The following is a 57,671-nucleotide window of genomic DNA, read 5'->3' as shown; positions in this document are numbered from 1 at the left end:
ACTCATCGGTCCGGCGCACCTGCGCGCGGCGTTGCTTGACCAGTTGCAAACACTTAAGGCGAGCAGCCGCAGCGGTGTGCCCGCAAGTGCGCCCACAGAAAAATAGCACTTCACCCACAAGCAAAAACGTCCCAAAACCCATCTAAGGCGCCAAAACATTAACCTAAAACTTGTATAATGGGCTCATGTCTTGGTGGTTCTGGATTTTGCTATGGGGCGCGCTCATCATCTGCTCGCTCCTCTATTTGGCATGGTTCACCTACAAAGCACTCACTCGCGGTTTCACGCTCCTTGACGAAACCGTAACCTGGGTCGAGTCAATCGAGGGACAATTCGACGCAGCGCAAGCGAACGCAAGCCGAAAACTCCCGCGAGACACCACCCTCGGGGTATTCACGCCCATCACCGAGGCATACAATAACTACGAACAAGGTAAGCAGACACGCAGGTCTGAGCGGATCAAGCGACGGGTCTCCCGACGAGATCGACTCGGCCAACCTCAAAACATCGGAGACCTGCTCTAACCAGAAAGGCACACCATGGGCCAGATTTTCAGCCACCCCGCGACCATCATCGTCGTTATCCTCCTTATCGTCCTGCTCTTCGGCGCACCCAAGCTGCCCGGCATGGCACGCAGCCTCGGCCAGTCCATGCGCATCTTCAAGACCGAAGTTGAGGGCCTGAAGAACGACTCCAAGAAGGACCCCCGCGAGAAGGACGGCGAAGAGGTCGTCACCGCTGAGGTAGTAGACAACGGCAAGACCGAAACTAAGTAACGGTCTCGCCCCCGACGCACCAAACCCGTGCCAGCCCACCGGCCGGCACGGGTTTTGCGGCACCACCCCATAAAACCCCACCAGCCCCCTCAGCCGAATCATACACGGCACCGATACCCAGAGGACACCACGTGGCAACACCCGACCAGGACGTGCGCAACCGCAAACTCAACCCTGAAGCGCGCATGGAACTCAAGGAACACCTACGCGAATTCCGCGACCGCCTCATCAAAGCGGCTATCGCAACCATCATCGCAGCCATCATCGGTACGGTCTTCCTCTACCAGCCTTTCATTGAAATGATCTCTGCGCCCCTGCAACAGATCAATTCAGAAACCGGCCGCAACGCAAACCTGAACTACGGTAGCGTCGCATCTCCTTTCGACCAGCTGCTTAAGGTCGGTATGTACATTGGCCTGGTCATCGCTTCTCCCGTCTGGCTCTACCAGGCACTGCGATTCCTGCTGCCGGCACTGCACACCAAGGAAAAGAAGTACCTCTTCGGCTTCCTCACCGCATCTATTTTCGCGTTTGCCTGCGGTGTCGCCATCTCCTACTTCACCCTCCCCGGCGTAGTCTACGCACTGCTGAAGTTCACCCCCGTCAACGAAAGTAACTACATTGACGCGGGCGTGTACATCTCCTTCATCCTGAAGTTTGTTGTGACGTTCTCCTGCGCCTTCATCATCCCGGTGATTCTGGTTGGCGTTAACATGCTCGGCCTCATCCGAGGCAAGACCATCCTGAAGTCCTGGCGTTGGGTCGTCGTCCTCGTCGCAGTGATTGCAGCGCTGACCGCACCCGGTAGCGACATCATGATGATGTTCGTACTCATGGCGCCGCTGCTGATTTTCTTCTTCGCAGCAATCGGCATCTGCATGATCAACGACAAGCACCGCGACCGCAAGCTTGTCAAGCTGGCTCAGGGTACGGATGAAGCAAGCCTAAACACCGCAACCAGCAGTGAAGACCTAGCTAAGATGGGTTACTTTGAGGAAGAGAAGACTTCCTAACTAAATAGAGTTTGCTTTGAGCAACGTCGCTGCAACGGGCGGGATACAGAGAACCTGTATCCCGCCCCTTTTCGCATGTTCCACAAAACCGCATCCCTCTCGCACGCCACCGATACGCTCGCTGTTCGCCCATACCGGATTAGTACCCGTGCAGGATGCTTTCTGGAGACTCGCGGCAGGCGAACCGTTACACTGGACATACTATGAGCAAGCACCACGCACAGCACACATCCGACGCACACACTTCTAACGCACAGACTCCGGCGCAGCACACCGACTACGCTGCCGCCTACACCGCATCCCGAGAGCGCGCCGCCTACGCAAAGACTGCCCTCGGCGCTTTTGAGGCGTCCCTAGATTTTCCGCTGGATGATTTTCAGCGTCAGGCGTGTGCCGCCGTGGAGGCGGACCGCTCCGTCCTCGTTGCCGCACCCACCGGTGCCGGTAAGACCATTGTGGGTGAATTCGGCATATACCTGGCGCTACGCCGCGGCATGAAAGCGTTCTATACGACCCCCATTAAGGCGCTGAGCAACCAGAAGTACCACGACTTTGTGCGCGCGTACGGTGAAGATTACGTGGGTCTGCTGACCGGCGATACGAGCATCAACACGGAAGCACCCGTGGTCGTGATGACCACCGAGGTCCTGCGCAACATGCTCTACGCCAACTCGACCACACTAACCGGCCTAGGCTACGTGGTGATGGATGAGGTGCACTACCTCGCGGACCGTTTCCGCGGCGCAGTATGGGAAGAGGCAATTATTCACCTTCCCGAGCATGTAAACGTTATCTCTCTATCGGCGACGGTGTCGAACGTTGAGGAGTTCGGCGCGTGGCTGGATACGGTACGCGGCGGCACGGACATTATTGTTTCTGAGCACCGTCCGGTGCCCCTGTGGCAGCACATGATGGTCGGTCACCGTGTGGTGGACCTGTTCGTACCCGAAGACAACTCCGCACAGGGCAAGACCCAGGAGCCGGAGGAGAAGCTCTCCCGCAAGCAGGCGAAGAAGGCACAGAAAGCTAAGCAGCGCGGAACAACCGTAGAGTCGGGCACCAACCCCCTGCTGGCCGGTCTGCGCCTAAACCCGCAGCTGAAAGCGCTACGCCCCGGCTTCCGTTCCGCACCGGGCCGTGGACGTTACGGTGGCAAGCGTGAACGTTTCCGTCACCGTCGTGAGGGCTGGCTGAATGAGACATTCAGCAGCGGCGCAAACCGTCGCGATGGCTTCAATAATAATCATTTCAGTAACGACCGGGACTTTGATGCGCGCGGTGAGCAGAAGCCCCTGCGCCCGCAGCGCATTACCCGCCCCGAGATGGTGCGCGCCCTCGACAAGCAGGGACTGCTACCGGCCATTTGCTTTATCTTCTCCCGTGCCGGTTGCGACGGCGCAGTCAGCCACTGCGTATCCGCCGATATTACACTGACCACCCCTGAACAGCAGCAGACCATCCGCGCCTACATCGCGGAAGCAACATCCCACCTAGACACCCGCGACCTGAACACCCTCGGCTACTACGAGTGGCGTGACGGCCTCATTCGCGGTATCGCCGCACACCACGCCGGCTTACTGCCACTGTTCAAGGAGGTTGTAGAAACCCTCTTCGCACAAGGCCTCATCAAGCTGGTCTTCGCCACCGAAACCCTCGCACTGGGCATCAACATGCCTGCACGCACCGTCATCCTGGAGAAGCTCACCAAATACAACGGCGAATCCCACGTGGACATCACCCCCGGTGAATACACCCAACTAACCGGACGCGCCGGCCGCCGCAGCATCGACATCGAAGGCCACGCGGTTGTCATGTGGCGCCCCGGCATGTCCCCGGAACACGTGGCAACCCTTGCCTCAACACGCACCTACCCGCTGAACTCCTCATTCCGCCCCACCTACAATATGGCGGCAAACCTCATCGCCTCCTACGGCGCCGAACGCACCCGCAAAATCCTGGAATCCTCCTTCGCACAGTTCCAGGCAGACAAATCGGTCGTGGGCGTCGCCTCCCGCGTACGCAAAAACGAAAACGCCCTCGAAGGCTACCGCGAAGCAATGGCATGCCACCTGGGCGACTTCACCGAATACGTCCAGCTCAGCCGCCACATCGCCGAACTGGAAAAGAAGGCATCCAAGAGCAACGAACGCCACGCACGCGCGCAGGCACACCACAGCATCCAGCAGCTATTGCCGGGCGACATCATCTACATTCCACATGGCCGCTCCCGCGGCTACGCAGTCGTCATCACCCGCTCCGATTCGCACGCCGACCCGCGCATCGGCATCGTTACCGAGGACGCGCACCAGCGCACCGCCTCAACTCGCGACTTCGAAGGCGCCATCGAACCGGTCTCACGCATCAAAATCCCCAAGCGCCTGAGCCTCAAAACCGCCAAGGAACGCCGTGATACCGCAAGCCGCATGCGCCAGGCACTCTACGACGGCCGCGCCCCTCGAGCGCTCGCGCAGCAGAACATCCCGACTCGTCAGAACAGCGTTGACGCACAACTGGAGGCTCTGCAGGCTCAGCTGCGTAACCACCCGTGCCACGGCTGCTCCGACCGCGCGAACCACATGCGTTGGGCTGAGCGCTGGCAGAAGCTCAACTCTGAAACGGAAGGGTTGCGCCGTCAGATTGCCCGCCGCACCAACACGATCGCGCAGGTCTTCAACCGCATTGCGCGCCTGCTGGAAAGCTACGGCTACGTCGAGCGCACCGCGGATAACGAATTATCGCTAACTACCGGCGGCCAGGCTCTGCGCCGCATCTACGGCGAGCGCGACCTGCTGACCGCTCTGTGCCTGGACGCGCACTTCCTCGATGGACTGGAACCCGCCGCCATCGCGGCAACCGTTGCCGCACTGACCTACCAGGGTAAGCGCGACGCGGTGGAATACCTGGCTCACTACCCGCACCCGTCCCTGCGCGCACCCATTGCGACGATTACGCAGCGCCTCGCCGACCTGAACGCAGCTGAGGAACAGTTCAAGGTCACCCCGACCCCGACATGCGACTTCGGTCTGGTCGAACCCATGTACGCCTGGGCGAACGGCGCGCACCTCGCAAAGGCAATCGAGGACACCGGCCTTGCCGCCGGCGACTTCGTGCGCTGGGCAAAGCAGGTACTGGACGCACTGGACCAGATCGCGCACATCCGCTCACTGGACCCGGTGATTCGCGCCCGCTGTGAAGAGGCGATTGAGGCGGTCCGCCGCGGTGTGGTCGCCCTGGACGTCTAACCCGCACCTCAGTGCTACACCGTACCCAACCGGTTCGGGCTACCACCCCCGCCACTGTGCATTGTTCTGCATCATCTAAGTTCCCCCTCATCTAAGGACGAACGAACTACCGTAGGTAGCGGGGGTGCTTCTATACTCAAATGAGATGCTCAGCTGAGCTACGCGGGCACAACTGAAGTACCCGCCCTCGTGTGCGCTTTCGGCGCGCCTCAACGGTGAAAGGATTCTAATGTCTACCCGTATTTTTGTAGATGGTAGCGTGTACAGCCCGGTCGACCCGTACGCAACCGCAATGCTAGTCGAAGACGGATTCGTCCGCTGGGTTGGTTCCGATTCAGGCGCACGTTCAATTGCTGACGAGTCAGCTACCATCACCGAACTTGACGGCGCCTTACTAACCCCCGCCTTCGCGCGCGCACTGGCACCGGTCACAGGCAAGGAAGCACCCGAAATCCTCGACTACCTGCAGGCATACCGCGCAGCCGGCTACCACACGCACACCCTACTCGCCGGCATGGAGGACGTCCCCGACCTCGTCTCCGCTCTCAGCTACTACAGCGCCGAACACGGCACACCCGACATCCGCTTCATCCTCAACGCCACCGGCATTGAGACCGACGAACTAATCAGTGCCATCAAGGCACTACGCCCCCTCACCGAAGGCGAACGCGCCGTCAAGGGCCTGCAGCTGGTCGGCATCTTTGTCGCACCCACCGAGGCCCCCGCAGCAGCGCAGGTAGCCGAAGACGCCGCACTCCTGCTCTCTATAGATGCATCCACCGGCTTCACCACCGCAGCCGATGCCGCACTCACCGTACGCAAAAACCACCCCTGGCTGTCCATACGCCTCGACGCAACAATCAGCACCCCGCAAGACCCCGTCACCGACGAATACCTCACCAAACTGGCAGAAGCACGCATCAACCTCGGTCTGAGCGTCTGCGAACCCGAAGAAGATGAAGCAGCCAGCGACACCGTCCAGGCACTCCTCGCACACGCTGGGGGAGAGGCGCGTGAGTCGGTAGCCTCCGTAGCACGCCGCGCAAACGCAGTTGGCACCTCCATTGCGCTCGGCTCTGACACTCAGCTCTACGCACCCGGCACCTGGTCCCTCATCCGCGAACTCGTCAACGACGAACATGGCATCTCCGCCCGCAGCGCTTTCGCCGCCCTCACCCGCGGCGTATACCGCCTCGCACACGAAGAAAACCCCTTCACCGGCCAGCTAACCCCCGACACCCCCGCATACGTAGCACAGTGGCGCGTCGAAGCCCTCATGGTCCAGGCGCCCGACTCCCGCGTAGCATCGTGGAGTACTGACCCTCGCGCTCGCATTCCGCTGCTTCCGGTGCTGGATGAGCATGTGGAACTGCCCGTCCTGGAATCTATTTACACTGAAGGTAAATAATTTTTAGCTTGTCAACACTTTTTAGGCGGTTTAGAGCAGTAGAGGCCCCCAATGGTTCAGTTGCTCAAATGTTTACCCGGTATAATGGATACCTAAACTGCCTGTTTTATATGCACCTGTGAGGGAGTAATATGCGCGTTCTAACTGTCATCCCAACGTATAACGAGAAGGAGAACCTGCCCATCGTGGTAGAGCGTCTTCGCAAGGCAGCACCCGAGGTGGATATTCTCGTGGTGGATGATAACAGCCCCGATGGTACCGGTCAGATTGCTGATGAGCTATCAGCTAAGGATTCCCAGATTCACGTTCTGCACCGCACCGTTAAGGACGGTCTGGGTGGCGCATACCTCGCTGGCTTCGATTGGGGCCTTGAAGCAGGCTACGACGTTCTGATTGAGATGGACGCTGACTGCTCGCACCAGCCTGAGCAGCTTCCTTCTCTGGTTCGTGCTGTGGAGGCAGGCGCTGACCTGGCTATTGGTTCGCGTTACGTTCCCGGCGGCAAGACCAAGAACTGGCCGGCTCACCGCCAGATTCTCTCTCGCGGCGCTAACCTGTACACCCGCCTGATTCTGGGTACCTCCATTAAGGACATCACCGCTGGTTTCCGTGCGTACCGTCGTGAGGCCCTGCAGCGTCTGAACCTTGAGGGTATCGACTCGAAGGGCTACGTATTCCAGGTTGATCTGGCGTGGCGTTCTGAGCAGGCTGGCCTGAACATTGTTGAGGTTCCGATTACTTTTGTTGAGCGTGAGATTGGCGCTTCGAAGATGGACGGCAACATTATCTTTGACTCTATGTCTAAGGTGACTCGCTGGGGCATGGCTAACCGCGTTCAGAAGCTGAAGAAGGCCCTGGGCAAGTAAGCCGGTAGCTTTTTGCGCAGATGCTTCTCGCGCCTAAGCTTTAAACGAAAGATAGAGGCGGATACGTAACGTATCCGCCTCTATCTTTTTACGCTTTGTGTAGCGCTCTTTCCTGGCTCATGTACCCACGGAGTCAGCGCTAAAACGGTAGAAGCCCGCTAAAGTGCGAGTTGCTCTTAGCGGGCTTCTACAGCGTTTCTACAGCATGTCTACGGTGCTTTTAGAGCGCGTAGTGCTTGCGGTAGTATTCCAAGCGGCCTTCCAGAGTCTTTTCCAGCTCTTCGATGCTACGACGTTCCATGAGCATATCCCAGTGGGTACGTGCGGGCTTCCCCTCTTCGGCGTCTGCGGTGGAGTCGCCGTTGACGAGGTAGGCTTCCTTACCGGACTTTGCGGTCCATACCGAGGGGATTTCTGCTTCTGCCGCGAAGGTCACGAAAACGCGGTCACCGTCTGCGGTACGGTATTCGACGCGCTGGCGGGGCGCGGGCTGTACGTTCGATTCGGTTTCCATCGACTGGGAACCCAGGCGCATACCGCGCAGGCTACGATCGCTCATTTTTCCTCCAGTGTCGTCGGGTGCGCTCTTTGGCGCTTTAGGCGTAACGTTGGGCGGGGGAGAGCTATTCCCTCGAACGTTTACAAAACATCTATTATATCGGTAATAGTCTCCACCTGCCCAGCGTGGTGGTGTTTATTCGGCGTGATTTTTGGTAATTCACGCCTTTTTATGCGTTAGATTTCGCGTTTAGCTGTTGATGCCGTAGCTTCCGGATGCCTGCGGTGCGCTCTTGGGTGCCGCCGCTGCAGGCTTCTTCGGTGCGCCTGCCAGGTCGGATGCGGGCAGGGTGCCAAATGCGTTGCCCAGACCGCGCAGTGCATCGCCGAGTTCGGTCGGGATGAACCAGAGCTTGTTGGCGTCACCTTCGGCGAGCTTGGGCAGGGTCTGCAGGTACTGGTAGGTGAGCAACTGCTGGCTGGGGTTGGATTCGTGGATTGCCGCGAAGACCTTCTGCACGGCTTCTGCTTCACCGTTTGCCCGCAGGATTGCGGACTGTGCGTCACCTTCTGCACGAAGGATCTGTGCCTGTTTTTCACCCTCTGCACGCAGGATGGCTGCGCGGGATTCGCCCTCTGCGGTCAGAATGTCGGACTGCTTCTGGCCTTCTGCGGTGAGGATTGCGGCGCGGCGGTCACGCTCTGCACGCATCTGCTTCTCCATGGAGTCCTGAATGGATGCCGGGGGCTGGATTTCCTTGATATCCACGCGGGAGACGCGCAGGCCCCAGCGTCCGGTGGTTGAGTCGAGTACCCCTCGCAGCTCCGCGTTGATCTGGTCGCGGGAGGTGAGGGTCTGCTCCAGGTTCAGGCCACCGACGACATTACGCAGAGTTGCGCTGGTCAGTTCATCCACGGCGCGAATGTAGTTGGTAATTTCGTAGGTCGCCGAGCGGGGGTCGGTGACCTGGAAGTACACGACGGTGTCGATGCCGACCACGAGGTTATCTTCGGTGATCACAGACTGCGAGGGGAAGGAAACGACCTGTTCACGCAGGTCAATCAGGGGCAGCACACGGTCAATCACGGGGATGACGATGTGCAGGCCGGGGTTGAGAACGGCGTGGAACTTACCCAGTCGTTCGACGATGCCGGCTCGTCCCTGCGGGATAACGCGCACGGTCTTTGCGAGCATCGTCAGTACAAAGAGAATGAGTAGGACTGTCAAAATAAGGCTGATAGGCATTGCTTCTCCTTATGGGTGAGTTATATGGTGTGTTTTTGTATCTGAACCTGCTTCTAGAGCCGGTATTCAGATGGGTCTTAAGCGTAGGGGAGAGGCTCTACGATTGCAGTAGCACCCTCGATGGCTCGCACCCTCGCGTGTGATCCTGCAACAAGCGTTCCGGAGGCGGTGCGCGCCGTCCAAGTGTCGCCCGATAGTACCACCAAGCCGGTTTCACTAGTCACGTCTTGAGTGACGCGCACCTCAGAACCAATGAGTGCTTCGGCATTAGTGACAGCTCCGGTGGCTGTTTTATTAAGTTTTTTCAGCAGCGGCGGGCGCAGACCAAGAACCAGAATCAGGCAGGTCACCACGAAAATAACGGTTCGAATCAACATGTTATCCACGAAGGGTGATATTGCTGCAGTGACGCCTGCACTAATTGCCAGCATGAGAAAGAACAGGTCGAGGCTGAGCATTTCTATAACGGCGAAAACGAGTGCGAGTGCGACCCAAAGTGTCCAGGGTGTCCCAAAAAGCCAATCCACGAGTTTTCTCCTTTGATGTACATCAACCGGCGTGGTTGACACTAAATCTGTACACGAGGCAAGAACACCTTCGTGATGCGGGGTATATCCATTATTCCAGGTGGATTGAGTACTGTCGACGGTTCTGGTGACCGGGTAAGGTTAATACATGAACTGTTAAGACTTTATTTAGATACGGGGAATCTTGGGTTCATTCTAGACCTCCCTAAAAAGCCGATAATATACATTATGTAAAGTAAACCTATTTTTCACTACCCCACCGGCTGCCCACGGATGGTTTATACGCTCTAGCTGGCACGGACCAAACCGGGGCTCCTGATAATGCAACTGTTGCGACTGCACTGTTCCATTCGGGATCCGCGCCCCTCGCATCTTTCTCTGCGCTCAGCCCACCTCAACTAGCCGTACGCTCACATGCTCCGAACCTCTGACTCCTCAGTACGTCCCGTTAAACGACAAACACCCGAGACAAGCTCACACCATTCAGTGCGCCCCATCTCGGGTGCCTATCATCAGCTACTAGGCTTCTTTATTCTGCATGCTTGGAGCTGAACTCTACCCAGGCATTGAGCACGCGCTCTGCTGCACCGGATGCAATAGATTCGCGTGCATCAGCCAAAGCCTGCGTGAAGCGGGCCTCAAAGCTTTCGCCGTTGGTCGGGCGGTACGCGACCAGGCCAGCGGCAGCGTTCATCATCACAGCATCGTGAATGGCACGCAGCGGGCTCTTCGGGGCCTCGCCCTCCCCCGCCAAAATTGCACGGAAAACGCCCGCGTTGTACTCGGCGTCGCCGCCACGCAACTGCTCCAGCGGTGCGTTCTGCAGACCATATTCGGTCGGATCAAAACGGTACTCGGTCAGTTCACCGTCTACGGCCTCCCACAGGCAGCTCGTGGTGGCGATGGTCAGCTCATCCAGGCCGTCATCACCACGGAAAATCAGGGCGTGATCTCCGCGCTCCGCGAAGACGTGAGCCATCTTCTCAGCCATGACCGGGTTAGCAACACCGATAGCTGAGGACTTCACGCGAGCCGGGTTCGTCATGGGACCCAGGTAGTTGAAAGCGGTCGGAATGCCCAGCAGGCGGCGAGTCGGGCCCACGTGGCGCATTGCCGGGTGGAAGGTCATCGCAAACAGGAACGTGATGCCGGTCTCGCGAGCGCATTCGGCGACTGCGGGAATGGGCATGTCGAGGCGGATTCCGAGGGCTTCGAGGACGTCTGCGGAGCCGGATTTGGAGGTGGATGCACGGTTGCCGTGCTTGACGACGGTGGCGCCGGTGCCTGCGATGACGAGGGCTGCCATGGTGGAGATGTTGACGGTGTTTTGCTGGTCGCCGCCGGTGCCGACGATGTCTACGGCGTGGGGGTCGATGTCGACGGTTTCGGCTTTGGCAATCATGCCGGCTGCGAGTGCGCCGAGTTCTTCGGGGGTTTCGCCTTTGGAGTGGAGGGCGGTGAGGAAGGATGCGAGGATCGGCTGTTCGGTTTGGCCGGTCATGATTTGGTCCATTGCCCAGGCGACTTCGGTGTCGGTGAGGTTTTGGTGTTTGACGAGCTGGTTGAGGATGTATTTCCAGGTGATTTCGTGCGTAGTCATGTGTTAAGTGTAAAACCCCCGCCGCGTATCTGCATGGTTGGTCGCAGTATGCGAGACGGGGGTTTGTTAGGCGTGTTGCGCTTTAGTGGCGCGGGTGGGTGCCTTCGGTTTAGTGGAAGGAGTCACCGCATGCGCAGGAGCCTGCTGCGTTGGGGTTGTCGATGGAGAAGCCCTGCTTTTCGATGGTGTCTTCGAAGTCGATGGTGGAGCCGTCGAGGTAGGGTGCGCTCATCTTGTCGACGATGACTTCTACACCGTCGAAGTTGCGGACTGCGTCGCCGTCGAGGACGCGCTCGTCGAAGTAGAGCTGGTAGATGAGGCCGGAGCAGCCGCCGGGCTGGACGGCGATGCGCAGGCGCAGGTCAGTGCGGCCTTCCTGTTCGAGCAGGGTGCGGACCTTAGTCTGTGCTACTTCGGTGAGGTTGACGCCGTGGGTCGGCAGTTCGGTGGTGGTTTCACTCATTGGTGTTGTCCTTTTGTTTGGTTGGTTGCCCATGTGCGCCGCGTGTGGGTGCGTGTGGGCGTTTTAGCCTTCACGATACGCGCCCGGGTGTTTGATGTACAACCTAGGGTGTGCATAGTTCGCCGGGGGCGTGAGTGTTGGTGTGGGGGTTTGACATGTAATTCTGCTTCTAGAATACCGAAAAAGTGGGGGTTGGGGTGTGTGACCCTTCTCCCCCACTTTTTGTGGCTGTTTCTCCCCCGCGCTTCCTGAAACTTTCTATCCGAGTGGGTACTGGTTAGCGGGCGCGTTTAGCGGGCGCCGAGTGCGCTGAGCAGTAGCGCCTCCGCGAGGATTGCGTTCTTGAAGTCCGGGATGTAGAGGGACTCGTTGGCGCTGTGTGCGCGGGTGTCGGGGTCTTCTACGCCGGTGACGAGGATTTGTGCCTGCGGGAAGATGTCCTTCAGATCGGAGATGAACGGGATGGAGCCGCCCATGCCGGTCTGTACGGGTTCGATGTCCCATGCGGCGCGCATTGCGTCGAGGGCGGTCTGTGCGCCGTCTGCGTCGACTTCGGTGGCGAAGGGCATGCCGGAGTCAACGGCGGTGTATTTCGCCTGTGCGCCGTGGGGTGCGTGTGCCTTGATGTGTTCGGCGAGTGCGCGGTGTGCGTTTTCGGGGTTGTCACCGGGTGCTAGGCGGGTGCTGATGCGTGCGCGGGATACGACGGCGAGGGTGTTGGAGGAGGTTGCGATGGAGGGGATGTCCATGCCGATGACGGAGATTGCCGGCTGGGTCCACAGTCGGGAGGCAACGCTACCGGTGCCTGCCAGGGGTACGGTGTCAAGGATTCCGGAGTCGTTGCGGAAGTCTGCTTCGGCGTATTCGAGTTCGGGTTCGGGGGCGCGGTGTAGGCCTTCGACGGCTACGGCGCCGGTGGCGTCGTGCAGTGTGGCGATGAGCTGTGCCATGAGGGTGTGGGCGTCGAGCATGGGGCCGCCGAACATGCCGGAGTGGATGGCGTGGCTACCGACGCGTACTTCGATGTCGCCGGATGCGACGCCGCGTAGGCTGGTGGTCAGTGCGGGTACGCCGGCACGCCAGTTGGCGGAGTCTGCAACCACAATGTAGTCGGCGGACAGTTCTTCACGGTAGGTGTTGAGGAAGGAGACGAAGGAGGGCGAGCCTGCCTCTTCTTCACCCTCAATGAAGAGCTTCACGCCGAGCTTGAAGTCTTCGCCGAGAGTTTCGTTGAGGGCTGCGAGCGCGGCGAGGTGCACGAGGATGCCTGCCTTGTCGTCTGCTGCGCCGCGGCCGTAAAGTCGGTCGCCCTTGCGGGTTGCGACGAAGGGGTCGGTGTCCCACAGCTCGAGGTCGCCGGCGGGCTGCACGTCGTGGTGGGCGTAGAGCAGGATGGTCGGGTAGCCTTCTGCGGCGGGGCGGGAGGCGATGACGGCGGGCATGCCCTGCTTTTCGGTGCCGTCTGCGGTGGTGTAGGTGGCGCGTTCGATGCGTACGTTGTCGAAGCCTGCCTTGGTTGCGAGCGCGGCGACTGCTTCGGCGCTGCGGTCTACTTGGGTGAGGTCGTGCGATTCCCAGGCGATGGAGGGAATGGCGACGAGCTCGGTGAGGGTCTGCAGGTTTGCTTCGAAGTTTTTGGTGACGGCGTCGCTCAGGGCGCTGTGGTGGGTGAATTCAGTAGTCATATTTCTACCTTACCCCCACCTTGGCCCTGTCTTGGCCCCAACCGCCGGGTGGTTGGGTTCGTTTCAGTTGCTGGTGTGGGCTTGTGGGGGCGGGTTTGGTGTGTGCCGTTCGGGTATGATGGGAGGGTGTTTGGTCGTAAGAAAGAGAATGCTGAAGCGGAAGCTGTTCAGCCGCAGGTTGTAGAGGAGCCTCAGGCTCCGGTTAATCCGAAGTTCACCCCGAAGAAGGGCCGTCCTACTCCTTCGCGTAAGGAGCAGCAGGCGGCTCGTCGTCAGCCTCTGGTTGTTAATGACCGTAAGGAGGCGAAGGCGCGTGAACGTGAGGCGATGGCGAAGGCTCGTGAGCGTCAGAATGATGCGTTGATGGGTGGCGATCAGCGTTACCTGCCCGCTGTGGACCGTGGTTCGCAGCGCCGTTATATCCGTGATTATGTGGATGCGCGTCGTAACCTTGGCGATTTTATGTTGGCTATTCTGCTGGTTCTGCTTATTGGTGGCTGGATTGCTCAGGGCGTGGCTGGTACGTCTAGCGTTGGTGCAACGATCTATTACGGTTCCGTGTACGCAATGTATGCGCTGATGATTCTGTGGGTTGTTGACTACTTTATTTTGTGGCGTAGCCTGAAGAAGAAGTTGATTGCGAAGTTCGGCGAGGTTCAGCGCGGTTCTGGCATGTATGCGTTTAACCGTGTGATGATGATTCGTCGTATGCGCCGCCCGGTTCCGATGGTGAAGTACGGCGAGTACCCGCACTAAGTCGTTAGTGCCTTATAGGTGCTTGGGGAGAGGTCCTGAAGGTTCAGGCCTCTCCCCTATTTTTGTGTTCTTATTTTATGTTCTTGCGTGAGAAGCCACATGTGTTTCGAGAAGCTACTTCTTTGAAGGTTTCCGTATAGTCTCCAGTTTGAATTGAGTAATTTTCATTCAAGACCCAAGCGCGAATCGTCTTCCAAGCCGAAAATCGACTTATCTCGATATCCCTATTCCGGTGCCTCAGGCTTGGGGTCATTCTGGGCGGTCCCTTCGAATCAGTAGGGCGGTACTCCCCATCCGGTGCCTTTGAGCCGCCCGAGTAGCAGCAGACAGTAGACGGGGTGGCACTCGCCGAAGGCGGCTCAGATGCTGAAGCCGACTCACTAGGCGCGGCGGAGGCGGTGGCTGCCGCCTCATTATTCGCCTTCTGGCCACACACCGCGAGCAAGGCGCCAAGGCCCACGAGTGCGCCGCTACCCAGCAGGCGCGACAATTCAATGCTTTATACGTCAAATAACTATGCGTGCTATCGGCGGAATAGTGGGCATACAAAAGGGGGCACCGCCTCCACCCCAACGGGTAGAGAACGGTGCCCCCTTTTCAGCACGCCGAATCAGCACACGGGGAGCAAAAAGCCCCCTGCCTGTAAACCTTTTAGCGGCGAGCGCGGCGCAGCTTCACCAGGCCACGGTTAATGTGTGCCGCCCAGAGCGGCCCCTCATACAGGAACGCGGTGTAGCCCTGCACCAGGTCAGCGCCAGCGTTCAGGCGCTCCTGCACATCCTCGGCGGTGGTCACGCCACCAACGGAGATGATGGCGAGGTCGTCGCCGATTTCACGCTTGAGCAGGCGCAGCACCTCCAGGGAGCGGGGCTTCAGCGGCGCACCGGAGAGGCCGCCGGCACCGATTTCCTTGACCTTGGTCATGTCGCTGGTCAGGCCCAGGCCGTCGCGGGCGATGGTGGTGTTGGTGGCGATGATGCCGTCCAGCTTCAGTTCCTTCGCAAGGGTTGCCACCTCGATAACGTCCTCATCGACCAGGTCCGGCGCGATCTTCACGGTCAGCGGTACGTGGCGGTTGGGGCATACGCGGTCTGCCTCTTCACGCACGGCGGCAAGCAGCGGGCGCAGCGACTCGATAGCCTGCAGGGTGCGCAGACCCGGAGTGTTCGGGGAGGAGACGTTCACGACCAGGTAGTCTGCCTGCGGTGCCAGGGTGCGGGTAGAAATCAGGTAGTCCTCGATAGCGTTATCGAGCTCGACGACCTTGGTCTTGCCGATGTTCACACCAATGACGGGGCGTACGGCGCCGCGGTATTCGGTTTCGAGGTCTGCGCGGGCGGCGGCTACGCGCGGGCCTGCCGCTGGGGCACCGTCGTTGTTGAATCCCATGCGGTTGATGACCGCCTTATCTTCCACGAGGCGGAAGAGGCGCGGCTGCGGGTTGCCGGGCTGTGCCTGACCGGTGATGGTACCGATCTCGACGTGGCCGAAGCCGATACCAGCCAGCGCGGCAATGCCCTTACCGCCCTTGTCGAAGCCTGCAGCCAGACCGAACGGCGAGGGGAAAGTAATGCCCATGATGGTGGTTGCCAGTTCGGGTGCGGGCTGGAAGTACTTGCGCAGCGCGCGGGTGATGCCGACGTTGCGCAGGGTCTGAACGCCCCAGAAGCCGACGTGGTGTGCCTTCTCGGGGTCCATGCCTTTGAAGAAGATGTTGAAGAAGGTCGGGTAGATGCGCATTTGTTCTCCCTAGTGTTGGAGGGTGTGGGTGGTTTATGGGGCTATGAGCCGGGCGTGCCGGGTCTGTATGCCGGTTTGTATGCCTGGGGGTTACTTGTCGTTGGCGACGGCGTCGACAGCGCCACCGTAGCGGCGGTCGCGGCGCGCGTACTCTTCGACAGCTTCCCAGAGGGTGCGGCGGTCAACGTCGGGCCAGAGCACGTTCATGAAAATCATCTCGGCGTAGGCGCTCTGCCAGAGCAAAAAGTTCGAGATGCGCTGCTCACCGGAGGAACGCAGGAACAGGTCAACGTCGGGCAGGTCAGGCTCGTCCAGGTATTTCTGGATGGTCTTTTCGGTAATATTACCGGGCTTGAGCTTGCCCGCCACTGCGTCCGCCGCGATAGCTGCCGCCGCATCGGCGATTTCTGCGCGGCCGCCGTAGTTCACGCACATGGTGAGGGTGCAGACGGTGTTATCGATGGTTTCACGCTCGCAGTGTTCGAGCTCTTCGATGACGTTCTTCCACAGCTTGGGTCGGCGGCCAGCCCAGCGGATGCGCACACCCCAGGTCTTGAGGGTTGCCAGCTGACGCTGCAGCACCTCGGTGGAGAAACGCATGATGAACGCAACTTCGCTGGGTGAGCGCTTCCAGTTTTCGGTGGAGAACGCGTAGGCGGTCACGTACGGGATACCCATTTCGATAGCGCCCGCAACGACGTCCAGCAGTGCCGCCTCACCGGTGCGGTGGCCCTCGGTGCGAGGTAGGCCGCGTTCGTTCGCCCAGCGTCCGTTACCGTCCATGACAACAGCAACATGCTGCGGAATGAACTTCTTCGGAATCGGCGGCGGGGTTGCCCCGGTGGGGTGTGCCGGCGGGGGTACGGGCTGGGTGCGTGCCATGTGTGCCTTTCTTCCCTGGCGGGTTCTCCCCCGGGGTCGTTTGCCTAGATATGCGCCAGATATAAACCTGGTGTGCTGTTAGCTATTTTACCGTGACACAGCGCGCATGGGCGGGTGCTTCGGGGGTTATTTTGCGTCCTGGTTGACCCATGTTTGACGCACCCATGTGCATCTGCGCTGTGCCGACTGTTCCGGGTGGGTTCTGGCGGGTCTTTGCTATGCCGACCGGTCTTTACTGAGCCAATTTTTACTGCCCCGGTTTTACGGTGCAGGGATCTCCGCTTCGAGGGCGCTCGCCGTTTTGAGGGGGTGTTCAAGCAGGTTCTGGGTGGTTTTCAGGTAGAGTCCCAGAACTTTGGAGGCAACCGGCACGGGTGCGGTGTCAATCGTCGCCCAGGCGCGCGGATCCGCCGATGCGGTGGCGAGCGCATAGCCGAGCTCTTCGGCACGCAGGCCGGTTAGGGGTGTGTCGGTGGCGGGTGCGCATTGGGGGCATAGGACCGTGTGGTGCCCGTAGGTGTGGGCGGTGTGGAAGGCTATGTACCTGCCGCTTCCGCTTGTAGTACCGGGGGTGCTACTGTCTGCTCGGTTATCGCCCGGGTAATCTGCGTTCACGAGCGGGGTGCCGCATCGGGTGCAGTTTTCACCGATGAGCGGCCAGCCGGCGGCGTTCATGCTGCGCGCCAGGTAGCGGGTCAGAATCCTCTGCGGTACATGTTGGCCGTGCGCGAGCGCGGCAAGCGCCCCGTGGGTCAGGGTGTAGATGTCGGCGGTGCTGTCGGTATCTTTGGTGAGTGCTTCCGCCAGTTCGGCGATGGTAGAGGCGCATGTGTACGCATCGTAGTTCGCCATGATCGGTGCGGTGTAGGCGTGCAGGGTTACCGCCTGGGTGATGGTGTGCAGGTTGGTGCGGCCGCGGCTGAAGGACAGGTCGGTGTGCATGAACGGTTCGAGTCGTCCACCGAACTTGGAGGTGGGTTTGCGTACGGCTTTGGCGACGGCGTGGGTGATTCCGCCGTCGCGGGTGAGCATGATGATGATGCGGTCGGTTTCGCCGAGTTTTTGGGTGCGGAGGATGAGGGCGGCGTCGCGCCAGGTGCGGGGTTCGCTCACGGGTTTCTCCGTTCTCGGTGCATGCTCGGTGGGTATTAGGCGGGGGGGGTTTCGGCGGGGGGGGTTTCGGCGGGGGGGGGCTCTCAGTAGGCGCTGCGCGGGTGTTGCGGGTACGGTTCGACCCCTGCCGTATTACCCCGCGTAGGGGGTACCGGTCAGGGGTCGGTCCGTAACGTATGGGCGAGGCGCTATTTAGTCTTCGTACTCGATATCGTCGTCGTCTTCATCTTCTTCGTCATCGAGGATTTCTTCCAGGTCGTCTTCGTCACCGTAGACACTCAAGGGGGTGACCTCGTTGTGAGCTTCGAAGAGGGCATCTTCGTAGGCTTCGAAGGCGTTGGCGATTTCTACGTACGCCTCATCGACGGCGGGGTCGTGTTCGCCGGTTCGGTTTACGACGGCGGTCAGGTGCGCCTCCAGCGCGTCAAGGAGGCGGGTGAGTTCGGTGCGAGGATCAATGCTCATGCCATTATTCTACTACCTACGCGCCTATGGTGTGCGCCGGGCGGTCATACGGCGATTTAAATGCGGAACTATGAACGGTCACGGCAGGTAAATCAGCGGGTAAATTCGGTGCCGTGAAGAGAACACCAAAGCCAGAACGGTAAGCCTAGGTTGGTCAAGCCAAGCAGCACGCGGTACATCAAGCCCCGCATAAAAAACCTTACAGCCACAGCGAACCCGCCGCCCCCAGCTCCCCACTCCTCAAAGGAGCAGGTGTCGGGTGCGGCGGGTTCTTCTGTCGGTTAGCTCAGCTTGACGCTGCGCCTACTGAATGTTTGCTTCTTACGGGTCATGAACCCGAAAGAATGAGAAGCCGGGGTTTTTAGAAGCCAAGATTAGAAACCGAGGGAAGCTGCGGATGCGCGGATTGCCTCAGCGGATGCCTTCAGCTGTGCCAGCTCAGCATCGTTCATGGGGACCTCAAGCACGCGCTGGATGCCCTCACGGTTCACGATGGTGGGCAGGGACAGTGCAACGTCCTTGAAGCCGTACAGCTCGCCAGCAATGGTGGTGGAGACGGGCAGGACTGCGTTCTGGCCGCCGAGGAATGCCTCAGCGATACGTGCACCGGAGATACCGATTGCGTAGTTAGTGGAGCCCTTGCCCTCGATGACCTTGTATGCTGCGCGCATTGCTTCGGTTGCCAGTTCTGCACGAACCTCTTCTGTGAAGACGAGCTTGCCGTCCTGCTCCCACTCGGAGAGAGGAACCATACCGATGTTTGCTGCGGACCAGATGGGGAACTCGGAGTCGCCGTGCTCACCGACCACATTTGCGTGAACGCTCTTGATGGAGACGCCAGCCTTGTTAGCAATCAGCCAACGCAGGCGGGAGGAGTCCAGAACGGTACCGGAGGACAGCACGCGGTTTGCGGGCAGGCCGGTAATCTTCTGGGCAACAATGGTGAGAACGTCACAGGGGTTAGTGACGAGCATGATGATTGCGTTGGGTGCTACGGACAGGATGTTCGGCAGTAGCTTCTCGAGGATTGCGACGTTTGCGCCTGCCAGTTCGAGGCGGGGCTGGCCGGGCTTCTGGCGAGCACCAGCGGTGATGATGACCATGTCGCAGTCGCGCAGCAGTTCGATGTCGTCGCCACCGGTTACGGTTGCTTCGTGTGCGAACATTGCGCCGTGTGCGATGTCTAGTGCTTCAGCGTGTGCGCGCTTGCCGTCGATGTCGTACAGGACGATTTCGTCTGCGGAGCCGCGGACCATAGCTGCGTATGCGGTTGCGCTACCGACGCCGCCTGCACCGATGACGCCGAGCTTGGTGGGGTTGTTGACACCGTTCATTGCTGTATGCCCTCTTTCGTGAGAGTTATCCGTGTGGTGCGAGAGGATTCTCGCGTGGTTTATAGGGAAGCGGGTGTGTGCCTCGGGGTTGAATTTCCTTAGGTGGTCGTTCTTCTCCGGTGGGCTCGCTCCGTTATGTTCTATTATGCCGCAAATTCTGCGTTTTGTGTTGGGTTATTTTGCTTTTTTCGATAGGTGCTGGTGACTTTATGGGCTATGAGGAGTGTTTTTCACTCATAAAACCAAATAATGACGTTCTGACCTTTTGAGAAAGCTCACATGCCGCTAAAGTAGCCCTCTACATCCACGGCACCGCCGGAAGCCTCAAAATCAGCACGAACCACCTGCGCCAACTCGTCGTCAACCAGGAAATCCAAAGCCACAGAAGCCAAACCGAACGCAGCATCCAGGGCAGCATCCACCGCTGCCGGAGTGTCCGCACACTGCGCGAACTCCACCGTATGCATACCGGTACCCTCTGGAGCAATCTGAATCAGCGGGTGAATGCCGGGCACACGCAGGCTCACATTACCAAAATCGGTAGAAGCCGCCAAGGTGTCGCTAACCGTGCCGGGTGGATACGGGTGGCGACCCACCGAACGCTGAGCCGAAACCCAACGCTTCAACAGCGGACGGTTCGTACGCACCGGCATGGTCATCGGTGAAGGATCCCAGGTCACCTCCGCACTCACACCAGCCATGAGCGCCGCACCGCGCAGCACCTCCTCAACCCGTCGCGACAGTGCACGCAGAGTCGGCGCATGCTTAGAACGGATATTAATATGCAGGCTCGCGGTGGCAGGAATCAGGTTCGGCGCGTCCCCACCGTGGTCAATAATCGCGTGGATACGGTCCGAACCGGGAATCTGCTGACGCAACAAACCCAAACCCTGATACGCCAGATTCGCCGCGTCCAGGGCGTTACGACCCATAAACGGGTGCGAGGAAGCGTGCGCGCTTACGCCCGTATAGGTCACGCGACATTCGCGGCGACCCAACCACGCCTGATCGGCCACATCCATAAAGTAGGGGTGCACCATAATCGCGGCATCCACCTGCTCAAACGCGCCGGCGCGCGCCATCAGCTCCTTACCGGCATCAGACTCTTCGGCAGGCGTGCCGTAGTAGAGGACCCTACCGCTGAATGTCTCGGGGCCGGCGGCGAACGCATCCACCAGGGCGAGGAAAGCACCCAGCCCGGATACCGCAATAACGTTGTGACCGCAGCCGTGGCCGATGCCAGGCAGTGCATCATATTCGGAGAGAATCGCAATGGTGCGATGTTTGGTGGGGTCGTAGTCGGCACTGGTGAGTTCCACCTTGAACGCGGTACCCAGGCCGAAGGCAGGGTACTCGATACTGAGGTTCGGGTACGCTTTGCGGACCGCATCAACGAGCGTTCGGGATGCGAAATACTCCTCGTAGGCAGTCTCAGGATGCGCGTGAATCGCCTTGAGAATTGCGGTCAAAGAATCCGCACGAGTGGCTACAGATGCGGCCAGGTCGCGGCGAATATGCGCCAGCCCACTGTCTTCATCAAGACGGTGACCGCGCCCCTTTCCGTGACCCTGGCGCTCGCCGCGGCTACGCTCCTGCTCAGGATGCGCAAGCCCACGCTTGTGGCGGTGCTCAGCGGCACGCTTACACTGCTCAGTTTCAAGGGCAAGGATCTCGGAGTACTCGCTACCGCGCACGCAATCAGCATCGGGCGCATCATAGTGGCGGGTTATTGCGGCAGGTCGGTTCGGTGTCATTCGACCGGAACTGTCAGAAGTGGGCTGGGTGTGGGCGGCGGTGCCCTGTGCGTTCGTGTCAGTCATGCTTCCACGCTACCGTCTGCGCTCGCCGGGCGCTAGATGGTCAGGCGTGATGGAGTCGAAAACATCCAAAAAGAAATATCTGTCACATAAAAGAAAATTTGTATATATCCTATGAATCTTTGATTCATTGGAGTAGCGTTAAACACATGGGAGCGACAATCCAGCCGCACCCATCACCATCCGGCGCTAGCGATGCGAATGCCGGCAGGACAGTTCACAACCGGTCCAGACCATGTCGTTTGGGCCTCTGTCAATACCGTGACAGACCCATGGATGCGAACCGTACCAGCATGCACACACCGCGGTGAGCGCCACAACCACGCTAAGGAGCTCCATCCCATGAAGGCAGCACGCTTCTACGACCGCCACGACATCCGCATTGAAGATATCCCCGCACCCGAAGCCGCTGCGGGCGAGGTTCTGGTTAAGGTCGCCTGGTGCGGCATTTGCGGTACCGACCTGCACGAATACCTGGACGGCCCCATCTTCTGCCCCCAGCACGGTCACCCCCACCCCATTTCTGGCGAGGACTCCCCCGTCACCCTCGGTCACGAATTCTCCGGTGTTGTTGAAGCACTGGGCGAAGGCGTAGACGACCTGCAGGTTGGCGACCACGTTGTTGTCGAGCCCTACATCATTCGCGATGATGTCTACACCGGCCCCGATTCCAAGGACTACCACCTGTCTAAGGACATGAACTTCATCGGCCTGGCAGGTCGCGGTGGTGGTCTGTCCGAGAAGGTTGCCGTCAAGCGTCGCTGGGTTCACAAGATTCCTAATAACATTCCCCTGGACGAGGCTGCACTGATTGAGCCCCTGAGCGTTGGCTACCACGCTGTTGAGCGTGCAGGCGAGTTCGAAGAGGGCGCATTCGCGCTGGTCACCGGTGCTGGCCCCATCGGTCTGCTAACCTCCGCAGTTCTGAAGGCTAAGGGCGCTAAGGTCATCATCTCCGAATTGTCCCCGCTGCGCCGCCAGAAGGCTCTGGACTCCGGTGTTGCTGACTACGCTTTCTCCCCCGCAGAGACCGACGTTCTGGCTGAGATTCACAAGCTGACCGACGGCCGTGGCACTGACATCGCCTTCGAGTGCACCTCCGTTCAGCCCGCACTGGATCTGATTCTGGATGCCCTTAAGCCGACCGGCAAGGTTGTCATCGTCTCCATTTGGGGCAAGCCCGCTTCCCTGGATGTGCAGAAGATTGTGCTCAAGGAAATCGATATCCGCGGCACCATCGCATACGTGAACTCCCACCCGGAAACCATTAAGCTCGTTGAGTCCGGCAAGATTAACCTCAAGCCCTTCATCACCGGCAAGATTGCCGTGGAGGACCTAATTGACAAGGGCTTCGACACCCTGATCCACCACAACGAGACCGCTGTGAAGATTCTGGTCACCACTGACCCGGAGCGTCTGGCTGAGTAATACAGTTTCAGCTGATATAGCTGTTCTTCTAGCTTCCCTAGCGTAGCTAGTGTGGGGTGAGATTCCCTTCAAGGAGCCTCACCCCACTACTTTTTTGCGCGCTGATATATTTTGAGTGCTTCTTTGTGCCAGAAGTTTCTGCGCCTATTTTTGCAGCCCGAAAGTTTTCAGTCTGAAAGGTTTCAGCCGAGGTCTTCCCGAAAGGCGCAGGCCAGCAAACTGCTGGTGAAATTGTCCAAACATACAAAAATCCCCGGTTCCGAAGAACCGGGGATTATCTGTGCGCGAGGGGGGACTTGAACCCCCACCCTCTAATACGAGGACTAGCACCTCAAGCTAGCGCGTCTGCCTATTCCGCCACCCGCGCAGGTGACTTTCGAACGTTTTCCTTTCGGTGCCGCTCGAAGCAACACGTAATACTATACGGGCTTTCTGGATACTCTGCAAATCGAATGAACATGTTCTATATCACATATTCAGGGCTGATTGATTCCCCGCATCCTGGGTGATCTTCTCGCACCGCGAGTAATATGACCGGCACGCCCACTCAACTGCCATATTTGCGGTCATAACGACTAGAATAAAAAGCATGAATAATGAGAACCTCTCCCGCGAAGAAGCCGCAGAACGTTCGGCTCTCATCAGTGTCGACACCTACGACGTGCATGTCGACCTGACTAATGCCAAGGACCCCGAATTCGAGTCCTACCCTACCGTCACCACCGTCCGATTCTCCTGCAACACCCCCGGCGCAGAAACTTTCATCGACTACATCCACCACAGCGTCGACTCCGTTAAGCTCAACGGCACCGAACTACCCCTGGCTGATGTCGTCGACGGCGCACGCATCACCCTGCCCAACCTGCAGGCAGAAAACGTGCTCACCATCCACGGTCGCTCCTACTACTCCCGCTCCGGCGAAGGTATGCACCGCTACTTCGACCCCTCCGACGGTCGCGTCTACCTGTACACCCAGTACGAGCCCTCCGACTGCCGCCGAGTCTTCCCGAACTTCGAGCAGCCCGACCTGAAGGCAGTCTTCAACTTCCGCATCACCGCACCCAAGGACTGGGTCGTCAGCTCCAACGGCGTACTCGAAAGCCAGGTCGTAGACCCCGCCGACGACTCCATCACCAAGCGAGTCTTCTCCCCCACCGCAAAGATCTCCACCTACATCACCGCAATCGTTGCCGGCGAATACTTCACCGCAACCACCACCTACAAGCCCAAGAGCAAAGTCAACAGCGGTGACATCCCCCTGGTCGCATACTGCCGCCAGTCCCTCAAGCCGCACTTCGACTACGACCACATCTTCAAGGTCACCGAAAACGGCCTGGACTTCTTCCAGGACCTCTTCGACTACCCCTACCCGTACCCCAAGTACGAGCAGGCATTCGTACCTGAATACAACATCGGCGCAATGGAGAACCCCGGCCTGGTCACCTTCACCGAAGATTACATCTTCGTCTCCGGCGCAACTGAGGACGACCTCGAAGGCCGAACCAACACCATCTGCCACGAAATGGCACACATGTGGTTCGGCGACCTCGTCACCATGAAGTGGTGGGACGATCTGTGGCTCAAGGAGTCCTTCGCAGACTTCATGGGCACCCTCGGCGCTAAGGAAGCCAACAACTTCAACGACGCATGGGTCACCTTCGCGAACAACCGCAAGGCATGGGCATACATGCAGGACCAGCTGCCCACCACCCACCCCATCGTCGCTGACATCCCCCACCTGGAAGCAGCATCGCAGAACTTCGACGGCATCACCTACGCAAAGGGCGCATCCGTGCTCAAGCAGCTAGTTGCCTACGTCGGCTTCGACACCTTCATCGAAGCAGCACGCGTGTACTTCAAGCGTTTCGAGTGGGGCAACACCTCCCTGAACGACTTCCTGCAGGTACTCAACGAGGTGTCCGGCCGCGACATGCAGGCATGGGCTAACGCATGGCTGCAGACCTCCGGCGTGTCCGCACTGGGTACCAAGCGCGTCTACGGCGAAGACGGTCGGCTCACCGACCTGATCCTCACCCAGGAACTGCCCGCACAGCAGCCCGCAGGTCTGGGCCGCCCCCACGTGGCAAAGCTGGAAACCTTCGCGCTGACCGACGGCAAGCTCACCTCCACCGGCCTACTCTCCCTCGAATACCCGGCAGAGCCCGTCTCCGAGCACCGCGTAGAGCTCACCGAGGAGCAGAAGAAGCTCGTTGGTGAAGCTGACCTGCTCATGCTCAACGCAGAAGACCACACCTACGCCAAGGTCGCCCTGACCGACGAAGACGGCCTGCAGGCAGCTATCGAAGGTGTCTCCACCCTCGAATCCGCACTTTCCCGCGGCCTCATCTGGGGCTCCCTCTGGGAGAACGTGCGCGATGCACGCCTGCCCGTCACCACCTACGTCGACGCAGTCGTACGCAACGTCTCCAAGGAACCGAGCGCATCCCTGCTGGGCACCATGGTCAACAACGCACAGGTCGCTATCGCAACCTTCTCCGCACCCACCGGCCGCGAGCGCCTCTACGACGCTCTCTACGACTCATTCGCAGCAGCACTGGCACAGGCTAAGCCCGGCTCCGACGAGCAGCTGATTCTGCTGCGCGCCCTGATTTCGGTCTCCACCAACGCGACCAAGGGTGAAGAGCTCTGCCGCGATATTGCCCGCGGTGCTTTCGAAGACACCACCGGCGATATTGCTGACGCAACCGGCATTCCTTACGACCAGAACCTGGGTTGGAGTGCACTGGGTGCGCTCGCAAGCCGCGACCTGGTGACCGTTGAGGATCTGGACCGTGCGGCTAAGTACAGCCCCTCCTCGATTTCTTCGAATGGTTACGCGTACGCGATTGCGGCCCTGCCCTCTGCTGAGCGTAAGGCTGCCGCGTACAAGACCATCATGGAAGATGAGTCACTGTCGAACGACGCTCTGGCTTCGACCATTAACGGTTTTGCTCGCGGTCCGGTTGAACTGCGTGAGTCCTACTACGACTCCTACTTTGAGGCTCTGCTGCCCCTTTGGGCGTCCCGTTCAATTGGTATGGCGACCCGCATTGTGCGTGGCCTGTACCCGAAGGCTCCGTACAACACCGGCTCCACCGAGGGTCTGGGTGTTGAGGGTAACCCCTCCGTCGCGCTGGCTCAGCGCTGGTTGGAGGCGAACCCAGAGGCTCCTTCGGCTCTGCGTCGTCTGGTTCTAGAGGCGCAGGATCACGGCCATCGTTCAATTGTGGCCCAGAAGTTCAACGTTTCCCTACAGGACTAAGTTGCATGGTTTGAGTAGCTGAGCGGGGTGCTATGACCGCCCTGTGAGGCTCTCAGGCTAATTGATGTAGACCACCGCTTGGCACTTACCCGGTTGTAAACCGGGTGGTGTTTGGGCGGTGGTCTTTTTCGTGGCTTTCTCAGCCAAAATTTTTGTTTTGGGAGTGTCCACACGGAGGGGTCGCGGCTCTTTAGTGCGTTGACGTGAGCCAGTGTTACCGGGACTGATTCCCCCAAACACCAAACTATATGCACCCGGTGCTAAAAGACAGATAAATGTCACCCGTTTTTGTGAGCTGTCCGCTCTGAAAGCATGAGAGAATAGACTAGGTATCCGCTCGCTTAGATATATCAGAAGGAGTTTTCAGTGGTCGATTACGCACTCGGTGACCGCGGTAGCGTTGACGTCGTCACCGATGATTACTATGAAGCAGAAACCCTCCAAATTTTTGAGGAACTGCACATCGACCGTGAACGGATCTGGTACGGTGAAGCGCGCCTTGTTCCCGAATCGGATAACCCCTACGAGCCCAATAGCATCGCCGTCTACATTGACGAATTCAAGGTAGGCCGTATGAGTGTGGAGGACTCCGCCGCGTACTGGGATTCCATTACCCGCGTGGTCGCCTCTGGCTACGAACCCATCGCGCACCTGCAGCTCTCCGCTGTTGCCGTACGCGCTGAAGGCGGCGGCATGCACGTGAAGAGCACCGGCGTGCTCTCCCTGTCCGCACCCGGCTCTCTCTTCCCCCTCAACGACGCGCCGACCCGCGCAACCCTGCTGCCCCAGGGCCCGTCAATGAAGGTGCTCGATGAGAAGGAGCACTCCGAATACCTGCACAGTATCCTGCCGCCCAGCGGTGAAGGCCGCGTAATCCTGACCCTGGAAGCAAATCAGCTCAAAACCTCCGACGGGCGCTTCGTCGACAGCGTTGAGGTGCGCCACGACCGCAAGCTCGTGGGCCGCCTGAGCACCCAGATGTCCGAGCAGCTGACGCCCGTCATCCGTTACGCATTTGAGAATGACCGCCTTACCAGCGCCTGGGGTACTATTCGCGGTAACACCCTGGAACTATCCCTGACCGTTCAGGCTGCACGCCCCGCCGATATTCCACAGGAGTGGTACGAGACTCTGCCCAATAACGTTCCGGCACTGCTACCCGCTGGTGAAGAGTACGAGGTACCCGCCGCATTCGTGCCCACCGAAGGTGAGCGTCACTACCTGGAATCCTCCGCACAGCAAGCACCGAAGAAGCGTCGTGGTTTCATGAGCTCCCTGACCGGCGGTTCCGCCGCCTCTGAGCCGACCCACTATGAGCCCGCCGCCGAGAAGCCGATAATCGAGTACAGCTTGGAAGAAGAGGAGTACTACGAACCGAACGAGCGTGACCGCCTGCTGAACCTGATCAAGGGTGCAGGCCTCGCCGTTCTGGTCGCCGGCCTGATTTCGATGCTGTGGACCCCGATGCTCGGCATCCTCATCGCTATCATGGGTGGCGCTGTTGCGGCTGTGGCATTCTACTTTGGTCGTCAGCCCTACTACGAAGCCTACGATAACGAAGAGGCTACTGAGCAAGAGGAAAAGCCTGAATCGAAGGCATAAGCTCCTCCCCTCAGAACATACGCACAAAGGGCGGCTACCCACCATTATGGTGAGGTAGCCGCCCTTTCACGTACACAGTTTCTCCAGGAACGGTTAAACACAGCGGGGGTGGAAGCTTATACAAGCTTTCCCGCGCAGGAGTCAAATCTTAATCCTGACCGTAAGTAGCCAAGAACTGATCCATCGTATCATTCCGCAGTGCGCTTGCCAGGTGGGCATTTGCAGCCTGGTTAACCAGAATGATTGACTGACCGTCGTAGGACCAACCCGGGCCTGCGTTCGGCAGGGTGGTCATACGCATCGTAGTGTCACCACTGGTCAGCACCGGAGCCGCAATCTGGGCAATCTGCGCAGCGTTCAGGCCGGAATCCACACGCATATAACCAGAAATAGACTCAACGGAAGACTGGAAAGTGCCCACACTGCTCAGCGCACCCTTAACCTTCATCGTGTTGTATAGGCCGCGCAGGAATGCACGCTGGTTACGGACACGCTGGTAGTCACCGTCAGCGAACTGGTAGCGAGCACGCACGAACGCAAGAGCCGCACCACCATCCATATGCTGCACACCCTGCTTGAAAGACCAGGCATTGATGTCGAAGTCGAACGGTACCTGGACATCCACACCACCGACCGAGTTCACAAGAGCCTTGAAGCCCTCAAACTCAATTTCAGCCACGTGATCAATCTTGATACCAACCAGGCTCTCAACGGTCGCCACCTGCAGAGAAATACCGCCGTAGTTGAGTGCAGCGTTAATCTTCGCCGCACCGTAACCGGGGATGTTCACCCAGGTATCACGCATGATTGAGACCAGGTACACGCCCTTGCCATCAGCCGGAATGTGCATGAGCATGATGCTATCTGCACGGGAGCCGCTCACCTGAGCTGCTTCAGAGCCGGAACGAGTATCACTACCGAGTAGCAGAATATTCTTACCCGGGCCCTTGACAACTCCGTAGTTGTAGCCGTTATCGAGGATGCCGTCGCCGTCCTTATCGTGCTCGCTGGCATTATCTGAGTTGGTATCCCCCGGAGCCTTCAGCTCCGTTACGTTGAGCTTCTTAGCCTCTCCAAGCTGCTCCCTAATTTTTCTGAGGTCTTCGTCCACTTTAGTGATGGAGTCGAACTTCTCGGTCTTGCTATCCCAAGTGTGGCCAGCACGCCAGATAAAGAAACCAATACCGAGGGTAATAACCAGCAGAAGAATCAGCAGGATCAGCAGGGCACGCTTGACCCATTTCTTCCTCTGCGACGGTTCAGAATGCGCGTCGCTCATTAAGTTGTCCTTTGTTTGAGATGGTGATACGCGAGACGCGCAGCGCATCCAGCGAAGTCTCTAGAATACAGAGAGCCGGAGAATACCCGCCGATATGGGGCGGTGCTGGAGGGCACAGAAAATGCACAGCTCGCAAAATACTTACTCATTGTAACGCTGTCAGCTGGTCTACGCACCCGTAAGCGAAAGGTTTTACATTACAACTTTCCTCCCGTTTGGGCGAATATTTTAGATTGCACCGTAAAATGCGCAATGCCCCGCCTCCTTGAAAACCAAGGAGAACGGGGCATTAATCTCGCTAAAAAGCAAAGCTGGGAAAGAAGATTTACTTCTTACCGAAGTTGCCGAAGCGTGCGTTGAAGCGCTCGACGCGACCTGCGGAGTCCATGATGCGCTGTTTACCGGTGTAGAACGGGTGCGACTCGGACGAGATTTCAACCTCGACGATCGGGTACTCGTTGCCGTCTTCCCACTTCTCAGTCTTGTCCGAGGTCATGGTGGAACGGGTCAGGAAGACCTTGCCGGATGCGAGGTCGCGGAACAGAACCAGGTTGTAGTCCGGGTGGATTTCTGCCTTCATTGATATACCTTCTTCTGCTACTGGATTTTGCCAGTAGCCCTTATATAGATGGAGTAGGTTTTTCGATGTGCAGCTATCGAGAAAATCTCAGAGCGCATCACCATTGTGCCCGCGTAGGGCGCGCACAACCCATTAAGGGTACCATCTTCACGGATTAAATCCCAGTACGTTCCCTCACAGGCACCAACCCACACACCGCAAGGGCACCCGAAGAAGGCACTCACGGGGGTTACTAATCAGATCAGAACCCAGGCTATGAACGCGGGCGGGTCTCCCAGAACGCCACGGCGCTCGCCGCCGCAACATTCAAAGAATCCACACCGTGCGACATCGGAATCATCACTGTATCGCCACACGCCGCCAAGGTGCGGAACGACAGACCGTGCCCCTCCGTGCCCAGAATCAGCGCAAGCTTCTCATCCCGGCGAGCAGACAGCTCCTCCAGGGTCAGCGAGTCCTCCTTCAGAGCCAACGCCGCGCTCTTAAAGCCCAGCTCGTGCAAAGTCTGCAAGTTATCAGGCCACGACTCCAAGCGAGCCCACGGCACCTGAAAAACAGTACCCATCGACACGCGAATCGAGCGGCGATACAGCGGATCAGCGCATCGCGGAGTCACTAGCACAGCATCCACGTTCAGCGCGGCAGCCGAACGGAAAATAGCTCCCACATTCGTGTGGTCCACAATGTCTTCCAAAATCGCCACGCGAGAGGCACCTCGCAACAACTGCTCCAGAGGCTGCGGCGCCGGACGAGCCATCGCCGCCAACGCGCCACGATGCAGATGAAAACCGGTCACCTGCTCCAGTTGCTCCTCACTACCCACATACGCGGGAGTGTCAGGATGGGCGCGCAAAACATCCGCCAAATCATCAGCCCACTTCTCACTCATCAGGAAAGAAACAGGCTGATGACCTGCAGCGAGCGCACGACGAATCACCTTCGAAGACTCCGCAATGTAAATACCCCACTGCGGCTCCATGGCGCTACGGAGCTTCACATCAGTCAGCTGCGTGTAGTGGCGTAACGCCTGCTCGGGTGCCTGCGCCAGAGCCGTGACCGATTCGATGGCGTAGACACGCTCGGCACGCTCAGCGATCTGTTCGGCGCTCAGCTGCTTCGGGGCACGGCTCATGCGCGCTTAAACGCGGAGTAACGACCCGCGGAGGTGACGGTCAGAGCCAGGTCCATATCGTAGGTTGCTGCGAGGTTCGCCTCGGTAATGGTGGACAGGATCGGGCCGGCAGCGACCACGCCACCGTCACGGACCAGCAGGGCGTGGGTGAAGCCCGCCGGGATTTCCTCGAGGTGATGGGTGATGAGCACGGTAGCCGGTGCGTAGGGGTCAGCAGCCAGCACGGTCAGACGCTCAACCAGGTCCTCACGACCGGAGATGTCCATGCCGGAACCGGGCTCGTCCAGCAGCAGCATTTCGGGGTCAGTCATGAGGGCGCGGGCAATCAGTGCACGCTTGCGCTCGCCGTCGGAGAGGGAACCGAAGGTGCGGTCAGCGAGGGTATCGACGCCCCACTCAGCCAGCAACTCGGTGGCACGATCGTCGTCCATGACGTCGTATTCTTCCTTCCAACGGCCGGACACAGCGTACGCTGCGGTCACGACAACGTCGGAAACCTTCTCGTTGGCGGGAATCTGGGTAGCTGAAGCACCGGAGGACAGACCAATGCGCGGGCGCAGGTCGAACACGTCAACAGCGCCGAGGGTCTCGTCAAGGATCTCAACCTCGCCGCTGGTCGGGTGCAGGCGGGCTGCCGCAATCGAAAGCAGAGTGGACTTACCGGCGCCGTTGGGGCCCAGAACGACCCAGCGTTCACCTTCGTTCACAGTCCACGAAACGTTGTTAAGGATGGGGCGGCCGCCGCGAATCACGGAGACATTCTGAAGGTTGAGTACGGTGCTCATGGTTCTTCTTCCAGTGAGTTAGATGGATGGGATGCGCCCCCCACCCCGCAACCTATACCGGGTTATCGGAGCGGTTGGTGCATAGTGCGCGGGCACCCCACATTGGGTTCTTCGCGCAAAGTCTTAGGGGCTATAGGTGCCGATGCGTAAGGGGCGGCCGCCTTATCAAATGTACCTTGTCAGAGGGGCGGGCGCATCCGCACCGGCATCTATAGCAGCTAAATTTATTAGTCGATGAAGCCGCGTGCGCCGCCAACCAGCTCAACGTGGCCGGTCTCAACGTCTGCGGTGACCATCTTCGCGATTTCCTGCGCGAACTCGTTGACGGTGTAGAGCTTGCCTGCGGTCTCGCGGCGCTGTTCAATAGCGCCGGGGTGCAGGCGGTTCAGCAGGGTTGCGGTGACGGTGCCTTCAATCATGTCAGCGGACACAACGACCAGGGAGATACCCTTCTCAGAGAGTGCGGGAATCTCGGCGATCAGTGCATCTTCACCGGCACGCTTGGATTCTGCAACGGGCTTGTACTCGTCCATGGTCTCAACTTCGCGGATAAAGTGCGCCTGGTGGCTGGTTACGAACACGATGCGTGCGCCTTCGGGCATCTTCTCTGCAGCCAGGCGTGCCAGGTTCAGCTGTGCGTCACGGTTCAGGCGCATTGCGTAGTCTTCGCCCATACCGGATTCCATACCACCCGACGCGTTGAGGATCAGGTAGTCCAGGGAACCGAAGGTCTCCACGGCAGTGTTAACGAGATTCTGCAGGTCCTCGTTGTTGGTCACGTCAGCTTGCACTGCGATTGCCTTGCCAGCAGCCTCTTCAATAGCCTTGACGACCTTGTTCGCGCGCGGTGCCTTAGAGCGGTAGTTCACCACAATATTCGCGCCCTCAGCGGCGAGAATCTGTGCGGTGTCTGCGCCAACGCCGCGGGAGGAACCGGTAATGATGATGGTCTTGCCGGTCAGCTGTGCCATAGTTTTATGTCCTTAAGTCTAGAAAGGGTGCGCCCACGCCCGGGCGTTTCATGTAGTCCGTACCAGGTGGGGTTAGTGCCCCATGCCCAGGCCGCCATCAACGGGGATGACAGCTCCAGAAATGTAGCTAGCTTCATCGGAGACGAGCCAGCGAATCACGCGAGCGACCTCTTCCGCCTCAGCGAAGCGACCAGCCGGGATGGACGCCAGGTAGTTCTTCTTAGTTTCCTCGGGCAGAACATCAGTCATAGCGGTGTTAATGAAGCCCGGTGCCACCACGTTAGCGGTGATGTTACGGCCGCCCAGCTCACGGGTGATGGAGCGTGCCATACCAACCAGTGCAGCCTTAGATGCGGAATAGTTGACCTGGCCAGGGGAACCGTACAGACCCACCACGGAGGAAACCAGGATGATGCGGCCGCGCTTGAGCTTCAGCATGCCCTTGATGGCGCGCTGAACCACGCGGAAAGAACCGGTGAGGTTGGTGTCGACCACATCGGTAAAGTCGGATTCCTTCATGCGCATCAGCAGCATGTCGCGGGTGATACCTGCGTTGGCAACCAGCACCTCCACGGGGCCGAATTCTGCTTCGATTTCCTTGAATGCTTCGTTAATGCTGTCGGCATCGCGTACATCTGCCTTGACGGCGAAAAATTCTTCGGGGGCTTCACCGCTACGGTAGGTGATGCAGACGTTGTGTCCTGCTGCCTGGAATTCCTTGGCAATTTCGTAGCCGATGCCTCGGTTGCCGCCGGTGACCAGCACGGTCTTGGGAGTGTTCTCGCTCATGAGCTTCCTTGATGAGTCGACCCCTCGCGATCAGAGCCGATGCAGCGGCTCCACGGTTGGGGTGTGGACGGATGGACAGTCGAACCTTATTTTACCGCGTTTTAGCACAAAGGTGCCGCAGGCTACACTCCACTCTTGAACGTTGAACACCCACTCCCCTTCTTTTACATGCCTCATCGGGCGAGTACACTGGCTGAAGCGGAACAGCCCGCACCTCCCTTTCCACTGAATCGCGTGGGCACGGAATACCACCGCATGTTGAAGCGCAAGAGTAAGGATAAGAAAACATGGATCTGCTCGGTTCACTTTCACAGAACGCACAGCCCGAGTACGCCAAGTGCTCTCGCAAGGGCTGCCAGCAGGCGGCAGAATTTCAGCTGCTCTGGAACAACCCGAAGGTGCACACCCCCGAGCGTCGCAAGGTCTGGTTGGCGTGCTCCGAGCATGTGGGCTGGCTGGAGAATTACCTGCGTGAGCGTGAGTTCTGGAAGCAGACTCTTCCGTTTGAAGGGTAGTGTCATCGAAAGGTAGCACTGCTTGAGTAATAACCCTACCTATCGAAAGTAATTTCGATATATGCTATATTTGTTCTAATGAGTTCGGGGGAGCATCCCGGCACCTAGGCAATCACACTCGCTGAGCAATCACACCAAGGAGGCTCCTCCCCATGATGGGCTATTCGCACACTGTCAGTGCCACAGCTGGCTGGCTAGTGCTCGTCGAGACGGGAGTGGTGCAGGTTCCCGATACCCCCACTCTCATTGTGACCACCCTGGCTTGTGCCGGTGCCGGCATGCTGCCGGATATTGACCACCACAACGGCAGTATCGCCAACTCCATTCCGCCCATTTCACGCTGTGTGGCACGCATTGTCGGGGCAGTCAGTGGCGGACACCGCAAGGGAACACACTCTATTTTGGGCCTGGTAGTCTTCTGGGCAATTGCCTATTTCAGCGCCAACCTGAGCTACAACGGAATCCCCTGGGCTTCACTACTTCTTGCTGCATTCTCGGGCGGTCTAGCCTTGCGCGTGCTCGGTGCACCGGGTGGATGGATCGGTGCCGTTGCCCTCGGGTACGCCGCCTATACAACCGATTCGCTGGCACTGCTCCCCTGGGCTATTTCTGTCGGCGCCACCATTCACCTGATGGGCGACCTGCTGACAACCCGCGGCCTACTGCCCCTCTACCCCATCGTTATCAAGCCCCTAGTGGCTTCTCCCCTATGGAAAAAGAGCGGCTACATAGCACTGCCACTCCTGGGTGATGCTGGCAGCGTACGCGAGAAGGCGCTCGTTCTAGCGCTGACCGGGTACGTCGCCTGGTACGCGGCAGCCATGATGGGCTTTACCGAATACCCCCTGCAAATGTTTGGGCTGGGTATTCACGCCGCATAACTAAATTCTCAATGAGGACAGAAAAGCGCCCCGTCACTTCCCTACGGAAGCGGCGGGGCGCTTTTCTAATCCTTATCCCGACCTATCGGGGTGAGAGATTAAGCGTCCTGGATGGGCCAGAAGACGTCAACCTCAACGTTCTCTTCACCGGAGGTGGGGTACTTCTCGAACTCAGTGTTGTGCATTGGCAATTCTCCTTCGTGAGCGGGCGGGAATCTCTTCTCCCCCGCGTTAGCTCACCATCGACAGTGAGCCCTATATGTTCGCATTTGCGTCCTCGCAACCGCGGGAACAGTTACAAGTCTACGCCCCATACATGTTGTGTTTCTACTATTTTTCCCACAATGTATGTAGAGACACATGAAAAATTCAAAAAGCCCACACAGACCCCCTGAAATACCGCCCAGGAGCTTTTCTTTCCCTCAGAATAACCCACAAGGCAACATTATTTCCCGTCAAATAGGCTGCAAGTTTCATATGCCAGAACCCACAAATCACATGCATGGGAACGCAATAACAGCATATACGCTCAGAAAACAATACAAACCCACGGGTCAGGTCATATTTTTCGGCGCTATTCACGAGAAAAATACCGACAATATATCTCCACAACATATTTTCAGAACACAAAAAATACGCCGCGAACGATAAAACAACGCCTAATACACACAAAAAAGGCCCCGGCGCTACACGGCACCGGAGCCTCCCCAGGCTTTTACGCCAGCAAATAGTGCTTTACGCTAGCGAAATCAAATCCTGGTATTCCTTCGACCATAAATCCTCCACCGCATCCGGCAGAAGCAGCACACGCTCAGGATCCAGCGCCTCCACTGCACCCTCATCATGAGAAACCATCACAATGGCGCCCTGGTACGCCTTCAACGCGTTTAGAATCTCCTCACGTGAGGCGGGGTCCAGGTTGTTAGTCGGTTCATCGAGCAGTAGCACGTTCGCACTCGATGCCACCAGGGTCGCCAGGGACAGACGGGTCTTCTCGCCGCCGGAAAGCACACCAGCAGGCTTATCCACGTCATCACCGGAGAACAGGAACGAACCCAGAATCGTACGCACGCGGGTGTCATCCAGATCCGGCGCGGCAGACTTCATGTTCTCAAAGACAGTGCGGTCACCATCAAGAATTTCGTGTTCCTGCGCGAAATAACCCAGCTTCGCGCCGTGACCGTACACAACCTCACCCGTATCTGGCTGGGTTGAGCCAGCCAGCATGCGCAACAGAGTGGTCTTACCGGCACCGTTCAGGCCCAGCACCACCACGCGCGAACCGCGGTCAATCGCCAAATCAACGTCCGTGAAAATCTCCAAAGAGCCGTAGGACTTCGACAGGCCCTGCGCAGAGAGCGGGGTTTTACCACACGGCGCCGGATCCGGGAAGCGAATCGCCGCAACCTTATCGCTCTGACGCTCCTCCTCCAGGCCACGCAGAAGCTTCTCGGCGCGCTTAATCATCTGCTGAGCAGCAACAGCCTTCGTCGCCTTGGCGCGCATCTTATTCGCCTGCTCCATCAGAGCATTCGCCTTCTTCTGTGCATTCGCACGCTCACGCTTGCGGCGGTGCTCATCCTGCTCACGCTGAAGCAAGTAGTTCTTCCAGCCCATGTTGTACTGGTCAATTACGCAGCGGTTCGCGTCCAGATAGAAGACGCGATTGACGACCAGCTCCATCAGGTCAACATCGTGGCTAATAACCAGCAATCCACCAGAGAAGTTCTTCAAGAAGTCACGCAACCACAGAATAGAGTCGGCATCCAGGTGGTTCGTCGGCTCATCCAGCAGCATGGTATCTGCGTTGGAGAAGAGAATACGCGCCAGCTCCACGCGGCGACGCTGACCACCCGACAGTGTAGACAGCGGCTGGGCGAGCACACGCTCCGGCAGGTCCAGGTTGGAGGTGATGACCGCCGCCTCCGACTCCGCCGCATAGCCGCCACCGGCAATGAACTCAGCCTCAAGACGGTCGTAGCGGCGCATACCCTTAGCGCGCAGCGCCGGGTCTTCGCTCGCCATGTCTTCCTGCGCCTGACGCATCTTGCGTGCCACACCGTCCAGGCCACGCGCTGAGAGGATGCGATCACGAGCCAGCTGGCTCATGTCATCCACCTTCGGGTCCTGCGGAAGGTAGCCGATAGTGCCGCTGCGGGTCACCGTACCGTCAGCGGGCAGGGTCAGACCGGCAAGCACCTTAGTCATAGTGGTCTTACCGGCACCGTTACGGCCCACCAAGCCAATCTTGTCGCCCCTATCGATGCGGAAGGTAACCTCTTCCATGAGCAGGCGCGCGCCTGCACGCAATTCGAGGTTCTGTACAGCAATCATGGGTGCCTTTCCGGATGGCGGTCTGGTGTGCGGATTGATAGTGCTCTGTAGGCGGGATTCACCGGGCTAAAAGCGGCGAGCGTGCGGAGCACCTCATCAATTTTAGTGCAGGTGTGCCGAGTGCGCATGTGGGGCACCTTTTGTTTTTGTGGTGTGAGGTGTACTATACATACCGAACACTATTCATAGAGCATTGTTCAAAAACTGGGTTGTAACAAGCAAATCAACCACCGCTACCCTCAACTCTCAACTCTGCAGAAAAATCTGCAGAGCAATATGTACCAAAGGAGTACTACCCCAATGACCGATTCCATACGCGAATCAGCCCAGGCAACCCAGGTACCGCGCAGTAACGTAGCAGCAAAGACCTCTCTCGCCACCGACCTCTCCCTCATCGCAGTATTCGCGGGCTTCATCGCCGCGCTCGCCATCATGCCCGCCGTCAGCTTGGGTGGCGTTGCGGTTCCCTTCACCTTCCAGACCCTCGGCATTTACATCACCGCGCAGGTCCTCGGTGGTAAGCGTGCCACCGCCTCCGTAGCGCTGTACCTGCTGGTTGGTTTTGCTGGCCTGCCCATCTTCGCTAAGGGCGGCGCCGGTTTGGGTTCGCTTGCGTCTCCGAGCGCAGGATACCTACTGGGCTTCCTGCCCTTCGCCGCTATTGCCGGTACCCTCGCCTACCTGTTCACCCGCAACACCCGTTCGGTTGGTGCGACCTTCCTCATGGCTCTGATCGCGAACTTCTGCGGTTTTGTGGTTCTGACCGCCTGCGGTATCGCCGGTATGATGGTGAACGCCCACATGACTTTTGACGCCGCATTCAGCGCGGCAATGGTATTCGTTCCCTGGGATCTGGTGAAGTCCACGATTGCGGTTCTGGTTGGTTTGTCGGTACGCCGCGCCTTCCCGTCCCTGGCTTCTACCCGGCGTTAAAGGCACACAATATGCCGCACGAGAGGATAGCTATGTTTTTTCGCCGCTCCACGCGCCAGCCTGCACCGCAGCAGGTACAGGGCGAGCAGACAGTGAGCACCTCTTCCAGCATGCCCGCCCTTGAGCTTGAATCGGTGAGTGTTTTCACCGAGCTGTCCGAAGGCGGGCATCGCCGTATCCTCAAGGATGTGAGTCTGCGGTTCACGGCGAAGCGTACCGCGGTTCTGGGTCTGAACGGTAGTGGCAAGTCCACCCTACTGGGGCTTTTCAATGGGCTCACCCACCCGGATGAAGGTATTGTGCGCGTGAACAGTGTCGACACCCTGGAGACACCGAGCCGCGGCTCGATGGGTGCTCGCGGTAATTCGCAGGGCGCTTTTGAGGGGGTGGGCATGCTCTTCGCCCAGCCGGAGGCGCAGCTGATTATGCCCACCGTTGTCGAAGATATTGACTTAAGCCTGCGCCGTGCCGCAGCCGTTGAAGGTAGTGCCCTCAGCAGTGAGCAGCGCCGCGAACGGATTCGTGAACTGCTCCGTGAGCGCGGCCTCGAACGTCTGGAGGACCAGAGCGTTTTCACCCTCTCAGGAGGCGAAAAGCAGCTGGTTGCTCTCACCAGTGTGCTGGCGGCACGCCCGCAGATTCTTCTGCTTGACGAGCCGACTACCCTGCTGGATTTGCGCAATCGCGCTCGGCTGCTGAAGCATTTGGAGTCGCTGAATCAGATGCTGGTGCTCAGCACACACGACCTGGATTTGGCGGCGTCCTGCGATGAAGCCGTGATTATTCATGACGGCCGTTTGCTCGCTCAGGGGGATGCGGCGCAGCTGGTGCAACAGTACCGCACCTGGTGTGCCGAGGGGTTCCCCAACGAAGGCGCTACCGAAGATCTGGACTCGGCAGGAGGCGCGCATGGGCGCTAACACGCCGCGCGTGAATCCTCGCCCCGCCTCCCAGGGCTCGGATTTCAACCCCGGTACTATGCTGGTGGGTTTCTACCAGCCGTTGAATACGCCGGTGCATCGGGTGCCGCTGTGGCTCAAGGGCACGCTCTTCTTTGGGTTGTTCCTGCTATTGGCGGTGACCAGCTGGCAGGTGGCGTTGGTGGCGCTGGTGGCGTCCACGCTCTGCGCGTTGTGGGCTGGTGTGCCTGCCTCCCAGCTGTGGCTGGTGGTTCGCATGCTGTCTCTGCTGCTACTGATCATGGTCGCCTATTACGTGTTTACGGGTCAGTACGCCTCCGGCGCGGATGCTATCGCGACCATGCTGACCGCTTTCTACGCTTCCCGTGCCCTGCTGGTGAGCACTCCCCTGCCGGTTCTGATTGACGGTTTTGTGAGGCTCTGTTCACCGCTGCGTTTCGTGGGTCTTTCTCCCGAGCGTCTGGGTCTGCTGATTGCGTTGATGATTCGGTCGATTCCGGCGCTTATGGACCGTTGGGGTGCGTTGCGTAGGGCGGCGGTGGCGCGTAATCTGCCCAAGCGCATGTATTGGCGGCTGCTGATTCCGTGGGTGGTGCAGGCGGTGGATTATGCGACGGCGACCGCGAAGGCGTTGCGAGCGCGGCACGTGGATGAGCTGAAATAGTACAGTGACATAACGCGACAACCTGGGACGAACCCGCGCAGACATCCGAAAAGGGGTGGGGTGAACCGTTTAGTTCACCCCACCCTTTCGCATTTAACTCGGGTTTATTTTCAGATGCTTTTAGGGAGTTTCAACCACCAGGGCTGCGGGGAGTTGCTCCCACCACAGATACCAGTCGTGCTGGCCGTAGAGCGCCTCCACGAGCTTGTCGAAGCCGCGATAGACACGCACCGGCATCGCCGAGGAAACCATCGTGTGCTCGACCGCCAGGATTTCTGCATCGCGGCGGGTGGCGACCGGTACCGGTGTGTAGAACTCTATGAAGTCCGAGGCGATAACAGCCGGGTAGGCGTCATCGCGTTCAAGCCAGTAGAGGGCGATGAGCAGCAACGTTTCGGGGCTGGGGCTGGAGTCCCACCCGCCGAAGGGTAGATAGGCAAACACCCCGGAGGCGTCCCGCAGCGGCAGGTCCATGATGAGCAGTTCCGCGGCGCTGTCAATGTCGGTGGATTTGACCTTCTCATTGATGATGCCGGCGGTCAGTTCGAAAGGATACTCTGCTTTCAGGGGCGTGCTAATATCCTCTTCGTCGAGTTCGCCGTTTTTCATGAGGCGGCAATACGTCTGTCGGTAGGCGTTCTCGTTCAGGCGCCGGAAAGCTTCGTGCGCAGCAACTTCTACACCGAACTGGTCCACGTAATGATGCTGGTCGGTGAGGAGGTCATGTGCGTACCGTTTGATGGTGTCGGCGGTGAGGTCCTGCACGGGGGTTAAGGTACGCAGGGATACGTTATTCTCGATGGTTCCGAGCAGGGTCGGGTCGAGGGCAACCACGATGGGGGTTGTTCCCCGGTTCTTGCCCTCGTGGAGGTGTTCGAGGTATCGCCGGTTAAGTTCGGCTCGTGGGGCGCCGTGGCGGATTCGCTCGTGTGGGTAGGGATACAAGGCGATGAAGCGCTCATAGAGCTCTGCCATGGTTTTCTCCGATGTTTGGTTGCCCCCAGTTTATCGCCTATTTTCGCACAAAAATATGGGTTTTTGGATGTTTCAGCAGGGCGCGGAGGGTACGCGATTTTTTCGTGTGATGAGTGTGTATCGGTGTGTGCTAAACACGCTTAAACTGCCTTTGTGTTGGGCGGTTTGCGCACCTGTTTTCGCCAGAAAAAGTTAGAAATTTTTCGCCACCATATGAGATTTTGGGCGAGTTACACCGGGCGGTGTCAAAGGGTTCGGCGGACACTTTTGTGGAGGTGGCGGGCGCCGCCTGAATGCCTGTTATCAACCGCAGATACACGGCAGAAAGGGCACCAAACCCACAATTTCAGAAGGAAAAACACCCTATTTTCTTCTTCGGCGCGTCATATTTGACGTATTAAGAGCGTCTCGGGCGAGTTCCGCCGCTGCCGCATAGCTGCTGGAGTAAAGTGTTGGTACCAGCTACCACCCGTGCCGCATTGGTACGGAAAACGACGCTGGGACCATCAACTCGCAGGAGTTCAAACCAACGGAGGTTCTCATGTCGAATAACTACTACAAAGAGATGGTTCGCCTGGCAGACAGCATCGCTGATAAGGCGCATGAGGGGCAGACTGACCATAATGGCTGGCCCTATATCTCCCACCCCCGCCGTGTGGCTCTTGGGGCGCGTAAGCTTGTGTGTGAGTTGGCTGCCGCAACTCACCCTGATACCTCTTTGGAGGAGCTGAAGGCTGAAGCGCAGATTGTGGCGCTGCTGCATGACACGGTGGAGGATACCGGCGTTTCTCTCGCTTTCTTGGCGCGTCACTTCTCGACGCGTATTGTGGATGCGATTGATGCCCTGACTCGCCGCCCCGGCGAATCCTACGAGACGTACCTGGGTAGGGTACGTGTGAATGATTTGGCTCGTCTGGTGAAGCTTGCTGATGTTGCGGATAATACTGACCCGCAGCGTATGGCGCTTTTGGATGAGTCGACCCGCGCAAAGCTCACGGATAAGTACAAATACTCCCTGAAACTGCTACAGCTAGACGACTGATATGTAGCAAACCCTATAGAGAAGCCGCCCTGTATGGAATGTGTTCCACACCGGGCGGCTTCTCTGAATCATATGTTGAACTAGCTCAGGTGAGAGACTGCGTAATCAGCTTCTTCCTCAGTGAAACCTTCAAAAGAAGAAGTCAGCTGAGAACGGATTGCCTCAGGAGACATGTTCATCGTCTTCTGGTAGCTCTTTGCTTTTTCCAAAGCATTTGCATTCCAGTCAGCCTTCATATTGTCCACTGCATACTGAGCAGCTTCAGGAGTAAACTGTTCGAATTCGCTGGTGAGCTGGTTGTAGATACCCTGCTTGGACATGTGCATAGTACGTGAGTACGATTCGGCCTTCTTCAATGCCGATTTGTACTCACTCGGTACACTATCGCTCTGCTTTGCATTAGACTCTGCCGCAGAGGAGTCCACGGTAGCAGAATCGCTCGTAGCAGCTGAGTTAGCAGCGGCAGGAGATGAGGGAGCGCTTACCGTGGTGTAGCTCTTAGAGCCGCCGCCCATCATTGAAGCGCAACCACCAAGAAGAAAAATAATGACGAGAGTGATAAACCACCAACGGAGGTAGAAGGGCTTCTTCTTAACGTAGACAGAACCGTCAGCGGCAATAATCTTTTGTGCCATGATTTCCTTTCGGCTTTCTTCAAGCAACCGTTGCATGAAGAAAACCAATATAAAGTGGGTGGATGATTCACAAGGAAATATACTCGACCCCCCCCCATTGTCAAAGTGGCAAAAATTGGCGTTGCTCAGAACAAGCATCCACTGCTCACATATCTGATATCGCATAAAGGTACCCGCCCGGTGCCGAAGGCATATGCCTTCCGCACCGGGCGGGTACCTTATCTGCGAGTCAGGAGCTTAGATGTTGAAGCCCAGCGCGCGCATCATATCGCGGCCGTCCTCAGTAATACGCTCCGGGCCCCACGGCGGCATCCAAACCCAGTTCACACGCCAAGAATCAACCAGGTTATCCAGGTTAGCCTGAACCTGCTCCTCAATAACCTCCTGCAGCGGGCACGCTGCGGTGGTCAGAGTCAGGTCCAGAATGAGGGTTCCATCCTCATCCCAGCGCAGACCGTAGAGCAGACCGAGGTCAACAATATTGACGCCGAGCTCCGGGTCAATGACCTCCTTGAGGGTTTCCTCAATTTCTTCCTGAGGAACACGACCCTGCACAGTCTCAGTCATAGTTCTATCTTTCTGTCAGAATCCGGTAAGGAGAAGAAGCTTACTTCTTACCCACGTAAGCTACGTAGCCCTCTTCTTCCAGGCGGTCAGCCAGCTCGGGGCCGCCCTGGTCAACCATCTTGCCGTCCACGAACACGTGCACGAACTGCGGCTTGATGTAGCGAAGGATGCGGGTGTAGTGGGTAATCAGCATGACGCCCATGTCGTTCTCGTCGTGCGCACGGTTCACGCCCTCAGAAACGATCTTCAGTGCGTCAACGTCCAGACCGGAGTCGGTCTCGTCCAGGATGCCGAACTTGGGCTTGAGCAGCTCCAGCTGAAGGATCTCGTGGCGCTTCTTCTCACCACCGGAGAAGCCCTCGTTCACGTTACGTGCGATGAACGCGGGGTCAATCTCCAGGTTCTTCATGGCTTCCTTAACGTCCTTGGTCCAGGTACGCAGGGAGGGAGCCTTGCCGTCCACAGCGGTCTTAGCGGAACGCAGGAAGTTGGACATGGTCACACCGGGGATCTCAACCGGGTACTGCATAGCCAGGAACAGGCCTGCGCGTGCACGCTCGTCCACGCTCATCTCGGTGATGTCCTCACCGTCGAGCAGGATCTGACCGGAGTCAACCTGGTACTTGGGGTGGCCAGCAATGGTGGAAGCCAGAGTGGACTTACCGGAACCGTTCGGGCCCATGATTGCGTGAATCTCGCCCGAGTTGATGGTCAGGTTAACGCCCTTCAGGATGGGCTTGGTGGTTTCGTCGTCGAGGATAACCGAGACGTGAAGGTCCTTGATTTCAAGAGTAGACATTGATTTCTCCTGGTAAAGCTTAGTTATTGCTGAGGGCGAGCTCTGCCTCAAGGGCCTCGGTGAGCTGCTCTTCAAGTTCGGGAACACGAATCTGCTGAATAATCTCGTTCAGGAAGCCGCGCACGACCAGACGGCGTGCCTCTGCCTCCGGAATACCGCGAGCCTGCAAGTACCACAGGTGCTGCTCATCGAGCTGGCCGGTGGTGGATGCATGGCCGGCGCCCTCAATTAGGCCGGTCTCAATCTCCAGGTTCGGCACGGAATCGGCGCGGGGGCCAACTTCCAGCAGCAGGTTACGGTTCAGCTCGTAGGTGTCGGTGCCTTCTGCATCCTTACCAATCAGAACGTCACCAACCCATACGGAGTGTGCACCCTTGCCCTGCAGCGCGCCCTTGTAGGTCACGCGGGACTTGCAGTTGGGTACGGAGTGGTCCACGAACAGGCGGGACTCAATGTGCTGACCTGCATCTACGAAGTACAGACCATACATTTCAGTCTCAGCACCGGGAGCGGTGAACTTGGTGGAGGGGGTCACGCGCACCAGGTCGCCGCCGAGGGACACCACAACGTGCTTGAAGCGTGCGTTGCGGCCCAGCTTAGCGTAGTGTGCGGAGGCGTGGATTGCGTCGTCAGCCCACTGCTGCACGGAAACAACATTCAGCTCAGCCTCGTCGTTCACCACAAACTCAACATTCTGTGCCAGGACGGTGGAGCCAGTGTGGCGCAGAACCACAACAGCCTTCGAGAAGGGCTTAGCCTCAATCACGATGTGCTGCGCGGCAGGCTCGTTGCCGGTGCCGGTGATGTCGATTTCCACGTGCTCAGCCAGTTCAGTTTCGGCGGGGATGGTCACCACGGTTGCTTCGGTGAAGCTGGACCACGCGTTCGCTGCCACACGGTCCTCAGGGATACCTGCGGAGCCGATGCGTGCATCCTCACGGGAGACGGTCTCAACCTGAACCTGCTCGGGTGCAGTAATCTGCGGTGCCGGTGCGGTGCCGGTCAGCTTCTCCAGGTGCAGGCCACCCAGACGCTTCAGCGGGGTGAAGCGCCAGTCCTCTTCACGACCGGTCAGGGGTGCGAAGTCCTCCACCTTGTAGGAGGTCTTACGCTCTGCACGGGATGCTTCGAGTACCTTCTGGATGTTGTTCGGGTTTGAGCCCTGGTGGTGTTCCTCGGTGGCACGCAGCAGGGTGTCATCGTGGGCGAACTCGGTGGCGAGCTTCTCGCCCTCCTGGTCCATGCCGGGGATGATTGGGGAGTGGTAACCCAGGGTTTCTTCGTTGGTCGGCATTAGCCCACAGATCCTTCCATCTGAAGTTCGATCAGGCGGTTCAGTTCGAGTGCGTACTCCATCGGCAGCTCACGTGCGATGGGCTCAACGAAGCCGCGGACAATCATTGCCATTGCTTCTTCTTCGCTCAGGCCGCGCTGCATCAGGTAGAACAGCTGGTCCTCGGAGACTCGGGAAACGGTCGCCTCGTGACCCATGGTCACATCGTCCTCGCGCACATCCACGTAGGGGTAGGTGTCAGAGCGGGAGATGGTGTCCACCAGCAGTGCGTCACAGACCACGGAAGACTTGGAGTGCTTAGCGCCCTCACGAACCTGAACCAGGCCGCGGTATGCGCTACGGCCGCCGTTACGTGCCACGGACTTGGACACAATGGTCGAGGAGGTATTCGGTGCAATGTGAACCATCTTCGAGCCGGTGTCCTGGTGCTGGCCCTCACCCGCGAATGCGATGGATAGGGTCTCACCCTTAGCGTGCTCGCCGACCATGTAAACAGCCGGGTACTTCTGGGTGACCTTGGAGCCAATGTTGCCGTCCACCCATTCCATGGTGGCGCCCTCGTGCGCAACCGCACGCTTGGTCACCAGGTTGTAGACGTTGTTCGACCAGTTCTGGATGGTGGTGTAGCGAACGCGTGCGTTCTTCTTCAGCACAATCTCAACCACTGCGGAGTGCAGGGAGTCGGACTTGTAAATAGGGGCGGTGCAGCCCTCAATGTAGTGAACATAGGAGCCTTCGTCCGCAATGATCAGGGTGCGTTCGAACTGGCCCATGTTCTCAGTGTTAATGCGGAAGTACGCCTGCAGCGGGATCTCCACGTGAACTCCCGGGGGAACGTACACGAAGGAGCCACCGGACCATACGGCGGTGTTCAGTGCGGAGAACTTGTTGTCGCCAATCGGGATGATGGAGCCGAAGTATTCCTTGAACAGTTCAGGGTATTCGCGCAGACCGGTGTCGGTGTCGACGAAGATCACGCCCTGCTGCTCCAGGTCCTCACGGATCTGGTGGTACACAACCTCAGACTCGTACTGTGCAGCCACACCCGCGACGAGGGAGTTACGCTCCGCCTCGGGAATGCCCAGGCGCTCGTAGGTGGTGCGGATGTCCTCGGGCAGCTCCTCCCAAGAGGTCGCCTGACCCTCGGTCGAGCGCACGAAGTACTTAATGTTGTCGAAGTCGATTTCGGAAAGATCCGCACCCCAGGTGGGCATAGGCTTACGCTCGAAGAACTTCAGCGCCTTCAGACGCATATCCAGCATCCACTGGGGTTCATTCTTCTTTGCAGAGATGTCACGCACGACGTTCTCATCCAGGCCGCGCTTTGCTACCTGGCCTGCTTCGTCGGAGTCTGCCCAACCGTACTCGTAGTTGCCAATGCCCTCGAGTTCGGGGTTCATCTCCAGGATCTCTGAAATGACGGTGTCGTTGGCGTTCTGCCCAACTTTCTCAGTCATTACGGCCTTTCTTCGATGGTTATTACATTTCTCGCCGGCACCTGCCGGTTACAGGTGCGGTAGTTGAGGGGGCTGACGCCGCACTCAACCACAATGCGTGATGCGGTGTGGTTGCGGGTGGGGTTCAGCGTGCGGGTCGCACCCTTGAGGGGTTCATCGGGGTGCGCCGCTGGGTACTGCGTGATCGTTACACGGAAGGTTCCTCTGCGGATTCTTCTGTGTTCTTCTCACTCTCGGCGGTGACGCGGTTCAGGGGCACGTGCGTGGTACACACATGAGCACCCGAAGCCATGGTTGACAGCCTACGGACATCAACGCCGAGCAGGTCAGAAATAATCCCGGTTTCCTGCTCGCAGAACACTTGAAAGTCTCCAGCGAGGTCGCGTACCGGGCAGTGCCCCTGACAGAGCTGAATACTTGCAAGGAAATGCTCGGGAACGGTGCGTCCTGCAGGAGGTGCGGTAACCTGAGCGGTTGCCACAAAGCCGTCCTTGCTCATTGCCTCTGCGAGTGCCTGTGCTCGGGCTGCTACATCGTCACCGGCGGCTTCTACGATGGGGCGGTAGCGGGCTTCCATGTCTGCGGCGCGGGCGGATGCGAAAGCTTCGAGAGCTTCCTGTCCGACCGTGTCGCGGAGCATTTGCAAGGCATTGCGGGCGATGAGGAGGTAATCGTTGCCGAGGCGTTCGTGGCCCTGGGGGGCGATAACGTAGCGGCGGGCGGGTCGTCCAGCTCCGGCGCCGTGCTTTTTGATGGGCGCGACCTCAATCATATTGTTGGATTCGAGGGCATCGAGGTGGCGGCGTACTGCTGCGGGGGTGAGACTGAGGAGCTCACCGAGGGTTGCGGCGGATACGGGGCCGTTGTTGAGGACTTCGCGTAGGACACGGTCCCTGGTGCGTTCTTCTGCCTCGGCTTTGCGTTTGGATGTGCGTGCCGCGGAGGACTTTGTACTGGAAGCACCAGTAGAGCCCGAGGCGGCGGTTCGGGCGCCGTTTCGGGTCTGCGCCTCGTTCATTGAGGCACGCTGAGGGGTCTTATTCACGGAATACACAAATAAAGTATGTCCTAATTAGTTTTTCTTTGGCTAGTTAGGTACCCCTACTTGCTAACTTTTTTACCTTAAGGTGAAGTTTTGAGTCGTACCGAGCGTGCTTTAAACGTGAGTTAGGGCATAAGATGAAGGAACACACACTCTCATTCATCGAAAAAATCGAAAGTGACAGTTTATGGAGACCACCACCGCGGGCCAGCAGGATCACCCGGGGCGTGCATCCGCCGCACCAACAGCACACGCTGAGCACCACACAGAGCCCAGCGCCTCACCCACCGCACGACGACGCACCGTCGCTGAAGAACCGGCGCTGAGCATTAAAGACCTCATCAAAGAGTTCAAACCTTCACGCGCCTTCCGCACCAAATACCCCGAACGGCTCACCGCCAGCGGGCTCTACCGCGCCGTCAACAAGGTCAACCTGCGCGTCTTCCCCGGTGAGGTGGTTGTCCTACTCGGAGCCAACGGTGCCGGTAAAACCACGACTCTCGCTTGCGCGCAGGGTCTACTTAAACCCACCCGCGGTACCGTACGCCTCCTCGGAGAAAACCCACTGCAGGCGGACCCAGAACTGCGCGCTAAGGTCGGCATTATGCTCCAGGACGGCGGCCTGCCCAACGCCATGCACCCCATTCCGTTACTGGAACACATCTCGACCATGTACACCGACCCGTACCCGGTCGAAGAGCTCGCAGAACGCCTTGGTATTGACACATTCAACGGCACCACTATTCGCCGCCTCTCGGGTGGTCAGAAGCAGCGCGTCTCCCTTGCCGCAGCCCTCATCGGCCGCCCGGACGTGCTCTTCCTCGACGAGCCCTCCGCGGGCCTGGATCCGCAATCACGCAACGTCGTCTTCGACATCATTCGTGAACAGCGTGAACTCGGCACCGCCATTGTGCTCACCACGCACCTGATTGACGACGCACAGAAGCTCGCCGACTACGTGTACATCATTGAAAACGGCGCCACGGTTCAGGAGGGTACCGTTTCCGAGCTCATCGCCAGCGACGGCACGAACCGTCTGCAGTACAGTCTGAACGCGCCCACCCTCACCTGTGAGCAGCTACTGCCCGCGCATCTGCGTGCCGGTGTGGAGCTCATCGAGAAGGTGCCCTACACCCTGGCTCGTGACGGCACCCCATCCGTGCCCGGCGAGTATGAGCTGGTCGGTGCGCTACGCCCCGAGCACCTGGCGGCATTCACCGCGGCACTCGCCGAGCACTATCTCATGCCAATTTCTCTCACCATGGAACCGAAGACTCTTGAGGATGTCTTCCTCGACATTTCAGGACGTGATATCCGATGAGCAACACCGCACGCACCGACAACAAACGGACTGCTCAAAACCCGATAGAAGAGAACCGCGCAGAGGGGAATCTAATGGAAGAACACGCCGCGAACCTCCACCCCAAGGTCTCTTCTATTGACGAAGATGAGGAGTACATTCCCCCGCGTGCGAACTACCCGCTCGTGCGCGTGATTGAGCAGGGCCGCTACGAAACCATGGCGATGCTACGCAACGGCGAGCAGCTGATGCTCAACATTATTTTTCCCGTCATGGCGCTCATTGCCCTGCGGTTCACCGGTCTGATTGATGAATACGCGAACTCGGTGGGGGTCTCCCGCATGGATGCGGCGGTCCCCGGCGTTCTGGCGCTCTGCGTGATTTCTACGGCGCTGTCGGGTCAGGGCATTGCTACCGGTTTTGACCGTCGCTACGGCGTGCTGCGGTTCCTGGCGACCACTCCCCTGGGCCGTGACGGCCTGATTATGGGCAAGTGTATTGCGGTGCTGGTGGTCGTGGCGATTCAGTTCACCCTGGTGGCGGCGCTCGGGTACGGTCTTGGGTGGCGCCCAGACGCTATCGCCCTCTCGCGCTCCATCATCACGATGATTATGGGTGCTGGCGCATTTACGGCGCTGGGTCTGCTCATTGCCGGTACGGTGCGTGCGGAGGCGACCCTCGCCATCGTGAATATTGCCTGGGTAATTCTTGCCGGTGCCGGCGGTGTCGTGTTCCCGCTGAACTCCTTCCCTGACTGGTACGCCGGAATTGTGGCCTGGTCACCCTCGGCGGCTCTGGGTGATGCGTTGCGCGGCAACTTCATTCAGCACCAGTGGCTTGCCGACCCTCACTGGGTCATCATCGTGTGGACCGTGGTCATTGGATTTATTGCCTCACGCAAGTTCAAGTGGTCCGACTAGCAGCAGCGTAAATGCAGACAATACAAGAGCAGACAGCGCTTCTTGTCATCACAGGTTAAAAGCAGGTTAAAAAGGTGGGCGCCGGATATGTTCCGATCATATCCGGCGCCCTATACACTGACCTTTCGTCCCTTAGATCGCGTACAATACACACGCTACGGGACGAAATAAAAGCCCTCTTCTCCAGAACCTTTTATCTCACAACCACAGTAAGATAATCGACGGTTTCCACGCGGAAGAGGGGCTTCAATCACCGAGATGTAGACCGACCCAACCACTGTTTCGGTCTACAACTTTGCTACTCAACCTTGACATGAGCTTCACCAATTACACAAAAATGTTACGAAACTGAACAATATTCAGCCACAAGCTCAGAAATGCAGCTCAGATATACACCGCGAACTCCGCACAGACCCCCACAACCTGCACCATAACGGCACATCACCCCCGCTTTACCCTCGCATTACCCCCCCCCCCCGCCATCCCCGTATCATCCTGTGAATGTCTGCATTCACACATCGGATCATCCCGCCTCCTGAACTATCCTGTTAAAACAAAAGGGTCGAAACAAACCTCCCAGCTCACCGCACCTACCGGGGTACCTCCCGGCGCGGGAATAAGCACGCCCGAAGGCACGTTACACCCAACGGACAGCGCGCTAGCACAAGCCTGCTGGCGCATCCACTCACATTGTGAAAGGACACCCACGTGGCAGAGAACTTCCAGTGGACAGAAACCGACCAGCGCGCCGTAGATACCGCACGTATCCTCGCTGCAGACGCCGTAGAAAAGGTCGGATCCGGTCACCCCGGAACCGCAATGAGTCTGGCTCCGGTCGCATACCTACTCTTCCAGAAGATCATGAACCAGGATCCCGCCGACGACCGCTGGGAAGGCCGTGACCGCTTCATCCTCTCCCCCGGCCATACCTCCCTCACCCTGTACACTCAGCTGTTCCTCGGCGGCTACGGCCTGGAAATGAGCGATCTGGAAGCCCTGCGCACCTGGGGTGCTCTCACCCCCGGCCACCCCGAATACAAGCACACCAAGGGTGTAGAAATCACCACCGGCCCGCTCGGCCAGGGCCTGGCATCCGCCGTTGGCTTCGCCTACGCACAGCGCCGTATGCGCGGCATGTTCGACCCCGAAGCAGCACCGGGCACCTCCCCCTTCGATCACCACGTCTACGTCATCGCCTCCGAGGGTGACGTTCAGGAAGGCGTCACCGCCGAGGCGTGCGCGCTCGCAGGTCACCAGGAGCTCGGCAACCTGATTGTCGTCTGGGACCGCAACCACATCTCCATTGAGGAGGACACCGACGTTGCATTCACCGAGGATGTAGCAAAGCGCTACGAGTCCTATGGCTGGGATGTTCAGCGAGTGGACTGGACCCGCACCGGCGACTACGTTGAGGACGTCGCAGAACTGTACGCCGCTATTGAGCGTGCGAAGGCTGTCACCGACAAGCCCTCCTTCATTGAGCTGCGCACCGTCATCGGCTACCCCGCCCCCACTAAGCAGAACACCGGCGCAGTACACGGTTCCAAGCTCGGCGCCGATGAGGTTGCTGCCACTAAGGAACTGCTCGGCTTTGACCCCGCCAAGAGCTTCTTCATTGAGGAGAACGTGCTGGCACACACCCGCCAGCTTGTTGAGCGCGGCGCAGCGGCGCACAAGGCATGGGACGAGAAGTTCGAGGCATGGGCCAAGGCAAACCCTGAACGCTCCGAACTGTACAGGCGCCTCGTTGCAGGCGAACTGCCCGCAGATTACAAGGGTGCTTTCCCCGTGTTCGAGGCTGGCACCTCCGTGGCAACCCGTGCGGCATCCGGCACTGTCATCAACGCTATTGCTGACACCTTCCCCGAACTATGGGGCGGCTCCGCTGACCTCGCTGGCTCAAACCTGACCACTATCAAGGGTGCAGAGTCCTTCAACCCGGCATCGCGCAGCACCGAAGACTGGACCGGCAACCCCTACGGCCGTGTGCTGCACTTCGGTATTCGTGAGCATGCTGCCGCAGCAATCGTTAACGGTATTGTGCTCTCCTCCCCCACCCGCGCATTCTCGGGCACCTTCTTCGTGTTCTCCGACTACCAGCGCCCGGCTGTTCGCCTCTCCGCACTGATGGGCGTTCCCTCAGTGTACGTGTGGACCCACGATTCCATTGGTGTGGGCGAGGACGGCCCCACCCACCAGCCGATCGAGCACCTCTCCGCCCTGCGCGCTATCCCCGGCTTCGACGTGGTTCGCCCCGCGGACGCTAACGAAACCGCCGTCGCATGGCGCACCATCCTGGAGAAGTCCGATCGCCCCGCAGGTATCGTACTCTCCCGCCAGAACCTGCCCGTCTGGGCTCGCGAAGACGTGCATGCAGACGCTGAGGGCGAAAAGTTCGCTTCCGCTGAGGGCACCGCACGCGGCGGCTACATCATGGCTGATACCGAGGGCACCCCGGACGTCATCCTGATCGCTACCGGTTCTGAGGTTGAGCTGGCCATTCAGGCCCGCGCAACTCTCTCAGAGCAGGGCATCGCCGCTCGCGTGGTTTCCATGCCTTCGCGTGAGTGGTTCGCTGAGCAGGACGCAGAATACCGCGAGTCGGTTCTGCCCTCCTCGGTTGCCGCCCGTGTCTCCGTTGAGGCTGGCCTGGCAATGAGCTGGTACGACCTACTCGGCACCGCCGGCCGCGCCGTATCTATAGAGCACTTCGGTGCCTCCGCCGATGCAAAGACCCTGTACCGCGAATTCGGTATCACCTCGGAAGCTGTCGTGGCTGCCGCTAAGGAATCCATCGAGGCAGCAAAATAAAACTTTGTCCACCACATCCGTCTAAGTATGCACCCTCTTAGGGCACATATATGAGGTGGTTGTGGTGAACGACGGGTAGGCTCCGGCTCATATTACTGAGCCGGAGCCTACCCAACCCCGGCAGTTTTTTACCGTTATCCAAATTTTATTTCTGACAAAGAATCGAAGGTTTTCACATGTCTGAGTCCACTCAAAAGCTTTCCGACGCTGGCGTCTCCATCTGGCTTGACGACCTCTCCCGTGAGCGTCTGACCAGCGGCAACCTCGCCGAACTCATCGAGACCCACAATGTCGTCGGTGTGACCACCAACCCCACCATCTTCGCTGGTGCGCTCGCCAAGGGTGCCGCATACGCTGAACAGATGCGTGAACTTGCCGCAGTCGGCGCAAGCGTTGAAGAGGCAGTCTTCGCCGCGACCTGCGACGACGTACGCGCAGCCTGCGACGTATTCGCACCCGTCTATAAGGCATCCAACGGTTTTGACGGCCGCGTCTCCATCGAGGTTGACCCTCGCCTGGCACGCGACGCCGAAGGCACCGTCAAGATGGCACATGAACTCTACGAGCGTGTGGGCCGCGAAAACGTCATGATCAAGATTCCTGCAACCCAGGAAGGCCTGCGTCCCATCGCTGAGACCCTGGCTGCTGGCATCAGCGTGAACGTGACCCTGATTTTCTCCCTGACCCGCTACCGAGAGGTCATCAACGCCTACATGCTCGGCCTGGAGCAGGCGCTGGAAAACGGTAAGGACCTGTCCACCATCCACTCGGTCGCATCCTTCTTTGTCTCCCGCGTAGACACCGAAATTGATGCGCGCCTCGAAGCTGCCGGCGGCGACGCTGCGCAGCTTAAGGGCAAGGCAGGTCTGGCAAATGCACGCCTCGCCTACGAGGTGTTCGAGGAAATGTTCTCCTCCCAGCGTTGGGCACGCCTGCAGGCACACGGCGCGAACGTACAGCGCCCGCTGTGGGCATCCACCGGTGTGAAGGACCCTTCGCTGCCGGACACCCTGTACGTCACTGGCCTGGTCGCACCCAATACCGTGAACACCATGCCCGAGGCAACCCTGAACGCTGTTGCTGACCACGGTGAAATCACCGGCAACACCATCGTGCCGAATTACTCCGAATCCAACAAGGTTCTGGACGCTATTGGTGCCGCAGGTGTCTCCTACACCGAGGTCGTAGAGAAGCTCGAGATTGAGGGCCTGTCCAAGTTCGACGTTTCCTGGGAAGAAGTGCTGCAGACCGTCCGTAAGGCGCTTGAGCAGGCCAAGTAACCATACCCATTAGCTGCTGACATTCAACAGCTGCTCAACTGTAGCGCGCTACCTACCGCTACGGATACGCACCACCTCACGTATATGTTGGTAAGCACCCAACCCACCCGGATTCTTGCAGAGATTCTCACCGGGCTTCACCGCCCGAAGCGTCCCAGAGAATTTAGGCGGGTTAGGTGCTCCTCATATCGTCCCGTCAAAACCGGTACAATACAGGGTACACACCTTCCAGAATGCGGCATCCCCTCCGTGCGAATAAGGTACGAACCGCGCGCCGCACGAACCAACCAAGGCAATCAAAGGAATATATTGTGACTAACGGTCATGAAGCGAACCCCCTCAGGGATACTCGCGACCGCCGCATTACCCGCATTGCGGGGCCGTCCGCGCTCGTTTTCTTTGGCGTAACCGGTGACCTGGCCCGCAAGAAGCTGCTTCCGGCAGTATACGATCTAATGAACCGCGGTTTGCTCCCCCCGAGCTTCGGCCTCGTCGGCTTCGGCCGCCGTCCCTGGAGCGATGACGACTTCCGCGCCTACGTGCGTGAATCTGTTGAGGCAAACGCCCGTACCCCCTTCCGTGAGGATGTGTGGAACCAGTTCCAGCAGGGCATGCGCTTCGTTGAAGGTGCCTTCGACGACGACGCAGCCTATGAACAGCTCAAGAGCACCCTCGCAGAACTCGATGAGCGTGGTGCCCACGGCAACCACGCATTCTACCTGTCGATTCCCCCAAAGGCATTCGAGCAGGTTCTCACCAAGCTCGCTGAACACGACCTCGCATCCGGCGATAACGACACCATCAACCCCGTCGACGGTTGGCGCCGCGTGGTCATCGAAAAGCCCTTCGGTCACAACCTTGAAAGCGCACGCGAACTGAACTCCATCGTGGAGGCAGTCTTCCCGCCCGACGCAGTGTTCCGCATCGACCACTACCTCGGCAAGGAAACCGTGCAGAACATCCTGGCAATGCGTTTCTCCAACCAGATGTTTGAACCGCTCTGGAACTCTAACTACGTTGACCACGTCCAGATCACCATGGCCGAAGACATCGGCATCGGCTCCCGCGCAGGCTACTACGACGGCGTGGGTGCAGCCCGCGACGTCATCCAGAACCATCTGTTGCAGCTGCTCGCCCTCACCGCTATGGAAGAGCCCCTCAGCCTCGATGCCAAGCACCTGCGCGCCGAAAAAGCTAAGGTCCTCGAAGCACTCCGCATTGACGATCTGTCGAACTCCTTCGCGCTCGGCCAGTATGCTGCAGGCTACCAGGGCGGAGAACACGTCAACGGCTTCTTCGACGAAAATGACATCCCTGCAGACTCCCGCACCGAAACTTTTGCGGCGCTGAAGGTCTCCATCGCAAACCGCCGTTGGGAAGGCACCCCCTTCTACCTGCGCGCCGGTAAGCGCCTGGGCCGCCGCGTCACCGAAATCGCGGTGGTCTTCAAGAAGTCCTCCGACCGTCTCTTCGGCGAAAGCGAAAACCTGCAGGCAGGCCAGAACGCCGTCGTTATTCGTGTGCAGCCCGATGAGGGTATGACCATCCGCTTCGCTGCGAAGGTCCCTGGCACCCAGATGGAAATCCGCGACGTCAACATGGACTTCGGCTACGGCCACTCCTTCACCGAAGAGTCCCCCGAAGCCTACGAACGCCTCATCCTGGACGTTCTACTCGGCGAACCACCGCTGTTCCCCCGCCACGAAGAAGTTGAACTCTCCTGGAAGATTCTCGACCCCTTCGAAGAGTATTGGGAAGAAAACCGCATTAAGCCTGAACCCTACGAGTCCGGTTCGTGGGGTCCGCGTTCAGCGCACGAAATGCTCGAACGCGACAACCGCGCTTGGAGGCGCCCGTGATCTCGCACCTGCACAACACCACCGTTTCTGCCATCAACAAGGAACTGAGCCAGTTGCGCGCCAACAACGGTAGCCTCAGCAGCGGACGAGTACTCACCCTCGTTGTCCTCGCGGAAAAGGGCCATTCCCGCGAAGCAATGCGCGCCGCAATTCGTGCCTCCCACGAACACCCGAGCCGCATTATCGTACACATCTCCCACGACCCGCTCGACCCCGACCAGTTGGATGCAGAAATCCACCTTGGCGGCGACACTGGCGCATCCGAGATGATTGTTCTGCGCGGTTGGGGTAGCGCATCCCGCCCGACTGAAGCACTGATTTCCGGTCTGCTACTGCCTGACTCCCCGATTGTGGTCTGGTGGCCGCACTCAGTTCCGGAGAACCCAGCACAGCACTCCATCGGTCGTATCGCTCAGCGTCGTATCACCGACTCTGCGCGCGCTGAGGATCCGAAGGAAGCTCTCAAGCACCTCGCCGAGGTGTACCGCGCCGGGGATACCGACCTGGCGTGGACCCGCCTCACCCTGTGGCGTACCCAGCTGGCTGCGCTCCTGGAGCAGATGCCTTCCTCCCCCGTACACCGCGTGGTTGTGTGGGGTTCGGACAAGTCCCCCTCCGTGGTTCTGCTCGGTACTTGGCTCGGTTGGAAGCTTGAAGCGCCCGTACACCTCGCGACCATCGGTGCGGCAAACCGCGGCCTGTACCGCGTCAGCATTGAGCGTGAAGACGGTTCCGTGACAATGTTCCGCCCCGGTATTTCCGTGGCGACTATTTCCACCCCGTACGCACCCGATCAGCAGATTGCGTTGCCGGTGCGTACCCTCGCCGAGTGCATCTCTGAGGAGCTGCGCCGCCTCGACCCGGACGACACCTACAGTGACGTGCTGAAGCAGGCGCTGCGCACCGTAACCCTCGTGGACGATACCTGCCAGCCTGAAGACATGCTGGATCTCGAAGAATACCCGGAGGTTTTCGATGCCTAAGATTCAGAACATGGGCGCATCCACCCCTACCCTGGTGACGCACCCGACCCGCGAGGCTCTCGCAGCAGACGCGGTGACCCGGATCCTCGACATCATTGAGCACGTGCTCTCTGAGCGCACCATCGCCCACATTTCGCTGACCGGCGGCACGATGGGTATCGCTACCTTGAAGGCGTGGGCTGAGAACGAGCGTGTGAAGAATATCGACTGGTCCCGCGTGCACTTCTGGTTCTCCGATGAGCGTTACGTGCCCGAGCGCAGCCCCGAACGTAATGACGGTCAGGCTATTGAGGTGCTGCTCGCTCCCCTGCTTTCGCACGGCCTGGTCGTAGACAATGTGCACCGCATGGGTCCGTCCGATATTTTCACCGGCCTTGAGGCTGCCGCCGAGCACTACGCCTTTGAGATGCGCGACTACGCCGGTTCCGCACCGGCTATGAGCGTGCAGATGCCTGAGGGCGCAACCGAACTGCCGCTGGCTGGCGGTCACGGTGGCGGTGCAGGTCACGAGCACGGCGGCTCTGGCAGCTGTGGTTGTGGTGGCGGCGGTTGTGGTTCTTCCGCACCCGAGCAGTCCATCGAAGAGACCACCTTGGAAGACTTCGACGCTGCCGCTGAGGCTTCTGAGCCCGCAGGTGGTTGCGGATGCGGCGGCGGAGGCTGCGGTGGTGGCCAGTGGCCCGCACCGGTCTTTGACATCACCCTGCTGGGCATGGGCCCGGATGGTCATATTGCTTCCCTGTTCCCGGGCCGTAAGCAGGTTCTGCTGGGTACCGGTCTGCCGGAGGATCCGGTTGAGGGCGGTAAGGCTGTGACCGTGATGGTTTCTGATTCGCCGAAGCCGCCGGCTGAGCGTGTGTCGGTGACCCTGCCGATTATCAATAATTCGCGTCACGTGTTCTTCCTCATCACCGGTGAGGATAAGCAGGATGCGACCAGCCGCCTTCTGGCTGGCGCGAAGCTGGACGCTGAGGATCTGAACGCGCAGCTGCTGCTGGAAACCCCGGCGGTGGGTGCGCGCGGTAAGAAGCAGACCCTGATTTTTGCGACAGAGGAGTCGTTGGCTCCTGAGAACCGCCCGTAAGGTTCTGGTTCTGAATTAGTTCTGGTTCGGTTCTGAACTGCACCAAACATAGAAAAGTGGGGGCCCCGCGAGTAAACAAAACCGGGGGGCCCGTTTTGCAAAACCCCCCCAAATTTA

The 57,671-nt window shown here is 58.8% G+C and carries 50 protein-coding genes and 1 tRNA gene (1 of these 51 running past the window's edge); 24 read left to right on the top strand and 27 right to left on the bottom strand.

Annotation, left to right across the window (positions count from 1 at the left end):
- The 7 genes from QFX05_RS00255 to QFX05_RS00225 all read left to right on the top strand — a co-directional run.
- Positions 1-106, top strand: the final stretch of a protein-coding gene (locus tag QFX05_RS00255) for a helix-turn-helix transcriptional regulator (RefSeq protein WP_279739917.1). The gene continues 2,159 nt to the left of window position 1, outside the view; the window shows 106 of its 2,265 coding nt (coding positions 2,160-2,265); its start codon lies off the left edge, out of view; its stop codon occupies positions 104-106.
- Between the two features lie 79 nt (positions 107-185).
- A complete protein-coding gene (locus tag QFX05_RS00250) occupies positions 186-524 on the top strand; it encodes a hypothetical protein (protein ID WP_044142748.1) in 339 nt (112 codons plus the stop codon).
- Positions 525-539: 15 nt separating this feature from the next.
- Positions 540-776 (top strand): Sec-independent protein translocase subunit TatA, encoded by a 237-nt coding sequence (gene tatA, locus QFX05_RS00245; RefSeq protein WP_070686784.1) that lies wholly within the window; start codon positions 540-542, stop codon positions 774-776.
- A 131-nt stretch (positions 777-907) separates the two neighbouring features.
- The gene (tatC, locus tag QFX05_RS00240; protein WP_279739905.1) at positions 908-1,789 is read left to right on the top strand and encodes a twin-arginine translocase subunit TatC; all 882 of its coding nucleotides are present in this window, start codon (positions 908-910) and stop codon (positions 1,787-1,789) included.
- 203 nt (positions 1,790-1,992) lie between these two features.
- Positions 1,993-5,031 (top strand): DEAD/DEAH box helicase, encoded by a 3,039-nt coding sequence (locus tag QFX05_RS00235; protein WP_279739902.1) that lies wholly within the window; start codon positions 1,993-1,995, stop codon positions 5,029-5,031.
- 229 nt (positions 5,032-5,260) lie between these two features.
- On the top strand, positions 5,261-6,439 hold the full coding sequence (locus tag QFX05_RS00230) for an amidohydrolase (protein WP_279739899.1): 1,179 nt from the start codon (positions 5,261-5,263) through the stop codon (positions 6,437-6,439).
- 131 nt (positions 6,440-6,570) lie between these two features.
- A complete protein-coding gene (locus QFX05_RS00225) occupies positions 6,571-7,305 on the top strand; it encodes a polyprenol monophosphomannose synthase (RefSeq protein ID WP_279739897.1) in 735 nt (244 codons plus the stop codon).
- Between the two features lie 220 nt (positions 7,306-7,525).
- Here the strand turns inward: QFX05_RS00225 and QFX05_RS00220 are convergent, their stop codons facing one another.
- The 6 genes from QFX05_RS00220 to QFX05_RS00195 form a co-directional block, all read right to left on the bottom strand.
- The gene (locus QFX05_RS00220; RefSeq protein WP_279739894.1) at positions 7,526-7,864 is read right to left on the bottom strand and encodes an RNA polymerase-binding protein RbpA; all 339 of its coding nucleotides are present in this window, start codon (positions 7,862-7,864) and stop codon (positions 7,526-7,528) included.
- A 189-nt stretch (positions 7,865-8,053) separates the two neighbouring features.
- A complete protein-coding gene (locus tag QFX05_RS00215; RefSeq protein ID WP_279739892.1) occupies positions 8,054-9,049 on the bottom strand; it encodes an SPFH domain-containing protein in 996 nt (331 codons plus the stop codon).
- Between the two features lie 77 nt (positions 9,050-9,126).
- Complete coding sequence (locus tag QFX05_RS00210; protein WP_279739890.1) at positions 9,127-9,576, bottom strand: NfeD family protein; 450 nt, start codon at positions 9,574-9,576, stop codon at positions 9,127-9,129.
- A gap of 529 nt (positions 9,577-10,105) precedes the next feature.
- A complete protein-coding gene (gene trpD / locus QFX05_RS00205) occupies positions 10,106-11,176 on the bottom strand; it encodes an anthranilate phosphoribosyltransferase (RefSeq protein WP_279739888.1) in 1,071 nt (356 codons plus the stop codon).
- A 109-nt stretch (positions 11,177-11,285) separates the two neighbouring features.
- Positions 11,286-11,639, bottom strand: a complete 354-nt coding sequence (locus QFX05_RS00200) for a HesB/IscA family protein (RefSeq protein WP_005506039.1) — start codon at positions 11,637-11,639, stop codon at positions 11,286-11,288.
- A gap of 290 nt (positions 11,640-11,929) precedes the next feature.
- Positions 11,930-13,324, bottom strand: coding sequence for a M20/M25/M40 family metallo-hydrolase (locus QFX05_RS00195; RefSeq protein WP_279739884.1), 1,395 nt, complete (start codon positions 13,322-13,324; stop codon positions 11,930-11,932).
- A gap of 126 nt (positions 13,325-13,450) precedes the next feature.
- On the opposite strand from QFX05_RS00195, the gene QFX05_RS00190 reads away from it, so the two are divergent.
- Positions 13,451-14,080 carry a DUF3043 domain-containing protein gene (locus QFX05_RS00190; RefSeq protein WP_279739882.1) on the top strand — a complete coding sequence of 210 codons (630 nt, stop codon included), beginning with the start codon at positions 13,451-13,453 and terminating at the stop codon, positions 14,078-14,080.
- Positions 14,081-14,731: 651 nt separating this feature from the next.
- Here QFX05_RS00190 and QFX05_RS00185 read toward each other — a convergent pair.
- The 6 genes from QFX05_RS00185 to QFX05_RS00160 all read right to left on the bottom strand — a co-directional run bounded on the left by QFX05_RS00185 (position 14,732) and on the right by QFX05_RS00160 (position 21,434).
- Complete coding sequence (locus QFX05_RS00185) at positions 14,732-15,820, bottom strand: quinone-dependent dihydroorotate dehydrogenase (RefSeq protein WP_279739879.1); 1,089 nt, start codon at positions 15,818-15,820, stop codon at positions 14,732-14,734.
- A gap of 90 nt (positions 15,821-15,910) precedes the next feature.
- Positions 15,911-16,702 (bottom strand): isoprenyl transferase, encoded by a 792-nt coding sequence (locus QFX05_RS00180; RefSeq protein ID WP_279739878.1) that lies wholly within the window; start codon positions 16,700-16,702, stop codon positions 15,911-15,913.
- A gap of 261 nt (positions 16,703-16,963) precedes the next feature.
- Entirely contained in the window at positions 16,964-17,815 is an 852-nt protein-coding gene (gene recO / locus QFX05_RS00175) for a DNA repair protein RecO (RefSeq protein WP_279739876.1), read from the bottom strand.
- Between the two features lie 192 nt (positions 17,816-18,007).
- Entirely contained in the window at positions 18,008-18,280 is a 273-nt protein-coding gene (locus QFX05_RS00170; protein WP_279739874.1) for a hypothetical protein, read from the bottom strand.
- A gap of 374 nt (positions 18,281-18,654) precedes the next feature.
- Positions 18,655-19,614 (bottom strand): L-lactate dehydrogenase, encoded by a 960-nt coding sequence (locus QFX05_RS00165; RefSeq protein WP_279739873.1) that lies wholly within the window; start codon positions 19,612-19,614, stop codon positions 18,655-18,657.
- Between the two features lie 275 nt (positions 19,615-19,889).
- Positions 19,890-21,434 carry an amidohydrolase gene (locus tag QFX05_RS00160; RefSeq protein ID WP_279739871.1) on the bottom strand — a complete coding sequence of 515 codons (1,545 nt, stop codon included), beginning with the start codon at positions 21,432-21,434 and terminating at the stop codon, positions 19,890-19,892.
- A 339-nt stretch (positions 21,435-21,773) separates the two neighbouring features.
- On the opposite strand from QFX05_RS00160, the gene QFX05_RS00155 reads away from it, so the two are divergent.
- Positions 21,774-22,859, top strand: coding sequence for a 2,3-butanediol dehydrogenase (locus tag QFX05_RS00155; protein ID WP_279739869.1), 1,086 nt, complete (start codon positions 21,774-21,776; stop codon positions 22,857-22,859).
- Positions 22,860-23,140: 281 nt separating this feature from the next.
- Here QFX05_RS00155 and QFX05_RS00150 read toward each other — a convergent pair.
- Positions 23,141-23,226: transfer RNA gene (locus QFX05_RS00150), tRNA-Leu, on the bottom strand.
- A gap of 222 nt (positions 23,227-23,448) precedes the next feature.
- Here QFX05_RS00150 and pepN point away from each other — a divergent pair.
- Positions 23,449-26,121 carry an aminopeptidase N gene (gene pepN, locus QFX05_RS00145; protein ID WP_279739867.1) on the top strand — a complete coding sequence of 891 codons (2,673 nt, stop codon included), beginning with the start codon at positions 23,449-23,451 and terminating at the stop codon, positions 26,119-26,121.
- 366 nt (positions 26,122-26,487) lie between these two features.
- Positions 26,488-27,723, top strand: a complete 1,236-nt coding sequence (locus QFX05_RS00140) for a hypothetical protein (RefSeq protein WP_279739865.1) — start codon at positions 26,488-26,490, stop codon at positions 27,721-27,723.
- Between the two features lie 148 nt (positions 27,724-27,871).
- Here the strand turns inward: QFX05_RS00140 and QFX05_RS00135 are convergent, their stop codons facing one another.
- The 6 genes from QFX05_RS00135 to QFX05_RS00110 form a co-directional block, all read right to left on the bottom strand.
- Positions 27,872-29,002 (bottom strand): LCP family protein, encoded by a 1,131-nt coding sequence (locus QFX05_RS00135; RefSeq protein WP_279739862.1) that lies wholly within the window; start codon positions 29,000-29,002, stop codon positions 27,872-27,874.
- A gap of 325 nt (positions 29,003-29,327) precedes the next feature.
- Complete coding sequence (locus tag QFX05_RS00130) at positions 29,328-29,582, bottom strand: type B 50S ribosomal protein L31 (protein WP_005506069.1); 255 nt, start codon at positions 29,580-29,582, stop codon at positions 29,328-29,330.
- A gap of 253 nt (positions 29,583-29,835) precedes the next feature.
- On the bottom strand, positions 29,836-30,714 hold the full coding sequence (locus tag QFX05_RS00125) for a TrmH family RNA methyltransferase (RefSeq protein WP_279739850.1): 879 nt from the start codon (positions 30,712-30,714) through the stop codon (positions 29,836-29,838).
- Positions 30,711-31,499 carry an ABC transporter ATP-binding protein gene (locus tag QFX05_RS00120; RefSeq protein WP_279739847.1) on the bottom strand — a complete coding sequence of 263 codons (789 nt, stop codon included), beginning with the start codon at positions 31,497-31,499 and terminating at the stop codon, positions 30,711-30,713. The genes QFX05_RS00125 and QFX05_RS00120 overlap by 4 nt, the downstream gene beginning before the upstream one ends.
- Positions 31,500-31,726: 227 nt before the next feature.
- The gene (locus QFX05_RS00115; protein ID WP_279739845.1) at positions 31,727-32,470 is read right to left on the bottom strand and encodes an SDR family oxidoreductase; all 744 of its coding nucleotides are present in this window, start codon (positions 32,468-32,470) and stop codon (positions 31,727-31,729) included.
- Positions 32,471-32,542: 72 nt separating this feature from the next.
- Entirely contained in the window at positions 32,543-33,259 is a 717-nt protein-coding gene (locus QFX05_RS00110; RefSeq protein ID WP_279739843.1) for a beta-ketoacyl-ACP reductase, read from the bottom strand.
- A gap of 287 nt (positions 33,260-33,546) precedes the next feature.
- Between QFX05_RS00110 and QFX05_RS00105 the strand changes: the two genes are divergently transcribed.
- Positions 33,547-33,774 (top strand): acetone carboxylase, encoded by a 228-nt coding sequence (locus QFX05_RS00105; protein WP_279739841.1) that lies wholly within the window; start codon positions 33,547-33,549, stop codon positions 33,772-33,774.
- 152 nt (positions 33,775-33,926) lie between these two features.
- Positions 33,927-34,655: a metal-dependent hydrolase gene (locus QFX05_RS00100; RefSeq protein WP_279739838.1), complete on the top strand. Its 729-nt coding sequence runs from the start codon at positions 33,927-33,929 to the stop codon at positions 34,653-34,655.
- 735 nt (positions 34,656-35,390) lie between these two features.
- Here the strand turns inward: QFX05_RS00100 and QFX05_RS00095 are convergent.
- The gene (locus tag QFX05_RS00095; RefSeq protein ID WP_279739836.1) at positions 35,391-36,989 is read right to left on the bottom strand and encodes an ABC-F family ATP-binding cassette domain-containing protein; all 1,599 of its coding nucleotides are present in this window, start codon (positions 36,987-36,989) and stop codon (positions 35,391-35,393) included.
- Between the two features lie 300 nt (positions 36,990-37,289).
- Between QFX05_RS00095 and QFX05_RS00090 the strand changes: the two genes are divergently transcribed.
- Genes QFX05_RS00090 through QFX05_RS00080 form a run of 3 tightly spaced genes read left to right on the top strand, consistent with a single transcriptional unit; the run spans position 37,290 to position 39,506 of the window.
- Positions 37,290-37,922 (top strand): biotin transporter BioY, encoded by a 633-nt coding sequence (locus QFX05_RS00090; RefSeq protein WP_279739835.1) that lies wholly within the window; start codon positions 37,290-37,292, stop codon positions 37,920-37,922.
- A gap of 32 nt (positions 37,923-37,954) precedes the next feature.
- Positions 37,955-38,842 carry an energy-coupling factor ABC transporter ATP-binding protein gene (locus QFX05_RS00085; RefSeq protein ID WP_279739833.1) on the top strand — a complete coding sequence of 296 codons (888 nt, stop codon included), beginning with the start codon at positions 37,955-37,957 and terminating at the stop codon, positions 38,840-38,842.
- Positions 38,832-39,506, top strand: coding sequence for an energy-coupling factor transporter transmembrane protein EcfT (locus QFX05_RS00080; protein ID WP_279739830.1), 675 nt, complete (start codon positions 38,832-38,834; stop codon positions 39,504-39,506). The genes QFX05_RS00085 and QFX05_RS00080 overlap by 11 nt, the downstream gene beginning before the upstream one ends.
- Positions 39,507-39,626: 120 nt before the next feature.
- Here QFX05_RS00080 and QFX05_RS00075 read toward each other — a convergent pair whose 3' ends face one another.
- A complete protein-coding gene (locus tag QFX05_RS00075) occupies positions 39,627-40,451 on the bottom strand; it encodes a DUF4253 domain-containing protein (protein ID WP_279739829.1) in 825 nt (274 codons plus the stop codon).
- A 571-nt stretch (positions 40,452-41,022) separates the two neighbouring features.
- Here QFX05_RS00075 and QFX05_RS00070 point away from each other — a divergent pair.
- Positions 41,023-41,523, top strand: coding sequence for an HD domain-containing protein (locus QFX05_RS00070; protein WP_279739827.1), 501 nt, complete (start codon positions 41,023-41,025; stop codon positions 41,521-41,523).
- 80 nt (positions 41,524-41,603) lie between these two features.
- Here QFX05_RS00070 and QFX05_RS00065 read toward each other — a convergent pair whose 3' ends face one another.
- The 6 genes from QFX05_RS00065 to QFX05_RS00040 all read right to left on the bottom strand — a co-directional run bounded on the left by QFX05_RS00065 (position 41,604) and on the right by QFX05_RS00040 (position 47,329).
- Positions 41,604-42,158, bottom strand: coding sequence for an Ltp family lipoprotein (locus QFX05_RS00065; RefSeq protein ID WP_279739826.1), 555 nt, complete (start codon positions 42,156-42,158; stop codon positions 41,604-41,606).
- Positions 42,159-42,395: 237 nt separating this feature from the next.
- On the bottom strand, positions 42,396-42,725 hold the full coding sequence (locus QFX05_RS00060) for a metal-sulfur cluster assembly factor (RefSeq protein ID WP_279739823.1): 330 nt from the start codon (positions 42,723-42,725) through the stop codon (positions 42,396-42,398).
- 40 nt (positions 42,726-42,765) lie between these two features.
- Positions 42,766-43,524, bottom strand: a complete 759-nt coding sequence (gene sufC / locus QFX05_RS00055) for a Fe-S cluster assembly ATPase SufC (RefSeq protein WP_005506105.1) — start codon at positions 43,522-43,524, stop codon at positions 42,766-42,768.
- Positions 43,525-43,543: 19 nt separating this feature from the next.
- Complete coding sequence (gene sufD / locus QFX05_RS00050) at positions 43,544-44,818, bottom strand: Fe-S cluster assembly protein SufD (protein ID WP_279739816.1); 1,275 nt, start codon at positions 44,816-44,818, stop codon at positions 43,544-43,546.
- Positions 44,818-46,275, bottom strand: a complete 1,458-nt coding sequence (gene sufB / locus QFX05_RS00045) for a Fe-S cluster assembly protein SufB (protein ID WP_049337647.1) — start codon at positions 46,273-46,275, stop codon at positions 44,818-44,820. Before sufB ends, sufD begins: the two co-directional genes overlap by 1 nt.
- 187 nt (positions 46,276-46,462) lie before the next feature.
- A complete protein-coding gene (locus tag QFX05_RS00040; protein WP_279739812.1) occupies positions 46,463-47,329 on the bottom strand; it encodes a helix-turn-helix transcriptional regulator in 867 nt (288 codons plus the stop codon).
- A gap of 175 nt (positions 47,330-47,504) precedes the next feature.
- On the opposite strand from QFX05_RS00040, the gene QFX05_RS00035 reads away from it, so the two are divergent.
- From QFX05_RS00035 to QFX05_RS00005, 7 genes are all read left to right on the top strand, one after another.
- Positions 47,505-48,638 carry an ABC transporter ATP-binding protein gene (locus QFX05_RS00035; protein WP_279739809.1) on the top strand — a complete coding sequence of 378 codons (1,134 nt, stop codon included), beginning with the start codon at positions 47,505-47,507 and terminating at the stop codon, positions 48,636-48,638.
- Complete coding sequence (locus QFX05_RS00030; protein ID WP_279739806.1) at positions 48,635-49,537, top strand: ABC transporter permease; 903 nt, start codon at positions 48,635-48,637, stop codon at positions 49,535-49,537. Before QFX05_RS00035 ends, QFX05_RS00030 begins: the two co-directional genes overlap by 4 nt.
- A gap of 708 nt (positions 49,538-50,245) precedes the next feature.
- Positions 50,246-52,348, top strand: coding sequence for a transketolase (gene tkt, locus QFX05_RS00025; protein WP_279739805.1), 2,103 nt, complete (start codon positions 50,246-50,248; stop codon positions 52,346-52,348).
- A 176-nt stretch (positions 52,349-52,524) separates the two neighbouring features.
- Positions 52,525-53,628: a transaldolase gene (gene tal / locus QFX05_RS00020; RefSeq protein WP_279739803.1), complete on the top strand. Its 1,104-nt coding sequence runs from the start codon at positions 52,525-52,527 to the stop codon at positions 53,626-53,628.
- Positions 53,629-53,939: 311 nt separating this feature from the next.
- The gene (gene zwf, locus QFX05_RS00015; protein ID WP_279739801.1) at positions 53,940-55,487 is read left to right on the top strand and encodes a glucose-6-phosphate dehydrogenase; all 1,548 of its coding nucleotides are present in this window, start codon (positions 53,940-53,942) and stop codon (positions 55,485-55,487) included.
- Positions 55,484-56,470, top strand: a complete 987-nt coding sequence (locus tag QFX05_RS00010) for a glucose-6-phosphate dehydrogenase assembly protein OpcA (RefSeq protein ID WP_279739799.1) — start codon at positions 55,484-55,486, stop codon at positions 56,468-56,470. The genes zwf and QFX05_RS00010 overlap by 4 nt, the downstream gene beginning before the upstream one ends.
- Positions 56,463-57,554: a 6-phosphogluconolactonase gene (locus QFX05_RS00005; protein WP_279739797.1), complete on the top strand. Its 1,092-nt coding sequence runs from the start codon at positions 56,463-56,465 to the stop codon at positions 57,552-57,554. The genes QFX05_RS00010 and QFX05_RS00005 overlap by 8 nt, the downstream gene beginning before the upstream one ends.
- The last annotated feature ends 117 nt before the right edge of the window (positions 57,555-57,671 follow it).

It is taken from the genome of Rothia similimucilaginosa, assembly GCF_029850875.1.
GTDB lineage: Bacteria > Actinomycetota > Actinomycetes > Actinomycetales > Micrococcaceae > Rothia.
The sequence above is the reverse complement of the archived record's forward strand: the minus strand, read 5'-3'. Positions and strand labels throughout refer to the sequence as shown.

Bases quoted from the DNA above. Each gene is read 5' to 3' on its own strand.
- QFX05_RS00250 (WP_044142748.1), top strand. From the start codon at position 186: ATGTCTTGGTGGTTCTGGATTTTGCTATGGGGCGCGCTCATCATCTGC.
- tatA (WP_070686784.1), top strand. From the start codon at position 540: ATGGGCCAGATTTTCAGCCACCCCGCGACCATCATCGTCGTTATCCTC.
- QFX05_RS00235 (WP_279739902.1), top strand. From the start codon at position 1,993: ATGAGCAAGCACCACGCACAGCACACATCCGACGCACACACTTCTAAC.
- QFX05_RS00230 (WP_279739899.1), top strand. From the start codon at position 5,261: ATGTCTACCCGTATTTTTGTAGATGGTAGCGTGTACAGCCCGGTCGAC.
- QFX05_RS00225 (WP_279739897.1), top strand. From the start codon at position 6,571: ATGCGCGTTCTAACTGTCATCCCAACGTATAACGAGAAGGAGAACCTG.
- QFX05_RS00220 (WP_279739894.1), bottom strand. From the start codon at position 7,864: ATGAGCGATCGTAGCCTGCGCGGTATGCGCCTGGGTTCCCAGTCGATG.
- QFX05_RS00215 (WP_279739892.1), bottom strand. From the start codon at position 9,049: ATGCCTATCAGCCTTATTTTGACAGTCCTACTCATTCTCTTTGTACTG.
- trpD (WP_279739888.1), bottom strand. From the start codon at position 11,176: ATGACTACGCACGAAATCACCTGGAAATACATCCTCAACCAGCTCGTC.
- QFX05_RS00200 (WP_005506039.1), bottom strand. From the start codon at position 11,639: ATGAGTGAAACCACCACCGAACTGCCGACCCACGGCGTCAACCTCACC.
- QFX05_RS00195 (WP_279739884.1), bottom strand. From the start codon at position 13,324: ATGACTACTGAATTCACCCACCACAGCGCCCTGAGCGACGCCGTCACC.
- QFX05_RS00185 (WP_279739879.1), bottom strand. From the start codon at position 15,820: ATGCGCATCTACCCGACCTTCTTCAACATCTTCTTCAAAGGCATGGAC.
- QFX05_RS00180 (WP_279739878.1), bottom strand. From the start codon at position 16,702: ATGGCACGCACCCAGCCCGTACCCCCGCCGGCACACCCCACCGGGGCA.
- QFX05_RS00170 (WP_279739874.1), bottom strand. From the start codon at position 18,280: ATGAGCATTGATCCTCGCACCGAACTCACCCGCCTCCTTGACGCGCTG.
- QFX05_RS00165 (WP_279739873.1), bottom strand. From the start codon at position 19,614: ATGAACGGTGTCAACAACCCCACCAAGCTCGGCGTCATCGGTGCAGGC.
- QFX05_RS00160 (WP_279739871.1), bottom strand. From the start codon at position 21,434: ATGACTGACACGAACGCACAGGGCACCGCCGCCCACACCCAGCCCACT.
- QFX05_RS00155 (WP_279739869.1), top strand. From the start codon at position 21,774: ATGAAGGCAGCACGCTTCTACGACCGCCACGACATCCGCATTGAAGAT.
- pepN (WP_279739867.1), top strand. From the start codon at position 23,449: ATGAATAATGAGAACCTCTCCCGCGAAGAAGCCGCAGAACGTTCGGCT.
- QFX05_RS00135 (WP_279739862.1), bottom strand. From the start codon at position 29,002: ATGAGCGACGCGCATTCTGAACCGTCGCAGAGGAAGAAATGGGTCAAG.
- QFX05_RS00130 (WP_005506069.1), bottom strand. From the start codon at position 29,582: ATGAAGGCAGAAATCCACCCGGACTACAACCTGGTTCTGTTCCGCGAC.
- QFX05_RS00125 (WP_279739850.1), bottom strand. From the start codon at position 30,714: ATGAGCCGTGCCCCGAAGCAGCTGAGCGCCGAACAGATCGCTGAGCGT.
- QFX05_RS00120 (WP_279739847.1), bottom strand. From the start codon at position 31,499: ATGAGCACCGTACTCAACCTTCAGAATGTCTCCGTGATTCGCGGCGGC.
- QFX05_RS00115 (WP_279739845.1), bottom strand. From the start codon at position 32,470: ATGGCACAGCTGACCGGCAAGACCATCATCATTACCGGTTCCTCCCGC.
- QFX05_RS00110 (WP_279739843.1), bottom strand. From the start codon at position 33,259: ATGAGCGAGAACACTCCCAAGACCGTGCTGGTCACCGGCGGCAACCGA.
- QFX05_RS00105 (WP_279739841.1), top strand. From the start codon at position 33,547: ATGGATCTGCTCGGTTCACTTTCACAGAACGCACAGCCCGAGTACGCC.
- QFX05_RS00100 (WP_279739838.1), top strand. From the start codon at position 33,927: ATGATGGGCTATTCGCACACTGTCAGTGCCACAGCTGGCTGGCTAGTG.
- QFX05_RS00095 (WP_279739836.1), bottom strand. From the start codon at position 36,989: ATGATTGCTGTACAGAACCTCGAATTGCGTGCAGGCGCGCGCCTGCTC.
- QFX05_RS00090 (WP_279739835.1), top strand. From the start codon at position 37,290: ATGACCGATTCCATACGCGAATCAGCCCAGGCAACCCAGGTACCGCGC.
- QFX05_RS00085 (WP_279739833.1), top strand. From the start codon at position 37,955: ATGTTTTTTCGCCGCTCCACGCGCCAGCCTGCACCGCAGCAGGTACAG.
- QFX05_RS00080 (WP_279739830.1), top strand. From the start codon at position 38,832: ATGGGCGCTAACACGCCGCGCGTGAATCCTCGCCCCGCCTCCCAGGGC.
- QFX05_RS00070 (WP_279739827.1), top strand. From the start codon at position 41,023: ATGTCGAATAACTACTACAAAGAGATGGTTCGCCTGGCAGACAGCATC.
- QFX05_RS00065 (WP_279739826.1), bottom strand. From the start codon at position 42,158: ATGGCACAAAAGATTATTGCCGCTGACGGTTCTGTCTACGTTAAGAAG.
- QFX05_RS00060 (WP_279739823.1), bottom strand. From the start codon at position 42,725: ATGACTGAGACTGTGCAGGGTCGTGTTCCTCAGGAAGAAATTGAGGAA.
- sufC (WP_005506105.1), bottom strand. From the start codon at position 43,524: ATGTCTACTCTTGAAATCAAGGACCTTCACGTCTCGGTTATCCTCGAC.
- sufD (WP_279739816.1), bottom strand. From the start codon at position 44,818: ATGCCGACCAACGAAGAAACCCTGGGTTACCACTCCCCAATCATCCCC.
- sufB (WP_049337647.1), bottom strand. From the start codon at position 46,275: ATGACTGAGAAAGTTGGGCAGAACGCCAACGACACCGTCATTTCAGAG.
- QFX05_RS00035 (WP_279739809.1), top strand. From the start codon at position 47,505: ATGGAGACCACCACCGCGGGCCAGCAGGATCACCCGGGGCGTGCATCC.
- QFX05_RS00030 (WP_279739806.1), top strand. From the start codon at position 48,635: ATGAGCAACACCGCACGCACCGACAACAAACGGACTGCTCAAAACCCG.
- tal (WP_279739803.1), top strand. From the start codon at position 52,525: ATGTCTGAGTCCACTCAAAAGCTTTCCGACGCTGGCGTCTCCATCTGG.
- QFX05_RS00005 (WP_279739797.1), top strand. From the start codon at position 56,463: ATGCCTAAGATTCAGAACATGGGCGCATCCACCCCTACCCTGGTGACG.